This is a genomic window from Floridaenema aerugineum BLCC-F46 (genome assembly GCF_041929345.1).
Taxonomy (GTDB): Bacteria; Cyanobacteriota; Cyanobacteriia; order Cyanobacteriales; family Aerosakkonemataceae; genus Floridanema; species Floridanema aerugineum.
Map to the genome: position 1 here is coordinate 1 of NZ_JBHFNQ010000214.1, position 57,671 is coordinate 57,671.

General features: G+C 42.3%; 55 protein-coding genes and 3 pseudogenes (1 of these 58 running past the window's edge). 25 read left to right on the forward strand and 33 right to left on the reverse strand.

The window, feature by feature from the left end; all coding sequences use genetic code 11:
• Positions 1-122 precede the first annotated feature (122 nt).
• The 8 genes from ACE1CC_RS29105 to ACE1CC_RS29140 all read left to right on the forward strand — a co-directional run bounded on the left by ACE1CC_RS29105 (position 123) and on the right by ACE1CC_RS29140 (position 5,747).
• Positions 123-650 (forward strand): glutathione S-transferase family protein, encoded by a 528-nt coding sequence (locus ACE1CC_RS29105; protein WP_413273925.1) that lies wholly within the window; start codon positions 123-125, stop codon positions 648-650.
• A 105-nt stretch (positions 651-755) separates the two neighbouring features.
• Positions 756-1,799, forward strand: a complete 1,044-nt coding sequence (locus ACE1CC_RS29110) for a sulfonate ABC transporter substrate-binding protein (RefSeq protein WP_413273926.1) — start codon at positions 756-758, stop codon at positions 1,797-1,799.
• A gap of 155 nt (positions 1,800-1,954) precedes the next feature.
• Positions 1,955-2,755 carry an SDR family oxidoreductase gene (locus ACE1CC_RS29115; protein WP_413273927.1) on the forward strand — a complete coding sequence of 267 codons (801 nt, stop codon included), beginning with the start codon at positions 1,955-1,957 and terminating at the stop codon, positions 2,753-2,755.
• 14 nt (positions 2,756-2,769) lie between these two features.
• A complete protein-coding gene (locus ACE1CC_RS29120) occupies positions 2,770-3,552 on the forward strand; it encodes a sulfite exporter TauE/SafE family protein (RefSeq protein ID WP_413273928.1) in 783 nt (260 codons plus the stop codon).
• Positions 3,553-3,626: 74 nt separating this feature from the next.
• The gene (locus ACE1CC_RS29125; protein WP_413273929.1) at positions 3,627-4,178 is read left to right on the forward strand and encodes a 1,2-dihydroxy-3-keto-5-methylthiopentene dioxygenase; all 552 of its coding nucleotides are present in this window, start codon (positions 3,627-3,629) and stop codon (positions 4,176-4,178) included.
• Entirely contained in the window at positions 4,178-4,813 is a 636-nt protein-coding gene (locus tag ACE1CC_RS29130) for an HAD-IB family phosphatase (protein ID WP_413273930.1), read from the forward strand. Before ACE1CC_RS29125 ends, ACE1CC_RS29130 begins: the two co-directional genes overlap by 1 nt.
• Before the next feature lie 6 nt (positions 4,814-4,819).
• The gene (mtnB, locus tag ACE1CC_RS29135) at positions 4,820-5,455 is read left to right on the forward strand and encodes a methylthioribulose 1-phosphate dehydratase (RefSeq protein ID WP_413273931.1); all 636 of its coding nucleotides are present in this window, start codon (positions 4,820-4,822) and stop codon (positions 5,453-5,455) included.
• On the forward strand, positions 5,448-5,747 hold the full coding sequence (locus ACE1CC_RS29140; RefSeq protein ID WP_413273932.1) for a putative quinol monooxygenase: 300 nt from the start codon (positions 5,448-5,450) through the stop codon (positions 5,745-5,747). The genes mtnB and ACE1CC_RS29140 overlap by 8 nt, the downstream gene beginning before the upstream one ends.
• Positions 5,748-5,801: 54 nt before the next feature.
• Here the strand turns inward: ACE1CC_RS29140 and ACE1CC_RS29145 are convergent, their stop codons facing one another.
• The 7 genes from ACE1CC_RS29145 to ACE1CC_RS29175 form a co-directional block, all read right to left on the reverse strand.
• Complete coding sequence (locus ACE1CC_RS29145) at positions 5,802-6,839, reverse strand: NADP(H)-dependent aldo-keto reductase (RefSeq protein ID WP_413273933.1); 1,038 nt, start codon at positions 6,837-6,839, stop codon at positions 5,802-5,804.
• A gap of 125 nt (positions 6,840-6,964) precedes the next feature.
• A complete protein-coding gene (locus ACE1CC_RS29150; protein WP_413273934.1) occupies positions 6,965-7,897 on the reverse strand; it encodes a TauD/TfdA dioxygenase family protein in 933 nt (310 codons plus the stop codon).
• Between the two features lie 291 nt (positions 7,898-8,188).
• On the reverse strand, positions 8,189-9,457 hold the full coding sequence (locus ACE1CC_RS29155) for an MFS transporter (RefSeq protein WP_413273935.1): 1,269 nt from the start codon (positions 9,455-9,457) through the stop codon (positions 8,189-8,191).
• Positions 9,458-9,474: 17 nt separating this feature from the next.
• Positions 9,475-9,954 carry a MarR family winged helix-turn-helix transcriptional regulator gene (locus tag ACE1CC_RS29160; protein ID WP_413273936.1) on the reverse strand — a complete coding sequence of 160 codons (480 nt, stop codon included), beginning with the start codon at positions 9,952-9,954 and terminating at the stop codon, positions 9,475-9,477.
• Between the two features lie 200 nt (positions 9,955-10,154).
• The gene (locus ACE1CC_RS29165; protein ID WP_413273937.1) at positions 10,155-11,009 is read right to left on the reverse strand and encodes an ABC transporter permease; all 855 of its coding nucleotides are present in this window, start codon (positions 11,007-11,009) and stop codon (positions 10,155-10,157) included.
• On the reverse strand, positions 10,966-11,817 hold the full coding sequence (locus ACE1CC_RS29170) for an ATP-binding cassette domain-containing protein (RefSeq protein ID WP_413273938.1): 852 nt from the start codon (positions 11,815-11,817) through the stop codon (positions 10,966-10,968). The genes ACE1CC_RS29165 and ACE1CC_RS29170 overlap by 44 nt, the downstream gene beginning before the upstream one ends.
• 334 nt (positions 11,818-12,151) lie before the next feature.
• Entirely contained in the window at positions 12,152-14,038 is a 1,887-nt protein-coding gene (locus ACE1CC_RS29175; RefSeq protein WP_413273939.1) for an ABC transporter ATP-binding protein, read from the reverse strand.
• A gap of 295 nt (positions 14,039-14,333) precedes the next feature.
• On the opposite strand from ACE1CC_RS29175, the gene ACE1CC_RS29180 reads away from it, so the two are divergent.
• A complete protein-coding gene (locus tag ACE1CC_RS29180; protein ID WP_413273940.1) occupies positions 14,334-14,822 on the forward strand; it encodes a hypothetical protein in 489 nt (162 codons plus the stop codon).
• Here the strand turns inward: ACE1CC_RS29180 and ACE1CC_RS29185 are convergent.
• From ACE1CC_RS29185 to ACE1CC_RS29205, 5 genes are all read right to left on the reverse strand, one after another.
• Complete coding sequence (locus ACE1CC_RS29185) at positions 14,819-15,817, reverse strand: aldo/keto reductase (protein WP_413273941.1); 999 nt, start codon at positions 15,815-15,817, stop codon at positions 14,819-14,821. The genes ACE1CC_RS29180 and ACE1CC_RS29185 overlap by 4 nt on opposite strands.
• A 3-nt stretch (positions 15,818-15,820) precedes the next feature.
• Entirely contained in the window at positions 15,821-16,573 is a 753-nt protein-coding gene (locus tag ACE1CC_RS29190) for a class I SAM-dependent methyltransferase (RefSeq protein ID WP_413273942.1), read from the reverse strand.
• 51 nt (positions 16,574-16,624) lie between these two features.
• Positions 16,625-17,284 carry a carboxylesterase family protein gene (locus tag ACE1CC_RS29195; protein ID WP_413273943.1) on the reverse strand — a complete coding sequence of 220 codons (660 nt, stop codon included), beginning with the start codon at positions 17,282-17,284 and terminating at the stop codon, positions 16,625-16,627.
• 131 nt (positions 17,285-17,415) lie between these two features.
• Positions 17,416-18,954, reverse strand: coding sequence for an amidohydrolase family protein (locus ACE1CC_RS29200; RefSeq protein WP_413273944.1), 1,539 nt, complete (start codon positions 18,952-18,954; stop codon positions 17,416-17,418).
• 350 nt (positions 18,955-19,304) lie between these two features.
• Positions 19,305-20,669: an LLM class flavin-dependent oxidoreductase gene (locus tag ACE1CC_RS29205; protein WP_413273945.1), complete on the reverse strand. Its 1,365-nt coding sequence runs from the start codon at positions 20,667-20,669 to the stop codon at positions 19,305-19,307.
• A 764-nt stretch (positions 20,670-21,433) separates the two neighbouring features.
• Here ACE1CC_RS29205 and ACE1CC_RS29210 point away from each other — a divergent pair.
• From ACE1CC_RS29210 to ACE1CC_RS29235, 6 genes are all read left to right on the forward strand, one after another.
• Positions 21,434-22,318, forward strand: coding sequence for a TauD/TfdA dioxygenase family protein (locus ACE1CC_RS29210; protein ID WP_413273946.1), 885 nt, complete (start codon positions 21,434-21,436; stop codon positions 22,316-22,318).
• A 499-nt stretch (positions 22,319-22,817) separates the two neighbouring features.
• Positions 22,818-23,867 (forward strand): aliphatic sulfonate ABC transporter substrate-binding protein, encoded by a 1,050-nt coding sequence (locus ACE1CC_RS29215; RefSeq protein WP_413273947.1) that lies wholly within the window; start codon positions 22,818-22,820, stop codon positions 23,865-23,867.
• Complete coding sequence (locus ACE1CC_RS29220) at positions 23,864-24,898, forward strand: formylglycine-generating enzyme family protein (protein WP_413273948.1); 1,035 nt, start codon at positions 23,864-23,866, stop codon at positions 24,896-24,898. The genes ACE1CC_RS29215 and ACE1CC_RS29220 overlap by 4 nt, the downstream gene beginning before the upstream one ends.
• Before the next feature lie 82 nt (positions 24,899-24,980).
• Positions 24,981-27,299: an arylsulfatase gene (locus ACE1CC_RS29225; protein WP_459563938.1), complete on the forward strand. Its 2,319-nt coding sequence runs from the start codon at positions 24,981-24,983 to the stop codon at positions 27,297-27,299.
• A gap of 380 nt (positions 27,300-27,679) precedes the next feature.
• Positions 27,680-28,552, forward strand: coding sequence for a bile acid:sodium symporter family protein (locus ACE1CC_RS29230; protein ID WP_413273950.1), 873 nt, complete (start codon positions 27,680-27,682; stop codon positions 28,550-28,552).
• Between the two features lie 354 nt (positions 28,553-28,906).
• Positions 28,907-29,569 carry a cadmium resistance transporter gene (locus ACE1CC_RS29235; RefSeq protein ID WP_413273951.1) on the forward strand — a complete coding sequence of 221 codons (663 nt, stop codon included), beginning with the start codon at positions 28,907-28,909 and terminating at the stop codon, positions 29,567-29,569.
• Positions 29,570-29,590: 21 nt separating this feature from the next.
• Here the strand turns inward: ACE1CC_RS29235 and ACE1CC_RS29240 are convergent, their stop codons facing one another.
• The 3 genes from ACE1CC_RS29240 to ACE1CC_RS29250 form a co-directional block, all read right to left on the reverse strand.
• Complete coding sequence (locus ACE1CC_RS29240) at positions 29,591-29,731, reverse strand: hypothetical protein (protein WP_413273952.1); 141 nt, start codon at positions 29,729-29,731, stop codon at positions 29,591-29,593.
• A 111-nt stretch (positions 29,732-29,842) separates the two neighbouring features.
• Entirely contained in the window at positions 29,843-30,229 is a 387-nt protein-coding gene (locus ACE1CC_RS29245) for a tautomerase family protein (protein WP_413273953.1), read from the reverse strand.
• A gap of 162 nt (positions 30,230-30,391) precedes the next feature.
• Positions 30,392-31,582, reverse strand: a complete 1,191-nt coding sequence (locus ACE1CC_RS29250; RefSeq protein WP_413273954.1) for a chromate transporter — start codon at positions 31,580-31,582, stop codon at positions 30,392-30,394.
• A 149-nt stretch (positions 31,583-31,731) separates the two neighbouring features.
• On the opposite strand from ACE1CC_RS29250, the gene ACE1CC_RS29255 reads away from it, so the two are divergent.
• Complete coding sequence (locus ACE1CC_RS29255) at positions 31,732-32,157, forward strand: protein tyrosine phosphatase family protein (RefSeq protein WP_413273955.1); 426 nt, start codon at positions 31,732-31,734, stop codon at positions 32,155-32,157.
• 9 nt (positions 32,158-32,166) lie between these two features.
• Here ACE1CC_RS29255 and ACE1CC_RS29260 read toward each other — a convergent pair whose 3' ends face one another.
• The 8 genes from ACE1CC_RS29260 to ACE1CC_RS29295 all read right to left on the reverse strand — a co-directional run bounded on the left by ACE1CC_RS29260 (position 32,167) and on the right by ACE1CC_RS29295 (position 38,582).
• Positions 32,167-32,472, reverse strand: coding sequence for a PadR family transcriptional regulator (locus tag ACE1CC_RS29260; protein WP_413273956.1), 306 nt, complete (start codon positions 32,470-32,472; stop codon positions 32,167-32,169).
• A 125-nt stretch (positions 32,473-32,597) separates the two neighbouring features.
• A complete protein-coding gene (locus ACE1CC_RS29265; RefSeq protein WP_413273957.1) occupies positions 32,598-33,218 on the reverse strand; it encodes an HAD family hydrolase in 621 nt (206 codons plus the stop codon).
• Between the two features lie 30 nt (positions 33,219-33,248).
• Positions 33,249-34,595, reverse strand: coding sequence for a flippase (locus ACE1CC_RS29270; RefSeq protein ID WP_413273958.1), 1,347 nt, complete (start codon positions 34,593-34,595; stop codon positions 33,249-33,251).
• Between the two features lie 68 nt (positions 34,596-34,663).
• Positions 34,664-35,335, reverse strand: a complete 672-nt coding sequence (locus ACE1CC_RS29275) for an O-methyltransferase (RefSeq protein ID WP_413273959.1) — start codon at positions 35,333-35,335, stop codon at positions 34,664-34,666.
• Between the two features lie 11 nt (positions 35,336-35,346).
• Positions 35,347-35,643, reverse strand: coding sequence for an antibiotic biosynthesis monooxygenase family protein (locus ACE1CC_RS29280; protein WP_413273960.1), 297 nt, complete (start codon positions 35,641-35,643; stop codon positions 35,347-35,349).
• Positions 35,644-35,747: 104 nt separating this feature from the next.
• Positions 35,748-36,089, reverse strand: a complete 342-nt coding sequence (locus ACE1CC_RS29285; protein ID WP_413273961.1) for a 4Fe-4S binding protein — start codon at positions 36,087-36,089, stop codon at positions 35,748-35,750.
• A 13-nt stretch (positions 36,090-36,102) separates the two neighbouring features.
• Positions 36,103-37,746: an FAD-dependent oxidoreductase gene (locus ACE1CC_RS29290; RefSeq protein ID WP_413273962.1), complete on the reverse strand. Its 1,644-nt coding sequence runs from the start codon at positions 37,744-37,746 to the stop codon at positions 36,103-36,105.
• A 161-nt stretch (positions 37,747-37,907) separates the two neighbouring features.
• Entirely contained in the window at positions 37,908-38,582 is a 675-nt protein-coding gene (locus ACE1CC_RS29295) for a class I SAM-dependent methyltransferase family protein (protein WP_413273963.1), read from the reverse strand.
• A 179-nt stretch (positions 38,583-38,761) separates the two neighbouring features.
• On the opposite strand from ACE1CC_RS29295, the gene ACE1CC_RS29300 reads away from it, so the two are divergent.
• Entirely contained in the window at positions 38,762-40,138 is a 1,377-nt protein-coding gene (locus ACE1CC_RS29300; RefSeq protein WP_413273964.1) for an LLM class flavin-dependent oxidoreductase, read from the forward strand.
• On the opposite strand, the gene ACE1CC_RS29305 is transcribed toward ACE1CC_RS29300, so the two are convergent.
• Positions 40,096-40,278, reverse strand: a complete 183-nt coding sequence (locus ACE1CC_RS29305) for a hypothetical protein (RefSeq protein WP_413273965.1) — start codon at positions 40,276-40,278, stop codon at positions 40,096-40,098. The genes ACE1CC_RS29300 and ACE1CC_RS29305 overlap by 43 nt on opposite strands.
• Before the next feature lie 172 nt (positions 40,279-40,450).
• On the opposite strand from ACE1CC_RS29305, the gene ACE1CC_RS29310 reads away from it, so the two are divergent.
• From ACE1CC_RS29310 to ACE1CC_RS29325, 4 genes are all read left to right on the forward strand, one after another.
• On the forward strand, positions 40,451-41,200 hold the full coding sequence (locus ACE1CC_RS29310; RefSeq protein WP_413273966.1) for an SDR family NAD(P)-dependent oxidoreductase: 750 nt from the start codon (positions 40,451-40,453) through the stop codon (positions 41,198-41,200).
• A gap of 89 nt (positions 41,201-41,289) precedes the next feature.
• Positions 41,290-42,747, forward strand: coding sequence for an aryl-sulfate sulfotransferase (locus tag ACE1CC_RS29315; RefSeq protein WP_413273967.1), 1,458 nt, complete (start codon positions 41,290-41,292; stop codon positions 42,745-42,747).
• 52 nt (positions 42,748-42,799) lie between these two features.
• Complete coding sequence (locus tag ACE1CC_RS29320) at positions 42,800-43,192, forward strand: carboxymuconolactone decarboxylase family protein (RefSeq protein WP_413273968.1); 393 nt, start codon at positions 42,800-42,802, stop codon at positions 43,190-43,192.
• A 261-nt stretch (positions 43,193-43,453) separates the two neighbouring features.
• A complete protein-coding gene (locus tag ACE1CC_RS29325; protein ID WP_413273969.1) occupies positions 43,454-44,749 on the forward strand; it encodes an MFS transporter in 1,296 nt (431 codons plus the stop codon).
• Between the two features lie 116 nt (positions 44,750-44,865).
• Here ACE1CC_RS29325 and ACE1CC_RS29330 read toward each other — a convergent pair whose 3' ends face one another.
• The 5 genes and pseudogenes from ACE1CC_RS29330 to ACE1CC_RS29350 all read right to left on the reverse strand — a co-directional run.
• Positions 44,866-45,756, reverse strand: a complete 891-nt coding sequence (locus ACE1CC_RS29330; protein ID WP_413273970.1) for an aliphatic sulfonate ABC transporter substrate-binding protein — start codon at positions 45,754-45,756, stop codon at positions 44,866-44,868.
• Positions 45,756-46,226, reverse strand: a pseudogene (locus ACE1CC_RS29335) (glutathione S-transferase family protein); the annotation flags it as partial. The gene ACE1CC_RS29330 and the pseudogene ACE1CC_RS29335, both read right to left, overlap by 1 nt.
• 21 nt (positions 46,227-46,247) lie before the next feature.
• The gene (locus tag ACE1CC_RS29340) at positions 46,248-47,342 is read right to left on the reverse strand and encodes an aliphatic sulfonate ABC transporter substrate-binding protein (protein ID WP_413273972.1); all 1,095 of its coding nucleotides are present in this window, start codon (positions 47,340-47,342) and stop codon (positions 46,248-46,250) included.
• A 155-nt stretch (positions 47,343-47,497) separates the two neighbouring features.
• Positions 47,498-48,313, reverse strand: coding sequence for a class I SAM-dependent methyltransferase (locus ACE1CC_RS29345; protein ID WP_413273973.1), 816 nt, complete (start codon positions 48,311-48,313; stop codon positions 47,498-47,500).
• An 869-nt stretch (positions 48,314-49,182) separates the two neighbouring features.
• A pseudogene (locus ACE1CC_RS29350) lies at positions 49,183-49,416 on the reverse strand (YidH family protein); the annotation flags it as partial.
• Positions 49,417-49,424: 8 nt separating this feature from the next.
• Here ACE1CC_RS29350 and ACE1CC_RS36975 point away from each other — a divergent pair.
• Together ACE1CC_RS36975 and ACE1CC_RS29355 are read left to right on the forward strand one after the other, a co-directional pair.
• A pseudogene (locus tag ACE1CC_RS36975) lies at positions 49,425-49,580 on the forward strand (YidH family protein); the annotation flags it as partial.
• A 142-nt stretch (positions 49,581-49,722) separates the two neighbouring features.
• Complete coding sequence (locus ACE1CC_RS29355; RefSeq protein ID WP_413273975.1) at positions 49,723-50,262, forward strand: acireductone dioxygenase; 540 nt, start codon at positions 49,723-49,725, stop codon at positions 50,260-50,262.
• A gap of 89 nt (positions 50,263-50,351) precedes the next feature.
• On the opposite strand, the gene ACE1CC_RS29360 is transcribed toward ACE1CC_RS29355, so the two are convergent.
• The gene (locus tag ACE1CC_RS29360; RefSeq protein WP_459563937.1) at positions 50,352-50,717 is read right to left on the reverse strand and encodes a four-helix bundle copper-binding protein; all 366 of its coding nucleotides are present in this window, start codon (positions 50,715-50,717) and stop codon (positions 50,352-50,354) included.
• Between the two features lie 960 nt (positions 50,718-51,677).
• Here ACE1CC_RS29360 and ACE1CC_RS29365 point away from each other — a divergent pair.
• Positions 51,678-52,202 (forward strand): DUF2808 domain-containing protein, encoded by a 525-nt coding sequence (locus ACE1CC_RS29365; RefSeq protein ID WP_413273977.1) that lies wholly within the window; start codon positions 51,678-51,680, stop codon positions 52,200-52,202.
• A 419-nt stretch (positions 52,203-52,621) separates the two neighbouring features.
• Here the strand turns inward: ACE1CC_RS29365 and ACE1CC_RS29370 are convergent, their stop codons facing one another.
• The 3 genes from ACE1CC_RS29370 to ACE1CC_RS29380 form a co-directional block, all read right to left on the reverse strand.
• The gene (locus ACE1CC_RS29370) at positions 52,622-53,569 is read right to left on the reverse strand and encodes a D-2-hydroxyacid dehydrogenase (protein WP_413273978.1); all 948 of its coding nucleotides are present in this window, start codon (positions 53,567-53,569) and stop codon (positions 52,622-52,624) included.
• Positions 53,570-53,807: 238 nt separating this feature from the next.
• On the reverse strand, positions 53,808-54,134 hold the full coding sequence (locus ACE1CC_RS29375; protein WP_413273979.1) for a 4Fe-4S binding protein: 327 nt from the start codon (positions 54,132-54,134) through the stop codon (positions 53,808-53,810).
• Positions 54,131-55,753: an FAD-dependent oxidoreductase gene (locus tag ACE1CC_RS29380; RefSeq protein WP_413273980.1), complete on the reverse strand. Its 1,623-nt coding sequence runs from the start codon at positions 55,751-55,753 to the stop codon at positions 54,131-54,133. The genes ACE1CC_RS29375 and ACE1CC_RS29380 overlap by 4 nt, the downstream gene beginning before the upstream one ends.
• A gap of 665 nt (positions 55,754-56,418) precedes the next feature.
• Here ACE1CC_RS29380 and ACE1CC_RS29385 point away from each other — a divergent pair.
• On the forward strand, positions 56,419-57,671 hold the 5' portion of the coding sequence (locus ACE1CC_RS29385) for an iron uptake porin (protein ID WP_413273981.1). The gene runs 400 nt beyond the window's last position; only the first 1,253 of its 1,653 coding nucleotides appear in the window; its start codon is at positions 56,419-56,421; its stop codon lies off the right edge, out of view.

Sequence of the window (57,671 nt, forward strand, 5' to 3'; positions counted from 1 at the left end):
TTCGGTGTAAAATAATGGTAATAAATTCATTATTTTCGTTAATTAGGTCTTCTTGAGAATAGCAGACCTCTTTTTTTTTGACAACAATCGGTAAACCCCGCACGCAGTAAGGGGTTTACCGATTGTTGTCACCCCGTCAGCATGGGGATGTCGAGTTATTTGAATCGAGTATTATTAATGAATATCTCGAAGAAGTTTTTCCCGAACCACCTTTGTTACCTAAAGATCCGGGAGCTAAAGCGATCGCTCGGATTTGGATCGACTACGCTAATACTCGCTTAGTCCCTGCATTCAACAAACTCTTACGTGGTAAAGATTCTACTGAACAGGAACAAGGAAGAAGAGAGTTTTTAGAAGCTTTGTTGTATCTTGAACAAGAAGGAATAGGTAAGTTGTCTGGTAATAAGCCGTACTGGTTAGGAGAGAATTTCAGCTTAGTTGATATTGGCTTTTATCCTTGGTTTGAACGGTTGCCTGTGTTGGAATATTTCCGTAATTTTACCCTACCAACAGAAACACCTCGGTTGCAGGAATGGTGGAATGTTGTGCGCTCACGCCAATCAATTAAAGCCGTAGAAAATCCCGTGAGTTACTACATTGAAAGATTCACCAAATTCTTAGGTGAACCAGCTGTTGCTGCCCAAAAATAGGATCGGGATTTATTGATTTATATGATGAACAGGATTGATTAAAAAATTTGGTTAATCTGTAAATCCTGTTCAATGAACATTAGTCTTTTATCCTGCTGAAAAACCATGAGATTAAAAAGACGAGAAGTACTGCTAGGGCTGACAAGCTTAGGTGTAACACTGATTTCAGCCAGCTGTAATAGCAACTCACCCAATCAAACTGCACAAACCAACCAACCTGCAAATCAAACAGCTGCTTCTCCTGTAGCCAGCAGCGGCTCAACAGCGAGTGGATCTAAAGTACGCATTGGTTATCAAAGATTTTCCGAACTTGATTTGATTCGCACTCGTGGTGAACTGGAAAAGCGTTTGAAGGAAAGAGGGTTTGCAATTGATTGGGTGTTTTTCCAATCAGGCCCACCTATGTTAGAAGCGATGAATGCAGGTAGTTTAGATTGGGGAGGTGTAGGAGACACGCCGCCCATTTTTGCTCAAGCAGCAGGTGCCCAATTTTACTACGTTGGCATGACTCCACGAGGGCCAAAAACACAAGATATTGTGGTTTTAAAAGATTCACCGATTCAAAAACCTGCTGATTTAAAAGGCAAAAAAGTCGCCCTTCAGAAAGGATCAAGCGCTCACTATTTGCTCATTTCAATGCTGGAAGAAAACAACATTCCTGCTGATTCTGTTGAGGTTGTTTCCCTTTCCCCATCGGATGCTCGTGCTGCCTTTGAGCAAGGTAAGATAGATGCTTGGTCGATTTGGGACCCTTTTTTAGCAGTGATTGAAAATACAGGGAAAATCCGAAATCTTAATGTAGGAAAGGATCGTCGGGCTTTTTTCCTGGCTTCTCAAAAGTTTGCTCAAGAAAATCCAGATTTAGTCAAGATAATTTTGGAAGAAGCCAAAAATAACGAAGAATGGGGGCAGAAAAATACCAAAGAAATAGCACAACAGTTTTCCCAACAATTGAATATTGATGCCTCAATTTTGGAAATCGTTAACCAGCGCCGGAAGTGGGGACTTTCACCGATCGATGATTCTGTTTTAACTGCTCAACAACAGGTAGCAGATACCTTTTATCAACTTAAGATTATTCCCAAGCAAATTCAAGTTAAAGATGTGGCTTTGCCTTTCGATACTTATGCCAAGTTATATCCTTCCTAGTTAGATGTTTTTAACGCAGATGAGATTTTTAGTTGGTTTTAAAGATTTGGATTTTAAACCACAGATGTCCACAGATAAACACAGATGAACACAGATAGGTTTTTGGTTAGTGTCAAAGATTTAGTTTTTTTAATGCTTAATTAATGGATGTGATTATGAGTTTAGAGTTGGGATTGACTGGGAAAAGTGCGATCATCACTGGTGGTAGTGCAGGTATTGGTTTGGCAACTGCCAAAGCATTGTATAAAGAAGGTGTGAGTGTGGCGATCGCTGCTCGTGATGTCGATCGGTTAGAGAAAGCCGTAAATGAGCTTCGAGAAATACCGAATCAAGGAAACAAAGTAATAGCAATTCCTACTGATATCACAAAAGCAGAAAATATTGAAACTCTTGTTTCCAAAACATTAGAAACTTTCGGGCAAATAGACATCTTAATCAACAATGCTGGTTCGGCTCGTGCTGGTTCATTTTTGGATTTAGGAGATGATGCTTTTCTTGATGCCTGGAACTTAAAACTATTGGGCTATATCCGTTTGGTTAGAGCCATTGTACCCAATCAAATACATCGCCGAGATGGGCGAATTGTTAATATCATTGGTGGAGCCGGACGTACTCCTCGCCCTAATTTTCTTCCAGGTGGTACTACCAACGCCGCATTGCTAAATTTTACCAGAGGTATTTCTTCAGAACTGGCGCAACATAACATTAGAATTAACGCAATTTCACCAGGATTAACTGCAACCGAAAGAGCCGAACGCTTGGCAGAACAAAGGGCGCAATCACAAGGAGTAAGCGTCGAACAAATAAAAGCTGAATCGCTCAAAGCCATTCCATTAGGTAAACTTGTGCAACCAGAGGCGATCGCAAATCTAGCACTATTTTTAGTTTCTGATTTAGCTTCTTCAATTACTGGAGCCGAATTTTTAGTAGATGGAGGTCAAACTCCCGGAGTTTGAAATATTAGCGGTTCATGATTCCTCTCTTATCTTTACCATTAATTGATACGCTCCTACTCTTCGGCACAGCATTCATTGCAGGAGGACTAAATGCTGTTGCGGGTGGGGGCAGTTTCATCACTTTTCCCACACTGATTTTTACCGGAGTTCCACCGATCGCTGCTAATGCTACTAATAATACTGCTTTGTGGGTAGCGGCGTTGGCGAGTGCAGGAGCTTATCGGAAAGATTTTCACATCGAACGACGGACGCTATTAATCCTAGCTTTGACTAGTTTAATCGGTGGAACATTAGGATCGATCGCTTTACTCTACACTTCTGCGGATGTTTTCAAAGCTTTGATTCCTTATTTGCTGCTATTGGCAACATTAATGTTTACATTTGGCGAGCAAATCAAAGCTTTGTTTTACAAATGGAGCCGAAAATCTTCTTCCGAATCTCCTCCATTATTTAAAGTAGTTCTAGCACAACTTGCCATTTCTATTTATGGAGGATTCTTTGGAGCAGGTCTAGGAATTTTAATGTTAGCAACCTTAGTTTTCTTAGGCATTAAAAATATTCACACCATGAATGCCTTTAAAACATTTTTAGGTGGTTGCATTAATGGGATTGCGATTATTCCCTTTGTTTTCGCTGGGTTAATTTTTTGGCACCAGGCAATTTTAATGGCAGTCGGTGCTTCGTTAGGTGGTTACTTAATAGCTCATTATGCTCGGAAACTTCAACCGATCTTAATTAGGAGATTTGTCATTGTTGTGGCTTTTACCATGACAACTTATTTCTTTATACATGGTTAGTTCTTTGAGAAGTCGAGGATCTGAGTTAAATTAAGAAATACCAACAAAAAATTCCATAGACAGGAGTTTGAATCATGGCAAAACTGAGACTAGCAGACGGAACGATTTACAACGATTTGTTAACCATTAGCAATGAACTATCATCGCTCAACATTCAACTCAATTATTGGTCAGTAGGAGAAGATCCACAACTTCATCATTTACTGGAACAAGAAAGCTTAAACGACGAGGAAAAAGAGCAAGTACTCAAAGCATTGGATGGTTATTTTGAGCAACTGCAACAAACCGCAAATTATCAATCTCGCGATTTAATTGTGCTGTACCCAGGAACTCCTAATTTAGATGCACTGTTGGCAAAATTCGATCGCGTTCACACCCACGCCGATGATGAAGTGCGTTACATCATTGATGGCGAAGGAATTTTTGGCTTTGTCCGTCCTGATGGTAGCCAAGTTGAATTAACAGTACAAGCCGAAGAATATATTAACGTACCTGCGGGAACTGAACACTGGTTTTACCTAACTCCAAAACGCCGCATTAAAGCAATTCGTTATTTCATTGGTACAGAAGGCTGGGTTCCCCAGTATACTGGAACAGAAATCCAAGTTCCTTCAGTACTTGTGTAATGAGTCGAATTCTTTTTTGTGATTTTGATGGCACAATTACAGCTGTCGAAACTTTTGTGGCAATATTCAAAGAATTTGCCCCAGACATTTCTGCCGAATTACTACCACAAATGTACGATCGCAAAGTAACTTTAAGGCAGGGTGTCCGGCAAATTCTTGAATCAATTCCTAGTCACCGCTACCCTGATATTTTGGAGTTTACCCGATCGCAACCCATCCGTCCTGGTTTTGTTGAATTACTCGATTTTCTAGAGCAACATCAGGTTCCTTTGGTAGTTGTTTCTGGGGGATTAAGAGGTATGGTAGAAGTGGTTTTGAATCAGTTAGTACAGCGAGTTCACGCCATTCACGCCATAAATGTTGATACCAGCAGTGAGTATTTACAAATTAATTCACCTTACGAAGATGGCACAGAAATGGTTGCTAAAGTTAAGGTGATTGAGGATTATGATGCGAGGGAAGCGATCGCTATTGGTGATTCTCTCACAGATTTAAATATGGCACTTTATGCGCCAATTGTGTTTGCACGCGATCGTCTCGCCGAATATTTGGATCAACATCAGACTTCTTATATTCGCTGGAATGATTTCTTTGATGTACGCGATCGTTTAGCCGAATTGTGGGAGAGTAATTAGATTGTCATGTCTGTTCCTGATTTACGTTTAGAACTAATGGCTAATGCTGAACATTTTTACAAACAAGGTTGGATGGCGGGAACAGCCGGAAATCTCTCAGCACGTTTACCAGACGGCAGCTTTTGGATTACAGCTAGTGGCAAATCAAAAGGCAATTTAAACTTGACAGATTTCGTCAAAATTACTCCTGATGGTATTGTAGAATCGCTATCAAACGATCTAAAACCTTCAGCCGAAACAGCAATCCATCAAACTATTTACAAGATATTTCCAGAAGCACAAGCCTGTTACCATGTCCACTCAATTGAAGCAAATTTAGTTTCTCGTTTTGTTGAAGGAGATACTTTATTATTACCTCCCTTGGAAATGCTCAAAGGGTTCAATATTTGGCAAGAAAATTTGAATATTACATTATCTATTTTTCCTAACCATTTTGATGTTAGCCAAATTGCTAGAGAAATTAAAGAGTGTTTTCAACTTGCGCCTCCACAAATTCCCGCTTTACTAATTCGAGATCATGGAGTAACAGTCTGGGCAGATTCAACAGAAAAAGCCCGCAATTTTATTGAGTTAATAGAGTATCTTTTTCGTTACATAGTAGCCGCTAGTCAAACAGGAGTGAAAATTAATCCTTATGTCTAAACAAATTCATGCTGTAGCTCGTTTGATTGCCTTTCCTAACAAAGTAGAAGAAGCAAAAGCTTTATTATTAGAATTAGTTGAACCAACTCGCAAAGAAGTAGGATGTTTGCAATATGACTTGCTACAAAATCAGGAAGACCCCACAGATTTTACCTTTGTGGAAAAGTGGGAATCTCAAGAAAGTTTGGATGCACATCTAGCTTCGGAACATATTCAAAGTGCGATCGCCAAACTTCCCGAATTAATTGCATCAGGCCCAGACATTCGCCGCTACACCTTATTAGATTCTTGAACACTTTAGTGTTCACAACAAACGTTCGTTGTGAACACTAAAGTGTTCCACTATTTAAGGTGCTGGACTAGGATATTTAACATTAATAGCATCAGTTTCTGCTATAATATCCTTTTCTAGTATAACATCTAAACTAGATAAATTTTCGTCCAACTGCTCTATAGTTGTAGCCCCAATTATTGTACTAGTAACAAACCAGCGACTTCGCACAAATGCTAAAGCAAGTTGGACAGGAGAAAGATTATATTTATGGGCAATTTCTACATAAGCTGCCACTGCTTCATTGACGTTAGGTTTATGATAACGTTGCCCAAAACCCTGATATAAAGTAATGCGAGTATTTTCTGGTTTTCCATTGACATACTTACCAGATAAGTAACCAAATGCTAAAGGACTATATGCTAACAACCCAATATTTTCTCGATAGCAAGCTTCCGCTAATGCCGAATCAAAGGTGCGGTTAATTAAATTGTAAGCATTTTGAATCGAAACAACTTTTGGTAATCCTAATTGTTTAGCAACATGACTAAACTCGCTAACACCCCAAGGAGTTTCATTACTTAAACCTAGATAACGAATTTTACCAGCTTGAATTAAATCAGCAAACACTGATAACTGTTCAGCAATAGGTACAGTATCCCGTTCCTGTTGTGGGTCAAATATTGTTTGCCCAAAAGTGGGAACATAGCGATCGGGCCAATGAATCTGGTACAAATCTATATAATCAGTTTGTAATCGCTTTAAACTATTGTCGATCGCTTGTTTAACATTATCTCTGTTAATCTCTTGCGCCCCATCTCTGACCCACTTAACTGCCCGACCTGGCCCTGCTATTTTAGTAGCAATAATTAGTTGATCTCGCTGTTGGTGTTTTAACCATTCGCCAATGTAAGCTTCAGTTTTTCCATAAGTTTCAGCACGCGGAGGCACAGGATACATTTCAGCTGTATCGATGAAATTAACGCCATAACTAACAGCGTAATCTAACTGTTTATGTGCCTCTTCAAGGGAATTTTGATGCCCAAAAGTCATTGTTCCCAGGCAGATTTCAGAAACCTTAAGGTCACTTTCACCAAGTTTTTTGTATTGCATAGGCTTAATTGATTTTTTCTCCTAAATAACCAGACAAAACTTAACTTCAGGAAACCTTGTAAAGGCGTTGTATACAACGTCTCTACAATATCGTTGTATACAACATCCTTACAATGATCTAATTCCTAATTTTGATTGTAGGCAGAAGAATCGCCTTTGATAGCTTCACTGTGTTTACCATCAATGCTAACAGGAAAATCGCCTGCGATCGTCACTCGCTGCACACGACGAGGTTGATTGCCGTAATCGTCGATCGCATAATGTTGCGTAGCACGATTATCCCAAAATGCTACATCGCCAACTTTCCAACGCCAGCGAACTGTATTTTCAGGACGGGTAACATAAGCTTGTAACAGTCGAATAATATCATCTGATTCAGTTGTCGATAAGCCTTTAATCTGGCGTACAAAACCACCAATAAATAGCCCACGTTCACCCGATTCAGGATGAACACGCACAACAGGATGCAGGGTTTCATATACACTTGAAGTGAAGACTTTTCGGTGAGCTTTGATCTCTTCAGAAAGATTAACAGCCGCTTCTGCATAGTCGTAAGCGTTGCTATGCACAGCCCAAAGTTGATCTGCCAAACTTTTGAGAACAGGTGGTAAGTCTTGGTACGCTGTGACGCTGTTTGCCCAAATGGTATCACCTCCTGCGGGGGGAATGTCGATCGCACGCAACACAGAACCCAGCGGAGGGCGATCGACAAAGGTAACATCAGTATGCCAGTTATTGGCACGCGCAGCAGTTCGACCGTAATCCAAATCTAAAACTTCTGGATGTCCCGGAAGTGATGGTACTGTGGGATGCGCTGTAGTGAGTTCCCCAAAACGACGCGCAAAAGCGACTTGTCCTTGAGCATCAAGTTTTTGATTGCGGAAGAAAATCACTTTGTATTTAATTAAAGCTTGGCGAATTTCGCTGATCGTTTCGTCGCTAAGATTTGCACTCAAGTCAACACCAAGGATTTTTGCGCCAATGCGTCCAGAAATCGGGTGAATTTCTAAATTTTGAGAAATTTGTATGTCTTTGTTTTCAGTCAGGATTGGACTCATAATTTTTCTCCAGTTGCAAGTCAAAAGTGGCGATCGGTTGAGATAACGAGGAATTTTACTGAAAAAAGGAAATAGGGAACGGGCAACAGACAACAAGGTGTAATGCAAAAGGCAAGGTCATCCGAGAAATTTTGATAGTTGAGCGGACATATCTCGATTCAATGTTAAACAAATAGTTAGATACTCTAACTAATCTGGCTGAAATTATTATCCGGTATACCTATCGATTTAGTCAAGATTAAAGCAAAAATTTTTTGGATAAACCAGTAAAAGCCTTATTTATTCTGGCTTCTAATCCTCGTAAATTGATCCCAAGTGCCACATTTTCGGCCAAATTAAAGCTACCGCTACAACTACAAGTACTGTGCCAATGCCTCCACTAACCACCGAGAAGATTGGCCCAAAAAAGGCAGCAACTAAACCAGATTCAAAACCACCTAATTCATTAGACATACTGATAAAAACGCTATTCACAGCTGATACTCTGCCTCGCAAATCATTGGGAGTACGAATCTGTACCAAAGTATGCCGAATTACCACGCTGATGCTATCAAAAGCACCAGTCAAAAATAACATTAATAATGATAGCCACAACCAACGAGAAAAGCCGAAAATAATAGTTGCTACACCAAAACCAACAACTGACAAAAGTAATGCTTTTCCCGCCTGACGTAAGGGAGGTAAATAAGCCAAAATTACTGTCATTATTAAAGCGCCGATCGAAGGGGCTGCTTGTAACCAACCTAATTCTACTGGCCCTGCGTGTAAAATATCTTTGGCATAAATTGGTAATAAAAACACTGCTCCGCCAAACAATACAGCAAATAAATCTAAGGTAATTGCTGCTAGGATTAGTTGATTTTTCCAAATAAATTTTACTCCTCCAGACAAAGCTTTAAGTGACAAAGGTTCTTTGGATAATGTCTTTTTCTGGTTAGGAATTAAGGCAACAGCAACTAAACATAAAAAAGCTAAAATTCCTGCCAATATGTATACATTTGTAGCTCCGCCTTGAATTGCAATCATCACGCCTCCTAATGATGGGCCTGCAACCGAGGCAAATTGGAATGTACTACTATTCCAAGTAGCTGCATTTGTAAAAGCATTTTTAGGAATTAATTGCCAAACAAAAGCATCGCTGGCTGGTTTACTAAAGGCTCTAGCAATTCCAATTAATAACAAGCAGCTATAAATCAGAAAAATTGAACCTTTGGTAATGGAAAGAATGGCTAAAGCAAAAGAACAAAAGGAGAGAAGCCAAATTGTTAAAAGCATGGTGAATTTGCGATCGAATCGATCGGCTAAATCTCCAGCAATTAAAGTTAAAGCCATAATGGGGACAACTTGCACTAAGCCAACCCCACCCAAAACTAGCGCTGAACCAGTGCGATCGTACAGTTCCCAACCCACAGCCACACTTTGCATTTGATATCCCAAATACAGCAATAATCGACCGATCGTAAATAGTCGATAATTGCGAAATCTCAGTGCAGCAAAAGGGTCATGCTGTTGAGTACTTAAAGTATTTTCAGTTACTTGTTTTTTTGTTGTCCACCACATTTTAAAAAACCATTACTTCATTCTTCAGGAGGCTCTAAAGAGTTATCTTCTAAAACCTCTTTCAGCAGAGTTAATCCTTCTTCAATTAGAACAATTTGCTGTTCTGTTAAACTATTAAGTAATTCGGAAATACGCGATCGAGTTTGACCCCGACATTCCTCTAAATGAACCTTTCCCGCTTCTGTCAGATTCAAAACTACCCGTCGTCGTTCCTTTGGATCATCACAGCGATGCACAAAATCGCGTTGCACCAACCGTTCTGTATTCGCTGAAGCAGTCGCACGAGTCACTCCCAAATGTTCTGCTAAATCAGAAAGCGATGCCCCAGGATTACGATCCAAAAATGCCAGCGTCCGAAATTGCGGCACAGACATAGTTGTAGAATTGCGAGAACGAATATCTGCACGGATAAACCGCATCGCTAGCGGGATGGTTTCCATAACTCTAGCGGCACAATTTTCTGACGTAATTTCTCGATTATCTTGCTTTTTCCCCATTAGATTTTTAACCTCACTGAATCGCTGATGTTAAGAAAATGCAGAGCAGCAATTTTACTCCAAAAAGAGTTACTGCCTTACTTCTACTGTTACTTAATCAGCGACCAGTTTTTCAGGGAAATGGGGGTTAGTTTCAAGTTAATTAACTTTCTTAATCCCTAGTACCCAGTACCCAGTACCCAGTACCCAGTATCCAAAATCTAAGTTGCTAATCTTGGGTAAAGCCTTCCGCAGATATAAGTTAAAACTACTACCACTACTAGCAAAATCAGACAATCTGTACCAAATCCGTAAATGCTGCGACCATTCTCTAGCATTGTTCCTCGCAAAGCATCCACCATATAAGTTAGAGGATTGAGGTGCGCGATCGATCGCAACCATAGCGGCATCAAAGCAATCGGGTAAATCGCATTACTCGCAAAAAATAAAGGCATTGTCAACAATTGTCCAATACCTGTAAAGCGTTCTCGTGATTTTACCAAACAGCCAATAATTAAGGAAAAAGTGCAGAAACAAGCCGCCCCTAAAAACACAACTAATAAAACGCCCAAAAAAGCCAGAGGATTAAGATTGAGATGTACGCCAATGAGTATCGACAAAAGGTAAATTACAATCACTTGGCAAAAGCCTCGCACTCCCGCAGATAAAGCTTTACCAAGCACCATTGCAGCACGAGGAGTCGGACTGGCAAGAAATTTATGAATTGTACCTAAATCTCGTTCCCAAATAATCGACATTCCCCCACTAAAAATTGCTACAAATAAAACGCTTTGTGCCAAAATTCCTGCCGCCATAAAATCTAAATAAGGCAACCCATTACTAGGAATTGCACGAATTCGAGCGAAAACTTGTCCGAAAATTACTAACCAAAGTACAGGTTGAGCAGCACGCACAAATAAATCGCTAGGATCGTGAAGTAATTTGCGGACTTCTAATTCTGTGAGGACGATCGTTTTTCTAATTAATTCCCATGTTGCAGTTAGCCAATTATTGGCACGGTCATGTTTTGGTTTAACCCAACCGTTTAGCAACACGCCTGATTCTTGAGGTTTCACGATAATTCGCTCCCGATGCTAATAAATCCCCGGTGTAGTGAATAAAAACATCATCTAAAGTCGCATCTTCTTTGTTTAATGATGCTTTCAATTCTGTGGGTGTACCTGTGACAATAATTTGACTGGCGTGCATAATCGCAATTCGATCGCACAAAACATCCGCTTCTTCCATAAAATGAGTAGTTAAAAAGACAGTTGTGCCAAAGTTCGATCGCAATCTTTCCACTAATTCCCAAACATTACTCCGGGCTAAAGGGTCAAGTCCGACAGTTGGTTCATCTAAAAATAATACTAATGGTTGATGCAGAATCGCTTGGGCAATTTCTAACTTGCGAATCATCCCTCCAGAATATTGCTGAACTAATCTATGAGCAGCATCTTGTAAACCCATAAAATTCAGCAATTCCTGAATGTAATTTTCGCGTTTCTTCTGGGGAATATCGTATAATTTGGCAAAAATTAGCAGATTTTCATAACCTGTTAAACTGCCATCAGCAGAAAGTGATTGGGGAACATATCCGATCGCCCTTCTCACCCTAGCAGCTTGGCGGACAATATCCAACCCCGCAATAGTTGCACCTCCAGCACTAGGAGGCAGTAGAGTAGTCAGCATTTTAATCGCTGTACTTTTACCCGCCCCATTCGGCCCCAGTAAACCAAAAACCTCTCCTGCTGGTACAGTCAAGTTTAAGTTATTTACTGCACAAGTTTTCCCAAAGCGCCGCGTTAGGGCATGGGTTTCTAGGATTGTAGAGGAATTAGCGATCGGAAATATCGATTCTCCTACGCTTTCAGTAAGTCTGGTCACGAATTAATTGACCTCAATTTATTGTTAGACTATCTAACTATTAGTTTTACATATTTCATGTTTAGCAGCAAGTAGGGTACTTGAAAATCAAGGCAGGCAGGATGCCTACCCCACAAGGAAGCTGTAACTCAGATCTTGCACCAGCGGCTCAAAACCGGGTTTCTTGCAAATAGCTAACCCTGAAACCCTAGATTTTCCGTCAAGAAACCCGGTTTTTCAAGGCTTGTTGAGAATGGTGCAAGACCTGAGATAACTCTTGTGGGGTGGGAATCCTGCCCGCCCTATCCAAAGATAACTATGTATCACTTTATTTATTTGCACCTACTTATTAGAACTAAGCAGGTCGTTGCTTTTGAAATTCCAGATGCTCGTTATGGTCATCTTTTTCGGGTAAAAATCCACCAGCCTGCATTTGCCATAGCCTATAGTAAGCGCCTCTTTGTGCTAACAGTTTAGCGTGGGTGCCATCTTCAACAATGGAGCCTTGATCGAATACTAAAATCCGATCGAGATGTGCGATCGTAGATAATCGATGAGCTACCACAATCACAGTCTTTCCATCCATTACTAAATCCAGGGTATCTTGGATTGCTTTTTCAGTAATCGAATCAAGGCTAGAAGTAGCTTCATCCAAAATTAAAATTGGTGCATCTTTGAGGATAACTCGTGTGATCGCAATCCGCTGCCTCTGCCCCCCAGAAAGTTTTACTCGTCGTTCACCAACCAAAGAATCATATCCCTCTTTTGTCCGCATAATGAACTCGTGAGCATGAGCTTTCCGCGATGCCTCAAACACTTCCTCATCAGTTGCATCCAATCTTCCATAGCGAATATTTTCCAGTAATGTTCGATGGAACAGCGAAGGATCTTGAGGAATCAGACTAATCTGAGTGTGTAGCGCATCCTGAGTCATATCACCAATATCTACACCATCAATTAAAATCTGTCCAGATTGGCGATCGAACAATCGCAAAATCAAATTCACAAAAGTAGATTTTCCCGAACCAGAAAAACCCACCAATCCAACTCTTTCTCCTGGTTGAATGGTGACAGAAAGATTGTTAAATACAGTCTTTCCAGAGTAATAGCTGAAATCTACGTGACGGAACTCTATTTTGCCTTGAGTGATGGAAGGTGCGATCGCATTTTCGCGATCAATTAATTCGTGGGGTTGCACGATCGTACCAACTCCATTACTCACATTACCAATATGTTCAAAAAATTCCAAAAATCGTTTACTTAAATTTCGAGCTTCACTAATAATTAGCAGTGACAAACTAGTTGCTACCACAAAGTCAGCAGCACTAATCTTTCCTCGACTCCAAAGGAAAAGGGAATAAAAAACAGTGCCAACTTTCAGAATAGCTGAAGCAATAAACTGAAACCAGCGAATTCGCTCCGAGTACCAATTAGACCTTCTGACCTGTATGAGTTCATACTTTAATCGCTCATTCAAATAATGCCGTTCAAAGCCCAAACGAGCGAATAATTTAGTACTAACAAGATTCGTCACTGAATCAACAATAATACCAGTTGTATCACTCCTAGCAGCTGCGGCTCTCCTTGCATGAAATCGAGAGCGAGTTGCCAACCAAAAAGAAATACTAATGAAGAAAACTGCCCAAATTCCCACAAATGCAGCCAGAGGCGGATAAGCGCGATATAGTAACGCTGTAGAGACAATATAAACGATAATTACGGGCATAAATTCAGTAATTAGCATTGACATTGTTTGAGTCACACCGAGCGAAGTTTCACTAATTCGATGTGCCAATGCTCCTGCAAAACTGCTGCTTAAATAACGGTGAGAATGCTGTTGCAAGTAAGCATACAAAGCTCTAACAATATGTTGCCTATGGATAGGATGACGAAGAGTTTGTAAGAGTCCGCCTACACGCCCAAAAACTACTTCACCAACACTCAAAACTGCAAACAACATCAAGGGTTGTTTTACTGTATCAAAAATTAGTTTGCTATCACCTGTCGATCGCGTTACGCTGCGAATAATTTCACCGATCGCATAAGGTAACATAATCCCGCAAGTGGCGTGTAATATCTCCAGAACGATCATTGCTACATACCACCAGCGAAATTTATTAACAAAATAAAAAATGAACCAAAAAGGCGTTGTGGGCAAAGCAGGTGCGTCAGCCGCACGTTGGAACGATTCAGATGGACGAGGTTTTTTGATGAAAAAACGGTGGGTGTCGCGTCGTATCACTTTAACTTCTCCTAACATAGGAATAGACGACTAAATAGGCTATTCGATAAGGTTAAATCTGTAATTCAAAGTTATTTGTAAGATATTAACGCAAGTTGCTAGTTATTAATTATTTCCTGTTCCCCCCTTTAGTAAGGGGGGTTAGGGGGGATCTTTAGCTGTGATAGGTGTTTAGATCCCCCCAACCCCCCTTATTAAGGGGGGCTAAGAAAGAGTCAGACTTGTAACTAGCAACTTGAGTTATTAGTGTGATTTTGGGTATATTTGTTTTATCAACACATTTATTAAAGACATTATGAGAGTACAAAAGAACATCCATACTGATGACGAACTGATTGAAGAAATCAAAAAATGTTGGAAACCGCTAGATTCTAGAGCAGGTCGTTTAGTCCAACGTTTTGATGGTGTTTGGCATTTCAGTGTTGCCTTATCAGAGACTTTTGCAATTTCTTGGGGGCCGAGAGAAGCATCACAGCTCCATGAAATAGGTTCTCTTAGAGTACATAGTCTAGGCTCTGAGTTCACAGATGCAGTCAAGGTTCCATACTTAAGCAAAAATGAAATTCTGGAGAACCTGATTGCATCAGTCTCAGCATTTCATTACAAATGGAAGTATGGTTTTCAAGGATGGAATTGTGAACATTGGGCAGGTTTGGCTGTAAGTGGACAACCCATTTCATATCAAGTCAAAGAGCAAGGATTTGGCATCTTTGACTTATTTGGAGTCTTGCACTTTAGAGGTGAGGCAATCGAGCATCTAAACAAACATAAACTATCTTCCTAACGTACAGCATCCCCCTTACGATATTCAGCAGTAATATCATCTAGTTTTTGTTTCAAACTATCATCAAGATTAACTTCGATCGCTTTCAAACTATCTATCAATTGTTCTGGACGACTAGCACCAATAATCGGAGCAGTAATAATCGGATTTGCCAGCACCCAGGCAATTGAAAGAGTTGTCAATGATAATCCAGCAGCATCAGCAACAGTGCGTAACTCTTCCACTGTATTGAATTCCCGATCGTGCCAGTAGCGTTTCTGATAAACTTCGGCACCAGTACCCAGAGTAAATCGTGTGCCATCGCTAGGGTTATCCGCACGATTATGTTTACCCGTTAAAAGACCGCCTGCTAAAGGATTATAAGGAATCACTCCCAATCCTTCCTCTTTCGCTAGAGGTAGAAGTTCTCGCTCAATTTCGCGGAACAGCAGATTATACCGGGGTTGAATCGAAACAAAGCGCGTTAGATTGCGAATATCAGAACGTCCCAACGCTCGACTGAGACGATACGCCAGGAAATTTGACACGCCGATGTAGCGGACTTTACCAGCTTTGACGATCGCATCCAAAGCCTCCAATGTCTCATCCAAAGGAGTTGAAGCATCATCGGAGTGCAACTGGTACAAATCTACGTAATCGGTTTGTAGTCTTTGTAGGGAAGCATCGATCGCATCTAGAATATGTTTGCGCGAAGCACCCTGATCCCAAGGCGAGGGGCCTACTTTACCAACACACTTAGTTGCCAGGATAAACTGTTCCCGTTTACCTTTCAACCAGCGCCCAATAATTTCTTCAGTGCGTCCCGCTGTTGCGAGTCCACCCCCTAAAGGATACACATCAGCAGTATCCAGAAAGTTAATTCCGGCATCAGCAGCACTGTCAAGGATTTGTTTGGATGTTTCTTCATCAGATTGGAAGCCAAAGGTCATTGTACCAAGAACTAGACGGGAAACCGTCAATCCAGTTTGACCGAGTTTTGTAGTAGGTAATGTCATAAATTAGCGATCGAACAAGCCATAAAGGAAATAGTTTTCGGTAGCATGAACACAACCATGCCACCCTAAGTTTTGCAAAGATTCTTCTAACTCATTTGGTTCATAAAAGATCTTCACAATGCGGTAAGTTTGCCCATCATTCAACTTCCGTTGGGCATACCCTTGCTTATTCAACGTTGCATGATCTTTAGCTGTAGAATCTTGAGTAAATAGACTATCTACAAAAAAGATTCGCCCATCAGGTTTTAATGCTCCTTTAATCATCTGCCAGAAAGGTACAAATTTTTCTTTCGGGACGTGAGAGAGCCAAAAGCCAAAGAATATATAGTCAAATTGTTGGTTAGGAGTCCAGTTGAATATGTCAGCAACGATGTACTCGACAGAGTTAGAATTGACACGCTGCTTGTTCAATGCGATCGCTTCTGGCGAAGAATCTACCGCAGTCACGCGATTTGCTAAAGGAACTAAATGCTGCGTCCATAAACCTGTTCCACAAGCGAGATCTAAGACATCTCCTGAAGGTTTAGACGCTCGAAGTGCAGCTTCTACTTCAAAAACTTCCGAAAACCACTGCCGTCGATGTTGCTCGCCGCGATCGTAACGCCCTTCCCGGAAAAACCATTCGTCGTATTCCGAAGCTCGTTCCCGATAGTATTGGATTTGCTCTTGCAAAATGTCAACACTCATCGACTCAAGAGGGTTGTCAATGAAGTATTTAGACTCTATCAATTTCCAGTCAATCGGAGGATGTATCATAGAATTTTGTTGTCAAGTAAACTATTAAACAGCAATACGCCTGACGGTACGCTATGCCAACGCCGGATCGCGACGTTTAATAGAAACAAACCATTGTTGCAACTCTGGGCTACCATAAACCTCATCGGCAATAAAATGGTCTTTTTCTGGTAGTACTGTGAAATTCACGTTTATTCCCAAACTTCGTAAGGTTGCCACAAACTGTTCGGCATCTTCAACAGGCAAGTTCTTATCCTGTCCACCTTGAAAGATCTGAATGGGAATGTCTTTGAGTGCTGCAAGTTCGGGTTCTGTTAAACTCTTAGGAACTCGACCAGATACAGCAACTAAACCTACAAAGCGATCGGGATGGGATGCCGCTAGATGCCATGCTCCCGCTGAGCCTAAACTAAATCCAGAGATGATTACTCGTGATGGATCGATCGCGTGCGAGGCGATCAATTCATCTAACAAACCAATTAAATCAGATTCGCGATCAACCCAAGTCTGTGGTTCGGGAATCTGAGGTGCTGCAAAAACGTAGGGTACAGAATCAGACTCATTGACAAAACGCGGTAAACCCCATTTCAGCAGAGTATTGAGATCGGTTCCGCGATCGCGTGCGCCGTGCAAAAAAAGCACTAATGGTGCAGCATCACTGGTATTAGCAGGCGCAAACAGATAAGGCAATGAACCATTGGGGGCATTGTAAGAGCGATGTTCAACAGACATAGTTGTTACTCCTAACGAAGGTTATTACATGAAGTACAGGAGGGGCTTAAGCCCCTTGCCTGTATCGTTAATGATTAGGAAACCAAGCTCATTCCAGGAACATAGGTATTTGATATCGATATCTCTGTTGGTTAAACTGTTGCCAGCGGCTTATCAACAGATTGGGATTCGACCTTAGCGAGTTTAGATTCGATCGCAGTACCCTTGAAGAAATTCGGGTTAGCTTCGGTGTAAAGTTTGTAAGGATTCTCGAAGACATAAGCTTTAAAATCAGCTTCGGAAATCACTCCTTCTTCCACCAGTTCCCAGCTTTCCGCTAGAGGTTGAGTGATATCGGGTACATCCCAGTGACCGACATCTGAAGAGTAAATCGCGTTGATTTTGACTCCTAAAGGATTAGCTTTGTCATTGAATGCAGCTGCGATCGTGCGATCGTCCGACTCAGAGCCAAAGAAGAAGTTGTTCACCCAGCGATCGCGGATGTCTTCGATAGTTTCAATTCCAGCCGCCGCAAAATCTTCTAGTTCGCTACCCACAGGTTGACGGCTGTAACGGCTGAAAGAAGCACCCAGCACTGTGTCCACCAACTCCTCTTTGCCCAGAGAGTATCCTTTAGTAATCTCAGTACCGAAGCGTTCAAACAACTCGAACAACTCATTGGCATTAGTGAGATCGGGATTGTAGTTTTGCAGTGCTTTGAGGTTGCGTTTGGAGAAGCGATCGACCAAATGAATGTATACATGAGCACCCCAATCTGCACCACCTTCGAGCAACCCAAGGCGCAACTGTGGGAAACGTCGGGTTACACCACCAAAGAACAAGGCTTTAGCAAATGCTTGCGATCCATCAGCAAAGTGACCGATGTGATTATTCATGTAGTTACTGATGGAAGAACGTCCCGTCCAGCCTTGACTACCGTAGTGAGTGGTAATGGGTACACCTAGTTCTACAACTTTCGCCCAGAATGGATCGTAATCATATTCGCTATCCAATCCGAAAAAGTCAATGTAGTAGGCATACTTGGCGATTTCCGGGTATTGGTCGGCTGGGTATTTATCTGCGATCGCTTTAATCGGTCGCTTCACCCCACCAGGAATATTAATCACCTTCAATCCCAGCGTTTTTACGGCAAACTCTAACTCTTCGATCGCTTCTTCAGGTGTGTTCATAGTAATGCCTGCAACGGGGGTGAGGCGATCGCTATACTTGCGATAAATATCAGCATGATAGTGATTGATTGCCCGTTGCAATGCCTGACGATTTTCTGGTTTTGCACCCAATGCTGCTAAAGCATTATTAGGGAACAGCACCGAATAGTCCGAACCTTGCTCTGCCTGACGTTCATAGAGCAATTCCGGTAAAGTGTAGGTAGCCAAATCCAGCGTATTGCGGGTAACTCTAGCCCACCAAGGTGCTCTTAAAGTGCGATAATACTGCCGCTCTTCTGGCGTTTGTTGATACCAATCTTTTCCATCAACCTTAGAATTTAAACGGTAATTTTCCGCTTTACGTAACTCGTCTACCAGTTGTGCGCCACCATAAGTAGCAATGTAATCCTCAAAAGCCGGAGTGAAATCATTGGTATGCACATCGGTATCAATCACCGGATAATCCAGCTTGGCCCGGATTGCAGCAGAACGAGAAATATGCAAACGGCTAAATTCAACCATGATAATTTCCTCAAAAAAAGTAGAGTGTTTACAAAATGGGGATTAGGAAAAGGCAGAACAGAGATCTTGCATCTGCGTTTTAGCCCGCCCAGAAATCAATCTCCGGGCTAAGAGCAGTAGGGGCGGGTTTAGCAGATAACCCTTCTGTCTAACAAATAACCTCACAACAAAACCCGCCCCTACAAATGGACTGAAAACATAAGAATTCTTAAGTATTTAGTCCTCTTTAGAGGAGTTTCGCTATTAGCCTGCGAATTGATAAGGCAGGCGGACTTTGGGACTTGTGCAAGATCTGAGCAGAAGGTCAAAAGCAGATGGCAGAAGTTAAAATTCCCCTTGTCCCTGCTGACTTACGCCACCACCAATCGCTCTTCCCGACCTTTGGCAGCGAGACGATTAGCGGGACGACGCAAACCCAGGTTTTCCCGTAAAGTTCTGCCTTCGTATTCGGTACGGAACAGCCCACGTTTCTGCAAAATGGGAATAACCAAATTGACAAAATCATCTAATCCTGTTGGCAGGATTGGTGGCATGATGTTAAATCCATCTGCTGCACCATTGTTAAACCATTCTTCTAATTGGTCAGCAATGCTTTCGGGTGTTCCGAGAATGGTGCGATGACCGCGTGCAGTGGAGAGCGAGAGATATAACTGGCGCAATGTGAGATTGCCACGAGTTGCTAAGTCTTTAACCAGTTTCAGCCGACTCTTGTTAGTGTTGGTGTCACTCGGCAGTTCAGGAGCCAGATCGTCCAAAGAATATTTTGAGAGATCCACTCCTTTGTAGTATTGCTTGAGTATACTCCAGGCAACATCAGGATGGATCAAGGATTGCAGGAATTCGTATTTCTCCTGTGCTTCGGCTTCTGTGCGACCAATAATCGGAAATGCTCCGGGCATGATTTTTAGATCGTCGGGCGATCGACCATACTTTGCCAATCTACCTTTAAGATCGGCATAAAATTCTTGAGCATCTTCCAAAGTTTGATTAGCAGTAAAAATCACCTCAGCCGTTCTTGCAGCTAAATCCCTTCCCGCTTCCGAAGCTCCCGCTTGCACAATCACTGGATAACCTTGGATGGGACGACCAACATTTAACGGCCCTTTAACCGAGAAATATTTGCCTTTGTGGTTGAGAATGTGCAGCTTTTCGCGATCGAAGTAGATACCCGATTCCCTGTCACGGATAAAGGCATCATCTTCCCAACTATCCCACAATCCTTTCACCACTTCTACAAACTCTTCGGCTCGTTCATACCTCTGGCTATGATCGGGGTGATGCTCAAGTCCGAAGTTCTGTGCAGCATTCTCGTTGCCAGTGGTGACAACATTCCACGCTGCTCGACCTTTACTTAAGTGATCCAAGGAAGCAAACTTTCGCGCCAAGGTATAAGGGTCTTCGTATGTAGTCGAAGCAGTGGCAACAAAGCCAATATTTTGCGTCACAGCAGACAAGGCAGAAAACAGGGTAACTGGCTCAAAGTGGACGATTTTACCATTGCGGCTTTGTGTTTCTGGCGTACCTCCCCAAACACCGGGACTATCTGCCAGAAAAACAGCATCAAATAATCCACGCTCCGCAGTTTGAGTAATCTCCTTATAATGCTCGAAATTTAATCCCGCATCAATCTGTGCATCAGGGTGCCGCCAAGCAGAAACATGATGTCCTGTGGCTTGAATGAATGCACCTAAACGAAACTTGCGTGTTTTACTCATCTGCTTTTTTCTTTGTCTAATGTGCGATTCCGCCCTCGTGAATCGCCAAAGTGCTTTGAGTTAATGGCTTTTCATGCAACATCAACAATGATTTTGACGGTTACGACAGCAGTTACTATTTCCTAAGAGATAATTTGACTGCCAAGGCAGTCAGTTCTACAGCAACGAAACCAAATTTCTGTAGGTATCTCAACCTCTGGATTGAAAAGAAATTGTGGGTACAGAAATCAGGGAAGTAAAAAACACTTTAGTATCTTACACTAACTGTTAGAGAATCTAACATTAAGTTTTGCAAATTTTGGGTTTGCTAGGCAAGTTTTGTGAATTTAGTAACCTCCCCATAGCGATTGGTTGCTTTCAAATGCAGTATTCACAGGCTCTTTAGGGTTATACCAAGGTCATTTTAGGAGCAATGGCAAACCGCGATGAAACAGTAGTAAACCCAGTTATTTTATGATACGGTATATCTATCGATTTACCGTAGATTAGTTTTCAAATTAATTTGCCTTGGTTGTTATGCTGCTTCCACTGAATCAGTAAGCAGATGGAAGTACCAACCGGGCGTAATTTCAGGCATTAATGCTTGCATTCCTCTACAGGCGAAAAGTGATTTCTTCTTGCCGAGAATGCAATGTCAGTAGACCGAAAAACGATCTGTAAAGGCAAGGTGAAGGGGGTAGGGGTTAGGGGAAATTGTCTTTCTCCCTAACATCCAACCCCCAATCCCAGTCCCCTAATCTCAAAAAACTTAAGGAGATAAAGTCATGACAGTAACAGCAACTCGAATTGAAATTACACCGATAGATGGGCCATTAGGTGCGATCGTCACTGGATTAGATGCCAGTCGCGCTGTTGAGCCAGAGGTGATTTTACAACTGAAACAGGCATGGCGCGATCGTCATTTGCTAATTTTCAAGAATCAAAGCTTGACTGACGATCGACTCTTGGCTTTTGCGAGTTACTTTGGTGATATTCTTCAGCAACCTGCTTACATCCGCAAAGGGGAAACAGAACCCTATTTGCCGCCGCTGGTTCTTACTCTAGCGAATGCTGCTAAAGAAGAGAGTTCAGTCAATATTCTGCCAAATTATCGGGAACTCTTACCCCACATCGATCACGATTGGCTCCCTGTACCATCTAGCGGTTCGCTGCTCCACGCAATACAATTACCTGAAGATGGTGGCCCTGATACATACTGGGTGAATTTGGTTCAGGCTTACGAAGAGTTAGACTATGCCACCAAGCAGCAAATTGCTGGCTTACAGCTGCGTCATTTCAATTTCTATGGCAAATATCGAGATGAATATGCTGAACCCGTTTATGCAACAGGTCGTTCCCCTGAACCTGGGGAAAGAGTTGCAACTCATCCTTTGGTTCGCACTCACCCAGATACAGGCAAAAAAATTCTTTTCCTGAATGCCGCTGGTGATGTTGACATTGTGGATTATGACCATGAGGAAGGCGCAAAACTAATTGCGCGGCTGCGAGAGCATATCAGGCAGCCTCACCTAGCTTACCAACACCACTGGAGCGAAGGAGATTTACTTTACTGGGATAATCAAGCAACCGCTCATTATCGCCCTAGCTTTAATCAAAATGCAACTCGAATTTTGAAGCGGGTTAGCATTCATGGGAGTCGTCCTTTTTGAAGAAAGCAGAAGATTCAAGGAGAGAAGATGTTACTTAACTGTTAGTCATTTCTGCCTCATTAGTAACGCAAGTTGCTAGTTGGAATTCCCCCTTAGTAAGGGGGGTTAGGGGGGATCTAACTGTTTGTAGGGTGCGTTAACGCCAGTGTAACGCACCATCCCACTGCGTAAGTTCTGTAATAGATCCCCCCAACCCCCCTTACTCAAGGGGGGCTAGAAAGAGCCAGACTTGTGACTAGCAAATTGAGTAAAATGGTGCGTTATGTTATCACTAACGCACCCTACAAGTTAGTAAAATGGTGCGTTATGTTATCACTAACGCACCCTACAAGTTAGTTACCTCACTTCTTTAAACCACTTAAAGTTATTCGCTGAAAGCTGATAGCTGCCAGCTTTCAGCTTTCCCTTTTTCGCAAAAATAGAACTCTTTGATCGCGTCGAAAACAAAAAAATTTGCTTAGTTTTCACCTGTGAGGAGTTGTCCAAGAAAACTTAAATTATGTTGAGACGATTGGCACAATTTTGGCATCGAAAATCCATTGGTTATTATTTAGGAATTGCGATCGCCACTTTTTCATTAACATGGATTCTTTCCTTGGCAGGTTGTAGCGGACCTGCTGGAAACCAAACTCAGAGTAATAATCTCCCGACTGCACCACCAAACACCAACTCACCCCAAGTATCGGTGATTAACATTGGTCATCAACTTGGTACACCGGGACTAAACTTGTTGAAAGCGCGGGGATTACTGGAAAAAAGGCTGCAATCTCAAGGGATTCAGGTGAAATGGTTTGAGTTTAGGGGTGGGCCACCGATGATGGAAGCAATGGCTGCTGGAAGTGTTGATATTGGTAATGTAGGTAATTTGCCGCCAATATTTGCTCAAGCAGCAGGTAATCCGATCGTTTATGTGGCTGCGACCGATTCTAACGCTGGAGCGCAAGCTGTGATCGTTCCCAAAAATTCTCCTATTCAAAGCGTTGCTGATTTGAAAGGGAAAAAATTGGCGATTCAGAAAGGTACAGCACTGCAATATTTAGCGTTGAAAGTGTTGGAAAGTGCAAAGTTGACCCTAAACGATATTCAGCCTGTTTACCTGACTCTCCCAGATAGTATTACTGCTTTTGAAGGTGGAGCAGTTGATGCTTTACCAATCAGCGATCCCTATCTTGCTAAAAAAGAATTGGCGAATGAAGTAAGAGTAATCGTTCGCGGTTCTGATGTGGCTCCACAACGAGCTTACTACATAGCAACCCGCAATTTTGTTGAGAAGCAACCTGATTTGTTGAAAGTGATTTTGGAGGAACAGCGCAATGTCGAAGAGTGGGCGAAAGCTAATCCTGGGGAAGTTGCTCAGTTACTAGCACAGCAAACGAAATATGAGCCTAAAGTTTTGGAATATTCTTTGGAGAAACGCCCTTACTTTGGAGTGTTTGAGATCAAAGATGAATATGTTACCGAACAACAACAAGTAGCCGATCTTTTCTATCAGCAAAAGTTGATTCCCAAACCGATTCAAGTGAAGGAGGCTATCTGGAAACCTTCATGATTAGTTTAGGGAAAAGTCGGTGGGTGCGAACAGTGTTGTTAGTCCTTAGTTTAACAATCGCCCTAACAATTTTCAGTCCCATTACTTATGCAGAAAATGTCTGTCCGCCTGGGATGGTTTTGATTCCGGGGGGTAGTTTTCAGATTGGCTCTGATGACCCTAGATTTGAGGAAGAGCGATCGGCTACAGATGTTAGTGTCGATCGCTTTTGCATCGATCAAACGGAAGTTACCAATGCCCAGTTTGCTGAGTTTGTCAAAGCAACGAACTATCAAACGATCGCAGAACGTCCCCTCTCGAAAGAACAGTTCCCCGATTTACCAGAGGAACAGCGATCGCCAGGTTCTTTAGTGTTTCAAATGGCAAAACCCGGTGTAAAATCTGTTCCAGTTCTCAGTTGGTGGCATTGGACGGTTGGGGCAAACTGGAAACATCCCTTTGGGCTGGATAGTGCGATTGCCTCCGGCAGTGCGCGTAGCGCAATCGCAGGGAAAGAAAATTATCCTGTTGTTCATGTTGCTTACGAAGATGCTGTTGCCTACGCGAAATGGGCAGGAAAGTCACTTCCGACAGAAGCACAGTGGGAATATGCAGCGCGGGGAGGCTTAGACGGGGCAATTTACGCTTGGGGCGATCGATATTCAGCCACAAAAGCGAATACCTGGCAGGGCATTTTCCCTTTTTTCAACACCAAAGCAGATGGACATATTGGCATTGCTCCCGTTGGCTCTTTTGAACCGAACGGCTACGGACTCTACGATATGACAGGGAATGTCTGGGAATGGACTTCGGACTGGTATCATATCGGACACAGTGACAAATCCCACCAGAGCAATCCTACAGGCCCTAAACAAGCAGAAAGTTTTGACCCCAAAAAACCTGGAGAATCCGCTTTGCGCGTGATTAAAGGCGGTTCTTACCTCTGTGCGCCTAATTATTGCAGTCGCTTTCGTCCGGCAGCACGGGAGTCAGAAGCTCCTGATACCGGGACAACCCATATTGGGTTTCGCTTAGTGAAGAATTTGACGTGAGGAGAGATGAATTATGTTAAGAGTTGGTTTCATGGGATGGCAACGAAAGGACATGATGCAGATGTTTGTCCGATTCGTAGCGATGATTTTTTTCAGCATTATCAGCTTTTTTCCTCTGCCTGCAATGGCTGCAACTTCTAAGATTTTGCCTGTTCCACAGCCAGATTTTCAGGGGAAGATTGGACTTACTTATAAAGAATCTGAACCGGATTTTCCTAAACCGATCGCAGCACCAGCAAAAGCTCCCAACGTACTACTAATTCTGCTTGATGACGTAGGTTTTGGGCAAACCAGCACCTTTGGTGGGCCGATCGACACCCCAAATCTGACCAAATTAGCAGAACGGGGACTACGCTACAACCAGTTTCATGTTACCGCCCTTTGTTCTCCCACTAGAGCGGCATTGCTAACCGGACGCAATCACCATTCCGTAAATACAGGCGTAGTTGAGGAGTTGGCGACAGGTTTTCCGGGCTATACCACCATTCTGCCTAAGAGTGCAGCAACTATAGCGGAAGTGTTGCGACAAAATGGTTATAGTACTGCGGCTTTTGGAAAATGGCACAATACGCCAGATTATGAAACTAGTGCTGCTGGGCCGTTCGATCGCTGGCCCACCCATCTCGGTTTTGATTATTTTTATGGATTTTTAGGCGGTGATACAAACCAATGGAGTCCAGCACTGGTAGAGGATACTAAGCGAATTCAAAAGCCAAGTGACAATCCCGATTATCATTTAACTCCAGACCTGGCAGATCGTGCAATTTCTTGGATTCAGACTCAGCAATCGATCGCACCAGATAAACCATTCTTTGCTTACTTTGCCACAGGAGCAACCCACGCACCGCATCATGCACCGAAAGCTTGGATTGACAAGTACAAGGGGAAATTCGATCAAGGATGGGACAAACTGCGCGAGGAAACCTTTGCTCGTCAAAAACAACTGGGCGTGATTCCTGCTAGTGCTGAACTTACACCACGTCCCAAAGAGTTACCTGCTTGGGATTCTTTATCAAAAGAGGATCAAAGACTTTTTGCTCATCAAGCTGAAGTATTCGCTGGATTTACCGCCCATACTGATGCACAAATCGGACGGGTGATTGATGCGATCGATCGACTCGGAGAACTAGACAACACGCTGGTCATCTACATTGTTGGTGATAATGGTGCCAGTGCTGAGGGTGGTTTAACGGGTACTGTAAATGAATTGAAAGTATTCAATGGTGTACCTGAAGATCGGCAACTATTGCTTGCTTCTTTGGATGAACTGGGTAGTCCAAAAACCTTTAACCATTTTCATGCTGCTTGGGCATGGGCTGTAAATACCCCTTTCCAATGGACAAAGCAGATTGCATCTCACTTTGGCGGTACCCGCGATCCGTTGGTGATTGCTTGGGGCGATCGCATTCAGGATCGAGGCGGACTTCGCACTCAGTTCCATCATGTTATTGATATTGCACCAACGATTTTAGAAGCAACAGGAATTACACCTCCTACCATCGTGAATGGTGTGGAGCAACAACCGATCGAAGGCACCAGTTTGGTCTACACTTTCGATAATCCCGATACCCCATCCCAGCACACAACTCAGTATTTTGAGATGTTTGGTAATCGGGCGATTTACGATAAAGGTTGGATTGCCGCAGCTAGACATGGGCGCTTACCTTGGGAAAGAGTTTCTAAAACTAGTTTCGACCAAGATACTTGGGAACTTTACAACATTACCGAAGATTTCAGCGAAGCAAACAACCTCGCAGCAGAAAACCCCACCAAATTAAAGGAACTGCAATCTTTATTTTTAGCCGAAGCGCGTGAGCATAAGGTTTTACCTTTGGACGATCGCCTCTTAAACCGCTTTGATGTCAGCAGTCGTCCCAGTTTAACAGCAGGTCGAACTCATTTTACCTACTATCCCGGTGCATCTGGAATTCCCGAAGGTAGTGCGCCAGACTTGAAAAACAAATCCTTTACCATCACCGCATCCGTTGATATTCCCAAAGATAACGACGATGCAGAGGGAGTTTTGGTTGCTCAAGGTGGACGTTTTGCCGGATGGAGTTTCTTTCTTGATGATGGGAAACCAACCTTTGCTTACAATTTTTTAGGGAGCGATCGGACCTTAATCAAATCTAAGGAAGAAATTCCCGTTGGAGCATCCAATATCAGATTTGAGTTTGAATCTGATGGCGGAACTCCCGGTGCTGGCGGAACAGGTAAATTATTCATCAACGACAAACCCGTAGGTGAAGGTCACATCGCCAAAACTGTGCCCTATCGTTTAGGTTTAGACGAAACCTTTGATATTGGTCAAGACCTGGGTACACCTGTTGTCGAAAATTATCTCGCACCATTCGCATTTACAGGTAACTTGCAAAAAGTCACCCTAGACTTGAAAGCTTAGAAAAAAAGACTTCTGGCAAAAGTAGACAATCTCTAAGTTTTATCTGTGTTTATCTGTGTTTATCTGTGGATATCTGTGGTAAAAAACTTAGATTTCGCACTTTTGCAAGAAGTCTAAAAAACATGAAAGCTTAAAGAAAAAAGAGAGGAAAACACCCAAACTGGGTTAATTACTTTTTTGAACCACGTTCGCGTAGCGTGTGCGTAGCACGTAAGACACGAAGAACACGAAGAAAGAAGAAGTAAGGAACCCAAGAAGATAACAGGGGTAATTAATTTGGATTTGATATTAATTATTTTCTCTCTCTTTCCTCTGCGTTCTCTGCGCCTCTGCGGTTCATTATTCCAAATAATTTCTCGGCTTAGACCGATCGCCAACTAATGAATGAAATCCTGACAGTTATCGACCTTCGCTTAATCAACAAACTGGCATTCTTAACCCTAATCCTGTCAATGCTGTTGGATACGGGATTAAGTCTAACAATTCAACAACTTTGGCAACCTTTTCGTAATATTCGATTGATTCTCCAATCATTGCTGGCAAACTTTATTTTAGTGCCATTGTTTGTGTATTTGCTGCTGCAAGTTATTCCTGTAAGTGAATCCTTCCGAATTGGGTTTACGATTATGGCAGTAGCTGGTGGGCCTCCAGTATTACCTAAACTTGCTCAGTTGGTAAATGGCAATTTGGCTTACGCTGCTGGACTAATGATGTTGATGATATGTGTTACAGCATTTTATATGCCGTTTGCTTTATCGATCGCCCTACAAAATATCCAAGTAAATCCCTGGCAGATTTTGAAACCTCTAGTCACATTAATGTTAATTCCTTTAGCGATCGGATTGCTGATTCGAGCTAAAAATGAAGCGATCGCAGCTACCCTACAACCCTGGATGCGTCAAATTTCGAGTGTTGGCTTAATTTTAGGATTGAGTACCTCGCTGATAATTCAGTTTAGCAGTCTGATTGAAATGGTCAAAACAGGAACTATTTTAATAATAATCGGATTTATTCTAGTTTCTTTCGGATTTGGCTATCTTCTGGGTGGCCCAGAGAAAGACACTCAACGAACCTTAGCAGTTGGAACTGCCCAACGTAACATTGCCGCAGCGCTTTTAGTTGCAGGTACTAACTTTGACGATCCAGCTGTGGTGAGTGTTATCGTAGTTACGAGTTTGTCACTGTTTGTTTTGATTCGCTTGATTGCTAAACAAGCTTTTGCTCTAGCAGAAGTTGAGCAAGTAGAAGTTTGATTCCTAAACGCTATAAATAATGAGTAATATCAAGTCCGGTTAATCAACCATAGTATCCTTAATCCAAAAGGCTGTAAAGACTTTGTATGCAACGTCTCTACAGCGTTTTGAGTAATCGAACGGACATGATATAAGACGGGTTAAATAACAAACTAATCAATTTGTTTTATTAATTTAATAGAAAAGAATGTTTGCTCTTATTTGTCATAACAAATAATCTAGGTTTATGGCGTTTAGGAGAACTTTGTATCCTTTTTATCTAGACAACTAGATGCTCTTTCACATTTCCTCTCATTCGGCAATGTTGGAGAAGGACAAGCAGCCAGACATTTACACAGTGAGGAAAACAGAGATATGAATTGGCTAGAAAATACATTAATCACCGGAGCAGCAGCAGCTTTTGCTACTACATTTGACGATAATTTATATCTGACAATTTTCTTCGGTAAGGTCAATCGAACATTTAAGCCACGTCATGTAGTAATTGGAGAATACGTTGGGTTTACAGTATTAGTGGGAGTGAGTCTAGTTGGATTTCTGGGTAGGTTGGTGATTCCTGAAATTTGGATCGGATTGTTAGGATTACTTCCGGTAATGATTGGGGTAAGCCAACTTTTCAATAAAGAAGATAATAATGATTTGGTTCATGTTGTATCTGGTAGCCTGAAAACTCCGCCTGAACGAGAAAAGCGATCGCTCAAGTCACTGTGGGCAACTCTACGCGATCCCCAAGTTTATCGTGTTTCTGCTGTAACTATTGCAAATGGAGGCAATAATATCGGCATTTATGTACCTTTATTTGCTGCCAGTACCCTGCCAAGCTTAGGAGTGATTCTCAGTATTTGTTACGTAACAGTTGGACTCTGGTGTTTTCTTTCATATAATCTGACTCGCCAACCTGCGATCGCTTTTTTGATTGCTCGCTATGCTCGCAAAGTCTTCCCATTCATCTTAATTTGGTTGGGATTGCGGATTTTGATTGACAATCAATCTTACCAATTACTTTTTCCCTTCTAGTTTTGTACTGTGTAAATCTGATTAACCTTTCAAAAACTGAAACAGAAAGCCGAAAATCGCACCACTAAGAACTAACCAGACAGAGTTTACTTTGAAGCGAAATACTGCGATCGCCAATTCAGAATCCGGGTCATTACTGTGACTCATCATAACTTTTAACATAGATAGCTAGCTTCCCGGAAAATGAGATTTAACCCACATTTCGCATCCAAAACTGTAACGACAGGAAATAATCGTGTTCAGGTTGAGAGCGCAGAATGTATGTTCTTACTGCTACACCTCAATTTTATAATTGAGTTGATGCTCATCTCCAGGTAAGCCTCGAAAACCCCAATTATGTTTAGGTGTTTCTGAGATTGTTATTTCTAGGTCTTGACTATCAATTTCAAGTGCCTTCACTCGTTCAAATAACAGAGCAATTAACTTTTTCTTCGCTTCAATACTACGTCCCTCAATCATGCTAAATTCGATAATTGTGTAACGTTCAGTTCTTCCAACAGGATAGTAAAAATCTGAGGCATCAAGTGGAAAAAATCTATGAGCGCGTTTATCTGCTGGATACTGGAGTGCATCAATTAAACAAGAGTGTATGATATCGGAAAGTTTTTGCTTGATAGGATCAAGCTGTTCTCTCAAACCGTAAATCTTGACTTGCACCATATTGTCTTGTCAACCTCCTGTGAAAGAGTGCTACCAACTATCAAGCGTAACAAATCTGTTAAGAGTTCCCTGTTCAGGAGTTCCCTTCCCTCACCAAAATGTCCTGTCTTAGACGATAGCCTAATAGAGAAAATTTCTGACCTTACGCAACGCCTTTATTTCCTAACCTCTAAAAAACTGAAACGCAAAGCCGAGAATTGCACCAGCAAGGACTAACCAGGCAGAGTTCACTTTGAAGCGAAATACTGCGATCGCACTAGCAATTGCCACTATAACTGTCAACCAATCAATCAAAGCCGCCCGTCCAAGAGTCCAACTAACGCCTGCCATGAGTCCCAAGGATGCCGCATTGACTCCATCCAAAAAGCCACTTGCCCAAGGCGATGAACGCAATTTAGAAGCCCAAGGATTGACAACCCAGACTAACACAAACGCAGGTAGAAAAATGCCAATAGTTCCTGCGATCGCCCCTGCATTACCTGCCAACAAGTAACCAATAAAGGTTGCCGTCGTAAATACTGGCCCCGGTGTAAACTGACCTATGGCTACTGCATCTAAGAGTTGCTGCGATGTCAACCAATGATTACGTTCCACCAGATCTTGTTGCAGAAATGCTAGTAATACGTAGCCACTGCCGTAAAGAACACTACCAATTTTGAGAAAGAACAGAAATACATTTACCCAGGTCACAGAAGTAGTTGTTGCGGTTACACTACCAACCTGTGCGAAAGTCCCTGATAACGGCAGTATAAATGCTCCTAGCAAGTTTCCCCGTCGTTGCCAATTTTTCACTGCCATTACACCAATTCCTACTACCACCAGTAATAGAATTTCATTTAACCCGGCAAAATAAGCAGCGATCGCTACAATTCCAGCAACTATAGTCGGCACATCTTTGGCAGCCTTTTTCCCCAACTGCCACACTGCTTGCAACACAATGGCAATGATTACAGGCTTAATACCGTACAACAGCCACTCAACTTGAGGCACTGTTTGATAACGAGCATAAATCGCAGCCAGTGTCCAGACAATCAACATTGCAGGCAAGATAAAGCAGCTACCTGCGACGAGCAAACCTTTCCATCCCCCTCGTTCGTAGCCAATGTGAATTGCCAGTTCTGTTGAGTTAGGCCCTGGAATCAAATTGGTGACACCCAACAAATCTAACAATCTTTCTCGACTCATCCACTGGCGGCGTTTCACTACTTCATCATCCATCATGGCGATGTGTGCGGCAGGTCCCCCAAAGGCGATCGTTCCTAGTCGCAGAAAAACAGCAGCTAATTCAAAAAGGCGCTGTCTCCGTTGGTAGGGATTAAGCTCAGCATAAGCAACTGAATTTTCTGTTTCCACAGGACACTAAACCTCTCGTGAAATTAAGCCAAAAAACAGCAGAATCACTATATCGAATTTCGATAACGAATTTCTATATCATTATCTATAATTCTGCTATAATTCAGGCAGAAAAACAACGGTATCTTGAGCGGAAAAGTAGGGTATTTATGAGTGAGATCAAAAAGGTTGATGAGACGATCGCAGCTGGTGGACAACCAACACCAGAAGATTTGCAACAGCTTGCCGCAGAAGGCTTCAAATCGGTTATTAATCTCCGTTTTCCAGATGAAACCGGATTTTTGAGTGATGAACAGCAACAAGCTGAAGTTGCTGGTCTGAAGTATGCCCATATTCCTCTAAAATCAACCGAAGCGGACGACGAACGAACCGCAAAAGTACTTTCAGAACTAGAAGCGTTACCTACCCCAGTTTATTTTCATTGTGGGTTAGGCGGACGAGCTAATGCCTTAGCCCTGATTGCTTTTGCCACGCGAAACAAGCTGAACCGTGAAGAGGTGTTGGTAAAAGCTCAGGAATTAGGTATCAATACAGAACAACCAAGCCTGAAACAGTTTTTGGAAAGCCTGTCGTAAAGGTTTGATTCAGAATTCTTCAAATAGTTCACCAAATAGTTGGCGCACTTTTTCTTTGGCATCTTCTAGTACGACTTTACCTAATGGTGTGGCTCGATACATCCTACGGCTTTGTCGTCCCGATCGCTCTTCGACCGAGTAAAGATATCCTTTACGTTCCATTTCGTGCAACATTGGATAAAGCGTTCCGGCACTCAATTTATACCCGTGACGAGCCAACTCTTCAATGATGCCCAAGCCAAAAATAGGTTCTTGCACGGCATGGTGCAGGATGTGTAACCGAATTAAGCTGGAATAGAACTCTCTGCCATCCATGAGAGAAGATTTTCAATACTAAGCGCTTTAATTTTCGCTCAATTCGAGGTTGGCTTTTATATTTTAGGTTTATTTGCGCTCAACAAGTGAGGTAAATGCTGCATATCTTCAAAAACTAACGTTGCTCATGCTGCAATTAGGGCATCATGGTGCAAAGCAATTTTCCCTTTCGAGGAATTCTTGCGACGTTGAGCATAGCCAAACACCGTCATTCCTGCGGCAAAACCTGCTTGTACACCAGGTACTGAGTCTTCAATCACAACACAATTTTCTGGAGCCTTGCCCATTTGACGAGCAGCATAGAGATAGACATCGGGAAAGGGCTTGGGGCGATCGACATCATAAGAACTGTACATTTTTCCTTCAAATTGATGTAGCAATCCAGTTAACTGTAAAACTAACTGGATATGCCGATGACTGCTATTTGATGCTACACATTTTGGTAATGTAATCTGCTCCAATGTTGCCACAATTCCTGGAGTTGGTTGGAGTTCTCGTTGTAATGCGGCAATTTCTCGTTCCTTGCAGCGTTCAATCCATTTGGCAGGAATTGGTCTTCCGTAGGTTTTGGTAATAATCTCTAGACAGGTTGCCAATGATTTTCCGACAAATTTTTGGCAGACTTCTTCGTATGTAATTGTGAATCCTGCTTCTGTTAGGGTTTCGGCAAAAATGCGATTTAAGATCGGTTCGCTATCTACCAAAACCCCATCACAATCAAAAATTATCAATTCCCAATTTGCCATAGTTTAGATTGATGATACCTTTTGAATTAGTCAATTACCTTGGCTACCTGGTTCAAAGAAACTGTAAAGAATTGAAGGTCGCACGCCAATATATTTAACAACTAAAACACTGAGCCAAACATTCCAAACTATCATGGTAAAGCTAGTGGCGATCGCAGCCCCAACAATTCCCAAAATCGGAATCAGGATAGCATTTAAAACAACATTGAGCAAGGCACTACAAAAAATTACTCGAAATGATTGGTTTTGATGCCCTGTCATAATCATTAAATAACCAACAGAGCCACACAAAGCATTTATGAGTTGTCCAAAAACTAAGACTTTGAGTGACCAATTAGCAGCAATAAACCCTGAACCAAAGAGGCTTAAAATTGGTTGGGTGAAAGTTATTAAACAAAGAGCGATCGCGATCGTCGGATAAAAAATCCAAATCGTCACGCGGGAAACAACTTTTTGTAATCCCGCCATATCTCCTTGTGTATATAAAGTTGTGAACATTGGCGCAGCTACCATATTGACAATTTGTAGAACGAAACTCGTCCATAAAGAAGTTTTAACTGCTGCGTTGTAAATACCTGCTGATTCGGGGCCGATTAAAGACCCAATCATTACTGTATCAGTCTGACTTAAAATACCGGATGATGCCTGTTGAATTAATAAAACCAAAGCAATCCCTAACCATTCACGATAATCATAAATAGGTTTATTTGGTACAAACTCCTGCTTTGATTTTTGCCACAAAATCCCTAATTGAAATCCTACAATTATAAGAAACATGAAAGTTGCAATTTCAATCATCGGAAGACTTGTAAGATCCTCATGCGTTTGTAGCAGCAGAAATCCACTCCCCAAAACTAAGAGGGGGAAAATAATTTGAGATGGTATAAAAGCTAAGGGAATATCTTCCATTGCTCTAGCTGTTTCTTCCTGTAAACTTTGTAAGGCTTGAAGTAAAACAAGTCCCATCCCAAATAGAAGTGGTGTGGCATAGATAAAGTGATGAAAATGATTGATAATCATAATGCTGGCAATGGCGATCGCAACCAGTCCCAAGCTTGCCAACACCGTTAACAACCAACTCCCTCGCATTACTCCATGTAATCTTTGCCAATCTTGTTTGACTCGATACTCTGGAATCAACCGCAGAACTGTATGCGGTAAACCTAAACCAGCGGGAATTGCTAACAGTAATGAACAAGACATCACAAATTCATAGATGCCATATTCAGTTCTACCCATCCACTTGGCGAGGAAAATTTGAAGCAAGTAGGTTAGACTTAGACCGATTATCTTAATGATTAGAGCGATCGTAGTTTCTTTAGCTAATAGGTCGATTTGAATAGTTTTTTGATTCTGAGAAAGCGCGAGATTAGTCATAAAACTACCTTTAAAATTTCGATCTGATAGAGGGATAATTCATGAATTATCCCTACGCCACATACAATTTAATCAGCGATTACGAGTGCAATAGTTAACCCGTCATAACCCTTGCTGCCAACTGTTTGAATAGTTGTTGCTTTAACTCTGGTTTCTACTGCTAGTAGCCTATTAAATTTACGCACTCCTTGGACATTTTCATCGTTACTATCCGCCTCAATAACTGCTCCTTTACGGATGACATTATCAACAATAATTACACTGCCACGTCGAGTTAGTTTAAGCGCCCATTTGAAATAGTCGGGGATATTTACTTTGTCAGCATCAATGAAGACGAAATCGAAGGGGGCTTGACCTTCGTTAGCAAGCTGTGGCAATGTGTCTAATGCTGCACCGATGCGAATTTCCACAATTTTGCTTAGTCCGGCGCGATCGATATTTTGACGAGCAACTTCAGCGTGTTTTGGATTAGCTTCTAGGGTGATTAGTTTACCGCCAGGAGGAAGCGCCCGTGCCAGCCAGATTGTACTGTAGCCAGCCAATGTTCCTAGTTCTAAAATCCTTCGTGCGCCTTGAATTTGAGCCAGGATATGTAACAGTTTGCCTTGGTTCGGAGCAACATTGATTTTGGGTAAGTTGGCATCGATCGTCGATTGAATCGTAGCATCTAGCGCCGAATCAGAGGGGATCAGCAAATCGGTGATATAGTCATCAACCGCAGTCCATTGAGTTTGAGTCATGTTAGTAATCCTTAATTAAATTGAACAACTTCGTAATGTTCCACTGTTGGGAAGGGTTCATAAAAGTGATGCAGGAGGGTTCGCCATTGCTCATATTTCTTAGATTGCCTAAATCCAAAAGTGTGGTCTTCTAAGGTTTGCCAACGAACCAACAAAATATAACGATTTGGTGTTTCGATACAGCGTTGAAGTTCGTGAGAAATATATCCCGACATCGAAGCAATGATAGGTGAAGCAGTTTTGAACGTAGTTTCAAACTCTTGAGCCAAACCAGGCTGAATTTCTAAAATTGCCACTTCTAATATCATATAGTTTCTCACTATCAACTAACGTTCCGTCCAAATCAAAAATGACGCAAAGATGATTCATATCTTGTTGTCTGGGAGAGCAGATTCTTGATTAGTAACCTCGATTAGCTTTGATAAGGGCGCGGTAGTTGGCGCAGTTTATAAGCAGGATCTAATTCACTGTTGTTTTTTCTCCCATATCCCCAGCCCAAGGTGCGACGGTATTCGCCCATGATGCCGCTTTCGATTAAATCATCCTCATCAACTGCAATGTTGGTATTTGATTGGGGCGCAACATAGAGCGCATCCGCAGGACAATAAGCCTCGCACATAAAACAAGTTTGACAATCTTCCTGTCGAGCGATCGCGGGTGGTTGATTGGGAACAGAATCAAAAACATTGGTGGGACAAACTTGGACACACACATTGCAATTGATACAAAGTTTATGACTCACAAGCTCAATCATAATACTGCTCCTGCTACAGTTTTGATACAGAGGGTGTGGTTTGAGTGGTTGGTGCTGGTGGAGTTGCGATCGCATCCTTAATCCAATCCCGTCTCACCCAAAGCCGATCTAAACCGCCTGTTGCCTGGTAATAACGCTGATTCGGATCGGTTTGAGGATAGTCCACGCGGATATGTTCGCTGCGCGTTTCTTGACGATGTAGAGCACTAAAATATGCCCATCGCGCTACCGCTGTCAGAGCAGCCGCTCGGCGAGAATGTTCTACATCGCGGACTGTATCCTGTTTCGGATTTCCTTGTACCTGCTCCCAAAGCCTTTCTAATTTAGCGAGAGAATCCAAAAGTTTTTGCTCAGAGCGGAAGTAATTTTTTTCTAAGGGGAATACTTCGGCTTGTACGGCTTGGGCGATCGCATCACTATCAAAAGTTTCTGGGGTGGGAAACTTGGATCTGAGTCCCGCTTGACCCGCAGGATACGCCACTCGTTCATGAGCATGAGCGCCGAGAATCTTAGCAAAGGCAGCTGCGCCTTCTCCCGCCCATTGTCCCGTCGAGATTGCCCAGGCTGCATTTGGCCCACCACCACCAGAAGCCAAACCTGCAATTAACTCACGGGATGCAGCATCCCCAGCTGCGTAAAGTCCAGGAACTTTTGTAGCGCAACTATCATTAATAATCCGAATTCCACCTGTACCCCGAACCGTACCTTCAAAGACTAAGGTTACAGGTACTCGCTCCTTGTAAGGATCGATACCCGCTTTCTTGTAAGGTAGAAAAGCGATGAAGTGGGACTTTTCAATCACTGCCTTAACTTCAGGCGTGGCTCGATCCAAACGGGCATAAACAGGCCCTTTGAGCAGCGCGTTGGGAAGGAACGAGGGATCGCGACGACCATTGATATAACCACCGAGATCGTTACCTGCTTCATCCGTGTAACTAGCCCAACCAAAGGGAACTCCCCGCGTCACTGTGGCATTAAAAGCAGTCGAGATCCCATAGTGATTAGAAGCTTCCATACTGGAGAGTTCGCCTCCAGCTTCCACTGCCATCAGCATTCCATCGCCCGTGTTGGTATTGCAACCGAGTGCTTTACTCAAGAATGCACAGCCGCCATTCGCCATGACAACCGCACCAGCACGAACGGTATAAGCCCGATGCTGTTGCCTTTGAACACCTCTTGCACCTGCCACTGAGCCATCATCAGCTAATAAAAGCTCTAGAACTGGACTTTGGTCGAGGATTTGCACACCGACACGCAAGAGGTTTTTCCGAAGTACGCGCATATATTCAGGCCCATAAAAACTCTGGCGTACAGATTCTCCGTTCTCTTTGGGAAAACAATAACCCCACTCTTCTAGAAGAGGCAAACTAAGCCAAGTTTTTTCAAGGACTCGCTCGATCCAACGTAAGTTAGCTAGGTTTTTCGCTATGCGATAGCGTTCCCACAAAACTTTGTCCCAATCTTCTGGAGAAGGAGCCATAATACCATTGCCACTGGCTGCGGCTGCACCGCTTGTACCCAGGAAGCCTTTATCGGCAATTATTACTTTGACACCTTGAGCTGCTGCTGCATACGCTGCCCATGCTGCCGCAGGCCCTCCTCCAATTACTAGAACATCGGTAGTTAATAACAGTTCTTCTTTGCTGTTAATAAACACTTTTTTTTCCTTTGATATGGATTAGAGATTTTTTTTGAACCGCGATCGCGTAGCGTGCGCGTAGCGCGTAAGACGCGAAGGACACGAACAAAGAAGAAGGAAGAGTCTAACTAGTTTGAGTTAATTACTCTTTTCTTCGCTTGGAGCCTTCTGACTTTGGGTTAGGATGGTGAAACTAATAAACCAGCTTTTTCGGGGTTTCCTGTAAATACAAAGAACTGCTCATCGATCGGTTCTGAAAGGGTTTGACCTTCAAAGCGATGTCTGCCAATGCCCATATTTCCGGTTGCTGTAAGTTGAAAATCAACTTCGGTAAATTGACTTTCTTGGAATATCTGACGCACTCTTTCTGAGTAGTTGACTCCATCACGATGTCCCCTTGTCCAAAGGACAAAACCACCTTTTTTGGTGAAGTAAGGGAGGTTACGAATTAGTTGTTGGAGTACTTCTTCGTCTGGTAAATTGCCAAATATGCCACAGGTAATCACTACATCTGCGGGAACTGCACCTGCAAAGGAAGAGGTAAGGGTGGCATCACCATTGATAAATTCGATTTGCTCTGTGAGTCCTAGTTGCGCGATCGCTTCTCTACCACGTTCTACCAGTTGTGGATTAAGTTCTACCAACCTCGCTCTTACATCTTTAACACGAGGATGAGTTGCCAATACACCCAATAAATCACGCCCATCACCAGAACAGGCACTCACAACTTGAATCGTTCCCTCACTTGCAGCATCTAAACTGTCAGAAATATATTTCCGCACGATTTCCAATCGCTGTTGTAAAACGTCTTCTGTTTGGTAAAGTTCGTGCCATTCAAACCAATCTTTAGCCATAAAATCAACTCCTTTATCCAATCCTCAACTTTAAGTCATTTTAATCTTGACTAAATCGGTAGGTTTATCGGACAATAATCCTATTGATTAGATACTCTAACAGTTTGTTTCTCATCAAACAACCTGTTTTGGCAAAAATAAATAACTTCTTTGGTTTTATGTAGAGGAGTCGTAAAATTATGAGTAACCAACCAAAACAACTCAGACTTGGTGCCTTTCTAATGAGTTCTGGACATCACTTAGCCTCCTGGAGGTATCCAGAGGCTAGGGCAGATGGAGGGCTGAGTTTCGACCATTTTCGTCAGATTGCCCAGACCGCAGAACGAGGGAAATTTGACATGATCTTTTTTGCCGATGGCGTTGCTGTGCGCGACCGCGAGCGGGGAACAGAAGTATTAAGCCGCACTGGGCATCTGGTTCACTTTGAGCCATTGACATTGTTATCGGCATTGTCTGTTGTCACGGAGCATATTGGTTTAGTGGCAACGGTATCGACGACCTACAATGAACCGTTTCACCTCGCCCGTAAGTTTGCTTCCCTCGATTATTTAAGTGGCGGACGAGCAGCCTGGAATCTCGTCACCTCTGCCTCCACTGCTGAAGCTCGCAACTTCAATCTAGACAAACACCCCGATCATGCGCCGCGCTACGAACGCGCCCTTGAGTTTGTCGAAGTGGTGACTAAGTTATGGGATAGCTGGGAAGATGATGCCTTTTTGCGGGATCAGGAATCTGGTGTTTACTTCGATCGAGATAAGTTGCACGTTCCTGACCATAAAGGGAAGCATTTTTCTGTCAAAGGGCCGTTGAATGTTGCCCGTCCAATTCAGGGCTATCCGGTACTCGTTCAGGCTGGCTCGTCGGAGGATGGTAAAAATCTGGCGGCGCAAACCGCAGAAGTAATTTTTACTGCACAACAGACTTTAGCTGATGCTCAGGCGTTTTATGCTGATGTCAAAGGGCGATTGGCGAAGTATGGTCGCTATCCTGATCAACTTAAAATTATGCCAGGAATTTTCCCGGTAATTGGTAGTACGGAGCAGGAAGCCAAGGAAAAATTCGCTGCAATTCAGGCTTTGATTCATCCCCAAGTCGGTTTAAGTCTGCTGACAGGAATGTTGGGGGAAATTGATCTGTCAAAATATCCCTTGGATGGGCCTCTGCCAGAGATCCCGCACACGGAATTGCATCAAAGTCGTCAAAAATTGTTGGTGGAACTCGCTCAAAAAGAGAATTTAACTATTCGACAATTGTATGAGGCGATCGCAGGCGCACGGGGACATTGGCAGGTGGTCGGCACTCCAGAACAGATTGCTGACAAAATGGAAGAGTGGTTCCGCAATGGTGGTGCAGATGGATTTAACGTTATGCCGCCCTATCTGCCAGGTGGGTTGACGGAGTTTGTGGATCATGTAATTCCAGAACTGCAACGGCGGGGACTGTTCCGCACCGAATATGAAGGTCGCACATTGCGGGAGAATCTGGGTCTGTCTCGTCCAGTGAATCAGTTCACTCAGGAGACAACATCACCTGAACTGGTTGGAGTTTCTGCCTGAGTTCGATTCTGCTTACGTCGATCGCGCCAGCGTGCCGTAGGCATATCGCCAATTCCATAGACTTCTTGCAAAAGTCCGAAATCTTGGTTTTTTACCACAGATATCCACAGATAAACACAGATGGACACAGATGAAAACATAGAGATTGTCTATTTTTGCAAGATGTCTCATGACCTTTTACGATTAGTCAGAGTTTGACATTGGCGGTGAATGGGGAGCCAGAGGCGTTGAATAACTAGCTCCTATTTAGCGATGCTGTAAGCATCGTTGATATTTTTTTGTTTTCAATCGTTCTTAATTTGGAGTCAGGTCATGAGTGGCAAGTTAGATGGAAAAGTGGCAATTATTACTGGGGCTTCCGCAGGTATTGGTGAGGCAACTGCGATCGCACTAGCAGCAGAAGGTGCTAAGGTGGCGCTAGTGGCGCGTCGGGCCGATCGCCTAGAAGCATTGGCACAAAAGATTGCCGCTGCGGGGGGTGAGGCGTTGGCGATCGTCGCTGACATTACCGATGAAGCCCAAATCCAAACAATTGTAGACAAAACCAAGACCACCTGGGGACAAATTGATATTCTCGTTAATAATGCCGGGATTGCTTTATTAGGAGAGATTGCCAATTCTGACCCTGCTGATTGGCGACGGATGATTGACCTGAATGTGATTGCTTTAATGAACGTTACCCATGCGGTGTTACCAATTCTACAAGCACAGGGAGCAGGACATATCGTAAATATTTCTTCGGTTGCGGGTCGTACAGTCCGGGTGGGCGTAGGTGGATACAATGTGACGAAATGGGGCGTGAATGCCTTTTCCGAAGTGTTGCGGCAGGAAGTATCGTCGCAGAATATTCGAGTAACAATTATTGAGCCGGGAATGGTCAACACTGAAATTAACGACAATATTAGCGATCCGATCTCTAAACAACGCAGTGAGGAACGCCGCAAATCGATTACACCTTTAGAAAGTGAAGATATTGCTGCTGCGATCGTCTATGCCGTCACCCAACCTCCCCGCGTTAATGTAAATGAAATTTTGATTCGTCCAACGACACAAACCTGGTGAAGTAGCTTATTGGCAGGATACAGAGCCATGAGAAAGACTGCTATAAGCAATTCGCTGGTTAGAGACAGAACCTTTCAGTAATTTTAATAATGATGTTGAAATCAATATTGCCTCGCCTGAGAAACATTATTTTGCGATTAGCTGCTTTATTGCTGCTATCAGTTGCCCTAGTCAATATCGCGACTGGTAACGCGATCGCTCTACCCAGCGTTTTCCCCACAGGCACAACTATCTACGATCCTGTGCGGGCATACAACAGCTATGTGTTATTCAGTGCCCCGGACGGCAACACCCACCTGATTGACATGGATGGCAACGAAGTCCACCGCTGGAACAAGTTCGGCTTCCCACCAGAAATGCTCGACCCAGCACAAACCAATGGTGAGAAGGGGCATATCCTGGTTCAACTCGAAAACGGCATCTCCCCCTTTGGCGACATCTTCGCGAATCAGGAAGTTGGCGAACTGGATTGGAACGGTACCGTTGTTTGGCGCTGGGGAACTCAAGCTCCCGGTGGAAGAGCTTGTCAGAATCACGATATTAGTCGTCTACCGAATGGAAATACTCTGCTTCTGACAACCATTGAGCATCGGGTTGCAGGTGTCAGCGATCGGGCGATCGCCGATCAAAAAATTGTGGAAGTCTCCAAGGACGGTGAAATCGTCTGGAGTTGGACAGCTGGCGACCACCTGAATGAATTTGGCATTTCTCCACGAGGGCGTGCCCTTCTCCGTCAGGCGTATAGTTCCAGTAAACAGGAATTTGGTGGCTTTTTGACCCTCAATGATATGCAACCCGTCGGCCCCAACCCTTGGTTCGACGCGGGAGACAAACGTTTCGCCCCAGATAATATTGTGATTGACTCTCGCGAAATCAGCTTTATCGCCATCATCGACAAGCAAACAGGTAAGATCGTCTGGCGACTTGGCCCCGACTATCTGACTGAAAATCAGCAAACCCAGGAGGCGACTGCGGTTGCCAGAACCTCCCTGCGACCCAGATTCAGCCTTTCTACCCCCCGCCCTGTGGATCAAACCAGTGGACAGCATGATGCCCACCTCATTCCTCAAGGGTTGCCCGGTGCGGGAAATTTGCTCGTCTTTGATAATGAGGGACCTTCAGGGTTCCCACCCACCCGACTCAGTGTCGAACCAGGGTCACGAATTCTGGAGATCGATCCCCAAACGAAGATTATCGTCTGGCAGTATACTGGAATTGATTCGGATCAGCCTTCCTGGGGATTCTATAGTTCATTCATTTCCAGTGCTCGACGGCTCCCAAATGGAAATACCTTGATTGACGAGGGCATGACTGGACGTTTGTTTCAGGTCACGCCATCCGGTGAAATTGTCTGGGAATATGTCAATCCCTACTACAGTCGTCAAAAGCTTGATTTTGATCGGGAAGTATCAGTCAATTGGGTTTATAGGGCGCAGCCAATCCCCTACAGTTGGGTTCCAGACAATACTCCCCATACAGAAGCTGCTATTGAGCCTCCCCAAAATTCGGAATTTCGAGTGACGCAGCTTCCGAATGGCAGGCAGTAATCGTCAGGTTACTAATATAATCGCCTCATCTTTGATCTTTAAAGTTTTACCTATGAGCAATCTGATCGAATACGACGATGCCAGCGCAGAAGTTCGAGCAGTTTATGACGATATCCGCGCAACTCGCCAAACGGACTACATCAACAATTTTTGGAAAGCTCTCGCTCAACATCCACCTACGCTACGTCGCACTTGGGAAACGCTCAAGGAAGTAATGACTAGCCCTGGTGAACTCGATCCTCTGACGCGAGAACTGATTTACATTGCTGTCAGCGTTACCAATGGCTGTGAATATTGTATCGCTTCTCACACAGCGGCGGCACACGCAAAAGGCATGAACGAGGCAATGTTTGGAGAGTTGCTGGCAATCATAGCTACAGCGAACACCACGAATCGTCTTGCTAATGGCTATCGAGTTCCTGTAGATGAGCAATTTAAGGTGTAACTCAGATCTTGCACCTGTCGTTTTAGCTCGCCTGGGACTCAAGTCCCAGGCTAATAGCTCAAGTCCACTAAAGTGGACTGAAAGCTTTTAATTTCAAATATTTTAGTCCTCTCTCGCGAGGAGTTTCGCTACTCGCGGTGGGACTTGAGTCCCAGGCAGATTTTGGGAGTGGTGCAAGATGTGAGTGTCAGCGAACGGAGAACAGGGAATAGGGGAAAGTTTTGAGTTCTAAATTTTAAGTAATCAACTTTAGCGATTATTATGCAGTATTGGTATGGACAACTGGGTGAACAGGTAAGCAGAACTATTTACCAACGCTTACCTGCTTTCAAATGGCGCAACTTTCGCCTCTTTTTCGGGGGACAACTGCTGTCCATGTCAGGCACATTTATGACTCAGCAGTTGACTATTCCCTGGCTGATCTATGATTTAACAAAGTCCGCCTGGTTACTCGGATTAGCTGGATTTTTACAATTTCTGCCAACTTTATTGTTAATTCCGTTTTCCGGTGTGTTAGCTGACCGCTGGAGTCGGCGTGATTTATTGATGTTGGTGCAAGTTTTAGGGATCGGTGTCTCTGCAACCCTAACCGCGCTTACGTTTCTAGACACGATCGGCTTTGGGTCACTATTGATCCTGAGTATTTTGAATGGGATGTTGAAAGGTTTGGATATGCCCATTCGCCATACAATTGTGACGGAAACGGTGGACGATCGCACAGACTGGGGCAATGCGATCGCGCTCAACTCGGTGATGTTGAGTTCATCATTAGTGTTAGGGCCTGCGATCGGTGGGATTTTAATTGCTACTCTTGGTGTGAAATACTGTTTTCTTTACGACACATTGAGTTATATTGCGGCGATCGTGACGCTCAAAGCAATGCAAATGCCACCCAAATCTCCACCAGTCACGACTGAGAATGATACCTGGCTGAAATTGCGTGAAGGTTTCCAATATGTCAATACTATGCAACCAATTCGCATCATTCTGCTAATGTTGGCATTACATGGCTTAGTTGGCATCTCCTACATTGCTGTACTACCGATCTTTGCGGCAGAAATTTTACACGGTCATGCTACCACAATGGCAGCACTGGGGATGGCAGGACCGATCGGTTCCTTATGCGCCTGTTTCTACCTGAGTATGCGACGCGGCATTTTGGGATTAGAACGGCTAATTAGGGTAGCACAAGCTGCGATCGGAGTGAGTTTGATCTCATTTGCTCTGTCTAGACAACTCTGGCTATCCTTGCTGACACTAGTGATGGTTGGAGGTTTCGGAATTCTGCAAATTACCAGCACTAATACGATTATTCAAACTCTCGTACCAGACGACAAGCGTGGTCGCGTTATGAGTTTCTATGCCCTGGCAATGGTGGGAATGATGCCCTTTGGAAATTTATTGGCTGGCAGTTTAGCACAGGTGATGGGTGCTCCTAATGCCCTTATTGTCTGCGGTAGCGTTTGTATCTTGGGGTCGATATGGTATTCTTTTCGGGTATCGCAGATCAGCTGTTGGATTAAGCGAGAAATTGATTCCCCAATTGTAAGTGGTTGATGGCGATCGGTCTGTGCGAGTACAAAGAACAGGAAACAAGGAACAGGCAATACCCCTTGTTCCTTTGTTCCCTTGTCCCGGTTGAGAGTTCCCTAGATTTTTATCAAGGGAATAGGTCAACTTTGGCTAATGCTATTAGGTGTAAGTGCCGCATACTGAGCAGATGTTAGTGCTGCATCGGTAACGTTAACAGGTTTGGGGATGACCTTGTTCTGGAAGAAAAGATCAGCAACTCTTTGCTGTTCCTTGAGCAAGGTTGGAGTAATGGCTCTGCGTCCAAAAGTGCGACGGTTGATAATTCGTGCCATGAGATCTTCATCAATCTTCTGGGCAGGTGCAAGCAGTTTTACTGCTTGTGGGCGGTTTCGAGCGGCCCATTGCTCAATTTTGTCAATCTCTTCAATCACGATTTTCAGCAGAGCTAGGTTTTCTACGGCAAAGGGCTTGTACGCAACATAATAGCCACCAGGAGAATTGATTCCTCGGGCATCCCGAATCACTCGAATTTTCCCAGCTTTTTCTGCCATAGCGTAATAGGGATCTCCTGTCACCCAGACGGGAATCCTACCTTGGATGAAAGGTGCAGTGGCTTCTACGTTTGGTAGACTCTTGACGGTGACATCGGAAATTTTCAAACCAACTTCTTCCAAAGCCCTGATGATGAAATAGTGGGAAGCAGATGCTCTTTGAAAAACTACTGTTTGCCCTTTGATATCTCGTACACTTTTAATTGGCGAATTGGGGGGAACAGCGATTACACTATTTTTGCCAGTTTCTGGAGTTATTCTTGAACCTACAACATAAACTATTGGGCTACTTGCGGCTTGGGCAAAGATGGGAGGTGTTTCCCCAACAAATCCGAGATCAATCCGCCCAACGTTCATTGCTTCCATCATCTGCGGACCTTGAGCAAATTGTAGCCATTCCACTTTCACTCCCAAAGGTTGCAGTCTTTTTTCCAAGACACCAGAAACTTTCACCAAGTCTCCTGATACTTGATATCCCAATCTCTAAACCCGCTAGTTTCAGCATCTTCAATCCACTGTTTTGCGATCGCATTTTCTTCTGGATTTTCGGGTAGTAGTGGTTTATCCTTAAATCGCTCTTCTAAAGCTAGGAGAATATCCTTAGATTCATAAACTAAATTGCCTTCAATTTTTGCGGCAGGGACAAGAGTTGTGGGAACTAAATCTGTATACCATTTAGGTTTGTTACTTAGGTCGATAAACTCTGTTTCAAAGGGAATTTCCTTTTCTTCTAAGGCGAACCAAACTCTTTCACAAAAAGGACACCAAGAGTTAGTATCACGGTAGAGTAATACTGGCGGTGCGGTATCAGGGGGAAGTTTATGCAAACTGCTAGGTATCGGAGCAGTAGAAGGTGTTTGTCCTGGTCTACGTACTCGTCGGGCTGAGGTATTTTTTCGGGCAGTTTCTAACAATTCATTCCAGGTAGATACTGTGTTTTGAATGCTCATTTTTCACCTTTAGATATAAAGCTATTTTTGGCTGATAGTTGCAGGAGTAATTGCGGCATATTGCTCTGTGGTGAGCATAGCTTCTTGAATATTAAGCGGTTTGGGTAGTAAGCCATTTCTATAAAAATAATCAGCAACTTTTTGTTGTTGCTGAATTAGTTCTGAACTAATTGCCCTTCTGCCAAAGGTACGCCGATCGATCACTTTTTGCATCACATCTAATTCTAATTTCTGTTCCGGTGCAATTAGCTTGGCAGTTTCTTGAGGGTTTGCCTCTGCCCATTGTTCAATTTTGTCAATTTCCTCAATTACTATTCGGAGTAATTCAGAATTTTCTTGAGCAAATTGTCTGCGTCCAATATAATACCCACCAGGCGAATCAATCCCTCTTGCATCACGAAGTATCCGCACTCTACCCAATTTTTCTGCTAGGGCAAGATGAGGATCTCCTGTTACCCAAACAGGAATGTTTCCTTCAATAAATGCACCCCGCGCTTCTACATTTGGCATACTTAAAACTTGAATATCACTGTATTGCAAACCGACATCTTCTAAAGCTCTGAGGATAAAATAGTGGGAAGCAGAAGCTTTTTGAAATACAACTTTTTGCCCTTTAATGTCTGCTACTGTCTTAATAGGAGATTCGGGTGGAACAGCAATTACGCTTCCTCTGCCAGTTTCAGGAGTAGTTTTTTGTCCAACTAAATAGACAATTTGGGCACCCGCAGCTTGTGCGAATATTGGTGGAGTTTCCCCAACAGAACCTATGTCAATTTTGCCAACATTCATGGCTTCCATAAGTTGTGGCCCTTGGGCAAATTGCGCCCATTCCACTTTAATACCCAAAGGTTCTAAGCGTTTTTCTAATACACCTGTAACTCTAACTAAATCTCCTGCTTGTTGATATCCCATGTGAATGACTTTAGTCTGAATTCCAGTGGTATTGGCATTAACAGGATTTGTGTTATTATCTGGGCTATTTGGAGCAGTGGAAGTTGTGGCATTTTGGTTTGATGTGCCACAACTTCCTAAGATTAAGGTAGTGGATAAACTTGCTAAACCGGGTAATACAACTTTGACGAAATGACGACGGGGAATTTTAATTTTTGAAATCATCGGTTGTTGGTGTTTTCTGTTTTAGATGAAGGGGTTATAGATTTTTTTGAACCACAGAGATGCAGAGAACACTCCAGAGAAGAGATGGAGGAATTGCTTTATCTATGTTTATTTGTGGTTAGAAAATCCTAAATTTTTGCACTCTTGTTAGATGCTTATTGCTTCCAAGCAATTAGAGCGGTGACTGAAAGTTCTTCGGTAAATTTGCCTGATGGTTCAATTTTTAGTAGGGATTCTTTTAAATCAACCTGGAACTTTTCCCGATTTTTACCAAAGAATGATGGTAAGGCAAAAGCGGTTGAATAAATATAACCCAAGTATGAATCTATTGTCCAAGATTGCTCAAATTTAATTTCGTAGTTGGCGTAGCGCGGGAATTTTGATTTTGCTAAGACTTCTTCATGGGGAATTTCTAAGGATTTCCATAGTCCTTGTCCGGCTTTTCCTGTGCGCCGCTGTTCGCCTAGCCAACGTTTTACTACTGCGATCGCAGTTTGCTTCCAAGGATGTTCGCTATGCCAAGGATCATCACTGGTTTTAATAATTGCAATTCCTCCGTCATCCGATAGCAAGGAATAAAGTTTTTCTAATACTAATTCTCGCTGCATCCAATGAAAAGAACGTCCCAATGTTGCTAAGCGAAAATCACTGCAATCTGGAGAAATAGACTCGGCTCGATCTTGAACCCAGATAATATTATTTGCTCCCAAATTTCTCGCTTGTTCTTCAGCTTCTTTAAGCATTTCTGCATCTGGATCAACTGCAACTACTTCAGCAAAGCGATCGCGAAAAGGAATAGCAATCAATCCTGCACCACAACCTAAATCAAGTAGTCTTCCTGTGCCATCAAGTTTAAAGATATCTGCCAATAAATCAAATAAGGCTTTCGGGTATTTCGATCGGTAACGCGCATAATACCAAGCAGCACCTTGAAATAAAGTTGGATCGTAGTTAGGAATCGTACTAACCATTCAAAAAACTCCACAAGTTGACTTTAGTTTTTTAGGAAAGATGGGAAAAAGATATTTGTTGCAATTTCCCATCTTTAACAGGAGCGATAGCGGTCAACACTAAATATTCTTCTGTGTCTTTCTCAACAACTGCACTTATCAGGTTAGTTGTAACTAGCGAAAGATTGATTAGAAAAAAAAATGCCTACCTATTGCACTAACAGCGTTGTTCTCAGTTAGCCCCAAGAGTTTTCCGTGTCTACTTTAAAGGATCTAGAGAATTGAACAAATTTTGGTGTTTTTAGGCAGGCATTCTATAGTACTGTTTATCGAGCGACTTACCGTAGTTTTCATTTAAGATTATGTCATAGCCTTCCAGAAAATACAAGATGATTTGCCAATAAAATGTGTGAATTTCGTATAATTAGATACTCTAACTAACGAATTCGTTCAGTTGTCTGGCTTACAGCCATAAATGTTTATTACTGAGATTTTGCACTAGGAGGCAGAGCCTTTATCAATACTTCTCGGTTAAGAATTTTTCCCTTTGTAGGGGCGAAGCATTCGGGTCAAAATTTATGGCTGAAAACCTAGATTTTCTGCCCGAATGCTGATGCCTCCGGCACGCTACGCGAACGCCCCTACTCTTAACCGAGCAGTATTGGAGCCTTTATTTTCGTTCCCAGGTTGAACCTGGGAACGAGATGTGGGAGGTAAAACCTCCCTTGGTACAAGATCGATTTGAGTATTAAATGCAAACAATAATTGAACTAAGCCTCAGCTAGGGCGTAGTTCAATTATCATTAATAACTATTATTGATAAGTTATTTATTTGAATATAAAAAACACTTGTAGTAACAATCTATCTTTTTTAAATGAGAAGCGATCGTTTAATCAGCTACTACTATGCTATTAGGGTTTAAGGGAGAGGTAAAAACATAATAGATAACTCCGGTTGCTAATAGGGTAACGGCAATGCTGAAAATTGTCACCCAGCGATCGGCAGGTTCGTAGGTATCTTCATCAATATCTCGACGCACGAAAAAATAGTGAATTGTTGTTAGTAACACAGTTACTAAACCTACTAAAGAGAAAGTTAAACCCAACTTCCAACCATCACCAGGTTGTCTGGACGGTTTTGCTTTCTACATTTCATTTTTTCGCAGTCCGACGTGATATTGATGCCGATTTTTACCAACCAGCAGGTCGTTGGGTGATTCTTTCTAGTATGGCGGTGACTTTTTTGGGAACTGGAGTAGTGTATTACGTTTTTACAGCTTCTTTTTGATAATCTGCCGTTGAGCGATCGACCTCAAATAGTAAAGAGATGTAACGAGACAGTCCGAGTACAGTTTACCTATCGGAAAATAGTAGTATAGACGATGCGAATTTCGCAGACTCTTAATAATTGCTTTATATTTGAATGACCGATGGCTAAACTCTTGCTGGAAGACAATTCCATTTACCACGACTTAAGCGATATTGAGCGTGAAATTACACCTGTGGGTATGCAACTCAGACACTTTGACCCCGGATCGGCGCTTCTGTTTCCCGACTTACCGAACCAAGATATGTTAGCTGATACCCAGAAGCGAGAAATTCTAGAGCTTCATAACAGCTTATTTGAATTTCTCAAACAAGAAGGAGGTTTTCTTTGGAATGATTTGCTGGTTTTACATCCAGGTTCACCCAATTTGCAAACCCTAATCACAACTTACAGCCGTTACCATACTCACAACGCCCCAGAAGCTTACTATGTATTAGCAGGAGAGGCGATTATTGGTTTGCTCAAACCTGATGGTAGTCAGCTACAACTTTTAATGGAAGCGCAGGATTATTTACACATTCCTACTGAAGTTGAGCACTGGTTTAGTCCCTCTGCAACTTTGCATTTTAAAGCGGTGCGCTACTTTGCCAATGTTGAAGGTTGGGTACCACAATATACAGGTACAAAAATGAGCAACTTGTAAATGATGGAAATAGGAGAAATACAAGCGCCCAAAAATTTTTAGTTTGAGCGCTTGCTTATTAATTTGCCAACCAGATTCTGCTAATTAAATTACATAGTAGGCATCATTTCCATTGTTTTACAGCATTCGGCACACTTGCGGCAAGCCATTGCACAAGCCATCATCATTTCATCATCAGGCATCATTTCGCAAGCCATCGCACAGCGATCGCACATTTCCGCGCAAAGCATACAAGTGCGTGCCATGAATTCGGAACCACCCATCATCATGTTCATACACATCATGCACATTTCCGCGCAGTCACGCATCATCGCCATCATTGTCATGTCCATATACTCACCACCTTTAGTCATGCAGTAAGTCATGGTTGCCATGCAAGTTTTTTGACAGTCCATTAAAGCTTGCATACAGGTTTGCATTTCGGAAGTCATGGATTTTGTCATCATCATCATCATGGTAAATTCCTCTATTTGCTTCTCTGGACAGATTTAAATTTTGCTTTGAATAGCTTATTAGACTTTTAAAACAAATATTTAGCTGAGTCAATGGGTTTTTAAGGCTTTGTAGATTTAATTTCAGTAAGTTTATAGGATAAGTAATTTATTCCTTAATCTACTTGTTTAAGGACACCGTTTATTACAGACTTATTGCGTAGTAAAGCTTTTAAATCTCTACTTCATTGGTAGGATTTCTAACAAGCAAGGAGTCTAATAGTTCAGTTTGGAACTATACAGTTATTTTTGCTACATTTTTTGTGTCAAGCTTTCTTGATAAATAGTTTTTGTTTACTATTTTAGTAAAGTATAAATTTATTAAATGTTGATAATAAATAAAAATTTCATTAAATTCTAATCAGGTTGACAGGTAATTGATTTTTGTTAAATGACTTGAGTTAATTAGCTGTTAATTATTTAAAATCCCTGCTTTAAACAATCAACAGCTTCTCCATTCTTAATGTTGAAGTATGGCAAAATTATAGCTAATTAAAATCTTACCTTAGACAGATATTCATATAAAAAACATTTTTAAATTTACAATTTGACTTGTTATTCTCCAGTAATATTATCGAATAAGTATAGATTTAATTAAATTAAAACATTCAATCACCGCTAAAGTTATCGGGTTTGTTAACTTACAAATATTAGGTTATAACAGGTTTTTTCTATCAAATAATAAGATCAAGTGTTAATATTTAAAAACGAGGGAACTGAAAAAGCCAACTTTTAGGTAAGTTGTCGAAACCTGATTTCGCAACAGATGATTAACCTCTGGTGTGCTTACACTGGCTGGTGTGAATCAGGCTGTTCGGAAGTATACAAGCTAGGTCTGGGGAGTCAATCAACCAGTACCAAGTTTGTGGTGGTGATGATTACTTAATTTGAAAGTTGGCAAAGGGTAGTTGATTTACAAAAAACATGAAAAACATTCGGAATTGGGTCAAACCCTTATTTATTGTCGTTTCTGGATGCTGTTTATTACCTCTTTCTCCAGCGACAATGGCTTTAGCTGAATCACCACTTTTAGTTGCTACAACAACAACTTTTAATTCAATTGGTGTTAAGCAAGCTATCTATTATTTCACCCTGCAAGTACCAGCTAATTCTAGGGAACCTGTACAGAAAGTTACCTTTACTCAAAGACAAGGTTTAGAACAAATTGGCTTTGATGAAAAAGGTAGCTATGCTTTCGTGGGAACACCTGGTCGCAAGGGAGAAAGTTTAGCGATCGCGCTTGCCACTAACGATCGCCAAAACCAAACAACCACAGTCACATTTAACCAGCCATTAGCGCCTGGTCAAACAGTTACAATTGCTTTGCGACCTTTCCGCAATCCCATTTACGAAGGAGTTTATTTGTTTGAGTTAGCAGCGCTTACCTCTTCGCCGTCAACTCAAAGCCAAAGTATTGGTATTGGTCGCTTACAATTCTACCAAGATTGATTGGGCTATCTCACTTATAAAACATTTTCAGTTTTAGCTAAAGTGCGATCGCCAATCATCTCCAATTAGCCTATTTTATCTACACCTTTTTTTAAGGTGTATTTTTTATGCTAAATTTGATTATTGCATAACTAATTTAGTAAAACAAGTATTAATTAAACAATTTTGGTAAATATTTTTATTTTAACTCTTTGCTTGCTTATTTAATTTGATTGTGGCATATTTAAGGTTAATCTTGTTAACTCCTGTTTGTTTACCGATTAAGCGTATTTTAACCTAAAACCAAGCTTAAAGCTATTTATTTAAGCTTGGTTTTAGAGTTTCATTTAACTCATAATAAAAAAATTACAAATGTAGAGATGTATGCTGTAAAGTCTCTACATTTGTAACAGAAGTGAGTTGAGAGGATGTAATTAAGTTTAATAACCAGCCTTTTTATTTACCACATTGCGTAAAGGTTTCCGGCTCGAATACCGATTAAAATTATCCAAGAACAGAGCCAAAGAACGCTCGACTACTTTGGGAGAATTGCCGGAACAATGGGGAGTAACAAAGACATTAGGTAATGACCAAAAAGGACTTTCTGGTGGTAAAGGTTCAGTGTAAAAAGTGTCTAAAGCTGCACCTGCGATCGCACCTTCGCTAAGAGCTTTATACAAAGCTAATTCATCTACTACAGCACCTCTAGCAATGTTAATTAAATAAGCATTAGGACGCATTAAACTTAACGCCGTTGCATCAATCATTCCTTTAGTTTCTGGGGTAAGGGGTGCAGCGATGACAACATAATCTGCTTTGGGTAAAAGCGATCGCCATTCTTGTGCATCAACTAGCAAATCAAAATTAGGCATTGCTTGTGGGTGACGACGACTGCCAAAAATTTGCATCCCAAAAGCTTTAGCACGAAGCGCAATTTCTTGACCAATTCCACCTGCACCAATAATTAACAAAGTTGCATCTTTTAACTCTTTAATAGGCCAGCCTTTTTTCCAGAGCTTTTCAGCTTGGCAAGCGTATAATGAGGGCAACTGTTTAGCATAAGCGAGCATATAAGTAATGACAAATTCTGCAATGGGAATTGCATGAACTCCTGCACCATTTGTCAGGATAATATCTCTTTCCAAAAAAGTCGGTGTCAGGATGTGATTTACACCTGCACTTGGCGTATGTTGCCAACGTAATGCGGGTGCTGAAGTCAAAACTTTATGCAGAGTTTCCTTCTTCAAATAAAACCAATTAAAATAAACTTCTGCATCTTTAGCATCACCGTCAATATTACCCTCACTATCAACAGGAAGAACAGTTAAATTTGAGGGTAAATGCAGCTGAACATCAGCAACAACTTCTTTTGGTAAAATTACTTTCAAAGACCTCAACTCCTGAAATTTCTCTTCTAAACAGTAAGCTTGCGCTTACATCTGTGTTTATCTGTGGACATCTCTGGTTAAAAATTATACCTCTGTCTCTTACCAAGAGTCTAATTAACATTTACCTTTTTGCAAAAAGCAAAGATTTAATTTTAACCGCAGATGAAAGCAGATAAACGCAGATGAACGCAGATGTATATGAATTTCATTTGAGTTGTGAGAAAGATTAGCGTAGAAATTAGAGCGCCCTCAACAAAACAAAAGTTTCGTCTTGTTTTGCTCGGTTGATTCTACCATTTCCCCAACCAATGTTTTTTCGATAGCTACCTAAAAGTTCTGTTTCTGCGAGAATTTTTTCATCTACCTCCTTTAATGGTTCTACTTCTGGCGCAACATAAAGCGCATCTACCGGACAATATAATTCACACATGAAACAGGTTTGACAATCGCTTTGTCTGGCAATTTTTGGTGCAGCATTTGCCACACTATCAAATACATTAGTGGGGCAAACATTAACGCAAAGGTTGCATTTAATACACCGAGATTCGCTGACTAATTCAATCACACTCCGACTCCAACTTTAGCTTTTTTAACTACAGGTTCAGGTTTTACCCAAACTTGATCTAAACCACCACTAACTAAATAATGTTGTTGATTGGGATCTAATTCGGGATAATCTAAATGTTTGTGCATTCCGCGAGTTTCTTGACGAGCGATCGCACTGTTATACATCCATCTCGCTGTTGCTACCATTGCCGCTGCTTCTCGCGCTTTGAGAATATTTTCATCAGCAATTTGATTGTTCCGAATCTCCTGCCAAAGATGATTTAATCTATCTAAAGATGCACTCAAACCTTCATTTGTGCGGAAGTAATTTCGGTCATAAGGGAAAACTTCTGCTTGGGTTGCTTGGATGATTTCGTCAGTATTAAAAGTGCGATCGCTTCCCGCATTAAATACCGCTTCACCTACTGCTTCTAATTGTCGATTATTGACTCCATTTCCCAACCGCAAAGCATACTCAGCAGCAGACTCTCCCGCCCAAAAACCTGAAGAAATTGCCCATGCTGCATTGTAACTACCACCACCTGTAAAACCGCCGCAAATTAATTCTCGCGTCGCCGCATCTCCTGCCGCATAAAGTCCGGTAACTGAGGTGGCGCAGGTTTGATCAACAATTCTAATTCTACCTGTACCACGCACAGTTCCTTCTAAACGCAAGGTGACGGGGAAGCGTTGAGTAAAGGGATCGATGCCTGCGCGATCGAATGGTAAAAAGAAATTAGGTTGAGCTAAACGCATCGATACTCGCATTTCTGGGGTCGCTTGGTCTAAAATAGCGTAAACTGGTTGGGATAACAAAGTTTTAGCAATTACCGATCGCCCATGTTGAGAACCTGCGCCCGGAATCGGAGTACCATCTTCATAAGTAAAAGTCGCCCATCTGTAAAACAAAGTTTTGGTAACTGAAGAGAAAGCAGGAGAAATTCCATAAGCATTAGAAAATTCCATTCCTGACATTTGGGCCCCTGCTTCTGCTGCCATTAAATAACCATCTCCGGTTAAAACATTGCATCCCAAAGCTTTACTCAAGAATGCACAACCACCAGTGGCGATGATTACAGAAGGCGATCGTACTATCCATTTATTCCCGGACTGACGATTTATTCCTATTGCCCCTCCGATCGCTTTATTTTTATCAACTAATAACTGCAAAGCTGGGCTATGATCTAAAATTTTTACCCCTGCCTTTTTCACTTGCTTTCGCATCAGGCGCATATAATCTGGCCCTTGCAAAGACCGCCGATAAGGTTTATTTTCATCATCATTAGGAAAAGGATAACCCCATTGAGCTAATAGATTCACATTCGCATAAGTGAGATCTAAAACTCTTGCCATCCAATCACGATTAGCTAAAAATCCCCCTAAAGCTTCCCGACTCGCCATCGCCGCTTCCCTAGCTTCAGGATTTGGCGGAATATACCAAACACCGTTGCCAGCTGGTGCAGTAGATCCACTAGTGCCACAGTAACCTTTATCTACCAAAACAACTTTTGCACCAGAATTTGCTGCACTCCAAGCTGCCCAAGTTCCAGCAGGCCCACCACCTATTACTAATACATCTGCTTCTAAGTTTGGGTCAAAATCTGTTAGCGAAGATTTCACTAAGCGATTCTTAATCATTTAATCCCTCACGGTAATATTTCTAGTGAATTCCTACTCGAAAACTGTCTTTTCTGATTGCTCAGTTCGGCAATTTTCCATTAAGACGCAACCACGACTTTTCGCCGCAGTTCGGTTCATGAGAGTAGATTATACAATAAAATACGGTAAATCGGTCAAGTTACAGTAGTTAGCAACAAGAAAGAGTTTGACACAGCTGTACTCAAAAATCAAGAAGCTAACATTAAGAAAAATTTCAATTGATTCGATCGCATCTAATTTAGTTGATCGGACTTGCTTTTTAGAAAGATCTGTGTGATTATTCCATTTAACAACTAATAACTACAGTAATTCTATCAATTAACCGTAGTATTGGTTAAAACAAAAATACCCAGGAACTCCAAGTTAAGTAAATCTATCTAGCTTGGAAGTTCTAGGTTGTTAAACTTTACATTACTCAGTAACGATGGTAATTAATTTTAGTAATTTTTGTTGCATCTTATACATTTGTCCTTGAGTTGCGATCGCATACAGTTCTTCAATAAACAGGAAAACTTATGCAGAAAGTTGATAACACTTGTTTAGCTTGATAGCTTTACTTTTTCGCTATTGTCAACTTTTAGTAGACCGAAAAGTTTCTCAAATTTTAATAACAAAGAAAGATTGCGTGTGAGTTGAGATTTAAAATGAACGGAACATTTGGAAGATTATTGTTAGCTACTTCAGTCTTTTGGGTAAGTTTTTTCTCAGCAGCTTTAGCTCAAACTGCGATAGAAGAAGTACCCACAGTAACACCGGAAATTAGCAAAGAAAATTTAACTCAAACTTCTAATTTGACATCAGTTGAACCCGAAATAGACAACTCGATGTCTCAAGTAACATCTGTATCACAACTTTCAGATGTTCAACCGACTGACTGGGCTTTTCAAGCTCTACAATCCCTAGTCGAACGTTATGGTTGTATTGAAGGTTATCCCGATCGTACTTATCGGGGTAATCGCGCTATGACCCGTTATGAATTTGCCGCTGGATTAAATGCTTGCTTGAATCGAATTTCGGAATTAATTGCAGCCTCTACAGCTGATTTAGTTAGGAAAGAAGACTTATTTAGTCTGCAAAAACTCCAAGAACAATTTGCTAACGAACTTGCCCAACTAAGAGGAAGGATAGATAGTTTAGAAAATCGGGTTACTCAAATAGAAGCTAATCAATTCTCTACTACTACCAAGTTAGTCGGTGACTCAATTTGGTTAATCGGTGATACCTTTGGCAATCGGGCTAATAACACTCGTGCTCCTGACACTAAAGATGAGACAAATGTCTTTTTTGCTCAACGTACTAGACTTGATTTTCAAACTAGCTTTAGCGGAAAAGATTTACTTTCTACCCGCTTACAAATCAACAATATTCCTAACTTAGCTGCCACTACGGGAACTAACATGACTCGGATTGGCCCGGACTCACCTAATAATGATACTCAAGTGAGACTCGATCGCTTAATGTATCGTTTTGCTGTAGGCAAAGCAGTAATTTTCATAGGTCCCAAAGGACTTTCTTTAGATACCCTTGCGCCAACTATTAATCCCTTATTTGATACTGCTATTAGCGCTGGTGTTTCTGCGTTTGGATTACGTAATCCCACAGTTTATCGTGCTTTTGATGGTGCTGGTGCAGGAATCGCTTATCCACTAAGCTCACAATTTCGAGTTAACTTAGGTTACATAGCAGACGCAGGACAAGCTCCCAATCCTGCTGATTCTAGAGGGCTTTTTAACGGTTCCTTTGCTGCCATAGGACAATTAACTTTTTCTCCTAGTAGACAACTTGATTTAGGGCTAACTTACACTCGGAAATATTTTACTACTGGCAGTGTCGGCGTTACATCAGGCACAGGTAGCTTTTTTGCCAATCGACCTTTCGGGCAAAATCCGACTACTTC

Bases quoted from the DNA above. Each gene is read 5' to 3' on its own strand.
- ACE1CC_RS29155 (WP_413273935.1), bottom strand. From the start codon at position 9,457: ATGTGGTGGACAACAAAAAAACAAGTAACTGAAAATACTTTAAGTACT.
- ACE1CC_RS29245 (WP_413273953.1), bottom strand. From the start codon at position 30,229: ATGGTGCAAGTCAAGATTTACGGTTTGAGAGAACAGCTTGATCCTATC.
- ACE1CC_RS29300 (WP_413273964.1), top strand. From the start codon at position 38,762: ATGAGTAACCAACCAAAACAACTCAGACTTGGTGCCTTTCTAATGAGT.
- ACE1CC_RS29150 (WP_413273934.1), bottom strand. From the start codon at position 7,897: ATGAGTCCAATCCTGACTGAAAACAAAGACATACAAATTTCTCAAAAT.
- ACE1CC_RS29310 (WP_413273966.1), top strand. From the start codon at position 40,451: ATGAGTGGCAAGTTAGATGGAAAAGTGGCAATTATTACTGGGGCTTCC.
- ACE1CC_RS29340 (WP_413273972.1), bottom strand. From the start codon at position 47,342: ATGATTTCAAAAATTAAAATTCCCCGTCGTCATTTCGTCAAAGTTGTA.
- ACE1CC_RS29380 (WP_413273980.1), bottom strand. From the start codon at position 55,753: ATGATTAAGAATCGCTTAGTGAAATCTTCGCTAACAGATTTTGACCCA.
- ACE1CC_RS29200 (WP_413273944.1), bottom strand. From the start codon at position 18,954: ATGGTTGAATTTAGCCGTTTGCATATTTCTCGTTCTGCTGCAATCCGG.
- ACE1CC_RS29145 (WP_413273933.1), bottom strand. From the start codon at position 6,839: ATGCAATACAAAAAACTTGGTGAAAGTGACCTTAAGGTTTCTGAAATC.
- ACE1CC_RS29285 (WP_413273961.1), bottom strand. From the start codon at position 36,089: ATGATTGAGCTTGTGAGTCATAAACTTTGTATCAATTGCAATGTGTGT.
- ACE1CC_RS29305 (WP_413273965.1), bottom strand. From the start codon at position 40,278: ATGTTTTCATCTGTGTCCATCTGTGTTTATCTGTGGATATCTGTGGTA.
- ACE1CC_RS29345 (WP_413273973.1), bottom strand. From the start codon at position 48,313: ATGGTTAGTACGATTCCTAACTACGATCCAACTTTATTTCAAGGTGCT.
- ACE1CC_RS29360 (WP_459563937.1), bottom strand. From the start codon at position 50,717: ATGATGATGATGATGACAAAATCCATGACTTCCGAAATGCAAACCTGT.
- ACE1CC_RS29260 (WP_413273956.1), bottom strand. From the start codon at position 32,472: ATGGATGGCAGAGAGTTCTATTCCAGCTTAATTCGGTTACACATCCTG.
- ACE1CC_RS29120 (WP_413273928.1), top strand. From the start codon at position 2,770: ATGATTCCTCTCTTATCTTTACCATTAATTGATACGCTCCTACTCTTC.
- ACE1CC_RS29230 (WP_413273950.1), top strand. From the start codon at position 27,680: ATGAATGAAATCCTGACAGTTATCGACCTTCGCTTAATCAACAAACTG.
- ACE1CC_RS29195 (WP_413273943.1), bottom strand. From the start codon at position 17,284: ATGTCTGTTGAACATCGCTCTTACAATGCCCCCAATGGTTCATTGCCT.
- ACE1CC_RS29280 (WP_413273960.1), bottom strand. From the start codon at position 35,643: ATGATATTAGAAGTGGCAATTTTAGAAATTCAGCCTGGTTTGGCTCAA.
- mtnB (WP_413273931.1), top strand. From the start codon at position 4,820: ATGTCTGTTCCTGATTTACGTTTAGAACTAATGGCTAATGCTGAACAT.
- ACE1CC_RS29140 (WP_413273932.1), top strand. From the start codon at position 5,448: ATGTCTAAACAAATTCATGCTGTAGCTCGTTTGATTGCCTTTCCTAAC.
- ACE1CC_RS29125 (WP_413273929.1), top strand. From the start codon at position 3,627: ATGGCAAAACTGAGACTAGCAGACGGAACGATTTACAACGATTTGTTA.
- ACE1CC_RS29180 (WP_413273940.1), top strand. From the start codon at position 14,334: ATGAGAGTACAAAAGAACATCCATACTGATGACGAACTGATTGAAGAA.
- ACE1CC_RS29270 (WP_413273958.1), bottom strand. From the start codon at position 34,595: ATGACTAATCTCGCGCTTTCTCAGAATCAAAAAACTATTCAAATCGAC.
- ACE1CC_RS29325 (WP_413273969.1), top strand. From the start codon at position 43,454: ATGCAGTATTGGTATGGACAACTGGGTGAACAGGTAAGCAGAACTATT.
- ACE1CC_RS29205 (WP_413273945.1), bottom strand. From the start codon at position 20,669: ATGAGTAAAACACGCAAGTTTCGTTTAGGTGCATTCATTCAAGCCACA.
- ACE1CC_RS29275 (WP_413273959.1), bottom strand. From the start codon at position 35,335: ATGACTCAAACTCAATGGACTGCGGTTGATGACTATATCACCGATTTG.
- ACE1CC_RS29185 (WP_413273941.1), bottom strand. From the start codon at position 15,817: ATGACATTACCTACTACAAAACTCGGTCAAACTGGATTGACGGTTTCC.
- ACE1CC_RS29355 (WP_413273975.1), top strand. From the start codon at position 49,723: ATGGCTAAACTCTTGCTGGAAGACAATTCCATTTACCACGACTTAAGC.
- ACE1CC_RS29210 (WP_413273946.1), top strand. From the start codon at position 21,434: ATGACAGTAACAGCAACTCGAATTGAAATTACACCGATAGATGGGCCA.
- ACE1CC_RS29320 (WP_413273968.1), top strand. From the start codon at position 42,800: ATGAGCAATCTGATCGAATACGACGATGCCAGCGCAGAAGTTCGAGCA.
- ACE1CC_RS29365 (WP_413273977.1), top strand. From the start codon at position 51,678: ATGAAAAACATTCGGAATTGGGTCAAACCCTTATTTATTGTCGTTTCT.
- ACE1CC_RS29240 (WP_413273952.1), bottom strand. From the start codon at position 29,731: ATGTTAAAAGTTATGATGAGTCACAGTAATGACCCGGATTCTGAATTG.
- ACE1CC_RS29130 (WP_413273930.1), top strand. From the start codon at position 4,178: ATGAGTCGAATTCTTTTTTGTGATTTTGATGGCACAATTACAGCTGTC.
- ACE1CC_RS29110 (WP_413273926.1), top strand. From the start codon at position 756: ATGAGATTAAAAAGACGAGAAGTACTGCTAGGGCTGACAAGCTTAGGT.
- ACE1CC_RS29265 (WP_413273957.1), bottom strand. From the start codon at position 33,218: ATGGCAAATTGGGAATTGATAATTTTTGATTGTGATGGGGTTTTGGTA.
- ACE1CC_RS29220 (WP_413273948.1), top strand. From the start codon at position 23,864: ATGATTAGTTTAGGGAAAAGTCGGTGGGTGCGAACAGTGTTGTTAGTC.
- ACE1CC_RS29295 (WP_413273963.1), bottom strand. From the start codon at position 38,582: ATGGCTAAAGATTGGTTTGAATGGCACGAACTTTACCAAACAGAAGAC.
- ACE1CC_RS29215 (WP_413273947.1), top strand. From the start codon at position 22,818: ATGTTGAGACGATTGGCACAATTTTGGCATCGAAAATCCATTGGTTAT.
- ACE1CC_RS29255 (WP_413273955.1), top strand. From the start codon at position 31,732: ATGAGTGAGATCAAAAAGGTTGATGAGACGATCGCAGCTGGTGGACAA.
- ACE1CC_RS29235 (WP_413273951.1), top strand. From the start codon at position 28,907: ATGAATTGGCTAGAAAATACATTAATCACCGGAGCAGCAGCAGCTTTT.
- ACE1CC_RS29190 (WP_413273942.1), bottom strand. From the start codon at position 16,573: ATGATACATCCTCCGATTGACTGGAAATTGATAGAGTCTAAATACTTC.
- ACE1CC_RS29115 (WP_413273927.1), top strand. From the start codon at position 1,955: ATGAGTTTAGAGTTGGGATTGACTGGGAAAAGTGCGATCATCACTGGT.
- ACE1CC_RS29160 (WP_413273936.1), bottom strand. From the start codon at position 9,954: ATGGGGAAAAAGCAAGATAATCGAGAAATTACGTCAGAAAATTGTGCC.
- ACE1CC_RS29315 (WP_413273967.1), top strand. From the start codon at position 41,290: ATGATGTTGAAATCAATATTGCCTCGCCTGAGAAACATTATTTTGCGA.
- ACE1CC_RS29225 (WP_459563938.1), top strand. From the start codon at position 24,981: ATGATTTTTTTCAGCATTATCAGCTTTTTTCCTCTGCCTGCAATGGCT.